Source organism: Sporotomaculum syntrophicum (genome assembly GCF_009932395.1).
In the GTDB taxonomy this organism is placed as follows: domain Bacteria; phylum Bacillota; class Desulfotomaculia; order Desulfotomaculales; family Desulfallaceae; genus Sporotomaculum; species Sporotomaculum syntrophicum.
In genome coordinates this window covers 330,245-387,915 of the sequence record NZ_LSRS01000005.1, presented here as the reverse complement: position 1 = coordinate 387,915, position 57,671 = coordinate 330,245, and the positions used below count along the sequence as shown (strand labels likewise).

General features: G+C 42.0%; 47 protein-coding genes and 1 tRNA gene (1 of these 48 cut by a window edge). 22 read left to right on the top strand and 26 right to left on the bottom strand.

Annotated elements, in window-relative coordinates; all coding sequences use genetic code 11:
• The 3 genes in view from folE to surE are tightly spaced (at most 18 nt apart) and all read left to right on the top strand, a layout consistent with a single transcriptional unit that may run on beyond the window.
• Nucleotides 1–400, top strand: partial view of a GTP cyclohydrolase I FolE gene (gene folE, locus SPSYN_RS12050; RefSeq protein ID WP_161822726.1) — the 3' portion only. Its footprint begins 164 nt before the window's first position; 400 of the gene's 564 nt are visible here — the last part of the coding sequence; the start codon falls outside the window, past its left edge; it ends in the stop codon at nt 398–400.
• 10 nt (nt 401–410) lie between these two features.
• Nucleotides 411–593, top strand: a complete 183-nt coding sequence (locus SPSYN_RS12045) for a YpmA family protein (RefSeq protein WP_161822725.1) — start codon at nt 411–413, stop codon at nt 591–593.
• Nucleotides 594–611: 18 nt separating this feature from the next.
• Entirely contained in the window at nt 612–1,436 is an 825-nt protein-coding gene (surE, locus tag SPSYN_RS12040) for a 5'/3'-nucleotidase SurE (protein ID WP_161822724.1), read from the top strand.
• Here surE and spoVB read toward each other — a convergent pair.
• Nucleotides 1,423–2,988: a stage V sporulation protein B gene (gene spoVB, locus SPSYN_RS12035; protein ID WP_161822723.1), complete on the bottom strand. Its 1,566-nt coding sequence runs from the start codon at nt 2,986–2,988 to the stop codon at nt 1,423–1,425. The genes surE and spoVB overlap by 14 nt on opposite strands.
• A 289-nt stretch (nt 2,989–3,277) precedes the next feature.
• Here spoVB and fusA point away from each other — a divergent pair, with 289 nt between their 5' ends.
• Both fusA and panB read left to right on the top strand, forming a co-directional pair.
• Nucleotides 3,278–5,299 (top strand): elongation factor G, encoded by a 2,022-nt coding sequence (fusA, locus tag SPSYN_RS12030; protein WP_161822722.1) that lies wholly within the window; start codon nt 3,278–3,280, stop codon nt 5,297–5,299.
• A gap of 514 nt (nt 5,300–5,813) precedes the next feature.
• Nucleotides 5,814–6,677, top strand: a complete 864-nt coding sequence (panB, locus tag SPSYN_RS12025; protein WP_161822721.1) for a 3-methyl-2-oxobutanoate hydroxymethyltransferase — start codon at nt 5,814–5,816, stop codon at nt 6,675–6,677.
• Nucleotides 6,678–7,019: 342 nt separating this feature from the next.
• On the opposite strand, the gene SPSYN_RS12020 is transcribed toward panB, so the two are convergent.
• Nucleotides 7,020–7,095: transfer RNA gene (locus SPSYN_RS12020), tRNA-Trp, on the bottom strand.
• Nucleotides 7,096–7,232: 137 nt separating this feature from the next.
• Between SPSYN_RS12020 and SPSYN_RS12015 the strand changes: the two genes are divergently transcribed.
• The 14 genes from SPSYN_RS12015 to SPSYN_RS11950 all read left to right on the top strand — a co-directional run bounded on the left by SPSYN_RS12015 (nt 7,233) and on the right by SPSYN_RS11950 (nt 22,803).
• Nucleotides 7,233–8,165: a D-alanine--D-alanine ligase gene (locus tag SPSYN_RS12015; RefSeq protein WP_161822720.1), complete on the top strand. Its 933-nt coding sequence runs from the start codon at nt 7,233–7,235 to the stop codon at nt 8,163–8,165.
• A gap of 304 nt (nt 8,166–8,469) precedes the next feature.
• A complete protein-coding gene (locus SPSYN_RS12010) occupies nt 8,470–8,661 on the top strand; it encodes a hypothetical protein (protein ID WP_161822719.1) in 192 nt (63 codons plus the stop codon).
• Nucleotides 8,662–8,720: 59 nt separating this feature from the next.
• Nucleotides 8,721–11,468 carry a UPF0182 family membrane protein gene (locus SPSYN_RS12005; RefSeq protein ID WP_161822718.1) on the top strand — a complete coding sequence of 916 codons (2,748 nt, stop codon included), beginning with the start codon at nt 8,721–8,723 and terminating at the stop codon, nt 11,466–11,468.
• A 252-nt stretch (nt 11,469–11,720) separates the two neighbouring features.
• A complete protein-coding gene (locus SPSYN_RS12000; protein ID WP_161822717.1) occupies nt 11,721–12,491 on the top strand; it encodes an alpha/beta fold hydrolase in 771 nt (256 codons plus the stop codon).
• The gene (locus SPSYN_RS11995) at nt 12,484–13,581 is read left to right on the top strand and encodes a 6-phosphofructokinase (protein ID WP_161822716.1); all 1,098 of its coding nucleotides are present in this window, start codon (nt 12,484–12,486) and stop codon (nt 13,579–13,581) included. The genes SPSYN_RS12000 and SPSYN_RS11995 overlap by 8 nt, the downstream gene beginning before the upstream one ends.
• 23 nt (nt 13,582–13,604) lie before the next feature.
• Nucleotides 13,605–14,477: a B12-binding domain-containing radical SAM protein gene (locus SPSYN_RS11990; protein WP_161822715.1), complete on the top strand. Its 873-nt coding sequence runs from the start codon at nt 13,605–13,607 to the stop codon at nt 14,475–14,477.
• Between the two features lie 91 nt (nt 14,478–14,568).
• Nucleotides 14,569–15,057: a hypothetical protein gene (locus SPSYN_RS11985; RefSeq protein WP_161822714.1), complete on the top strand. Its 489-nt coding sequence runs from the start codon at nt 14,569–14,571 to the stop codon at nt 15,055–15,057.
• Complete coding sequence (locus tag SPSYN_RS11980) at nt 15,054–16,241, top strand: glycosyltransferase family 4 protein (RefSeq protein ID WP_161822713.1); 1,188 nt, start codon at nt 15,054–15,056, stop codon at nt 16,239–16,241. Before SPSYN_RS11985 ends, SPSYN_RS11980 begins: the two co-directional genes overlap by 4 nt.
• A 94-nt stretch (nt 16,242–16,335) precedes the next feature.
• Nucleotides 16,336–16,875, top strand: a complete 540-nt coding sequence (locus tag SPSYN_RS11975) for a DUF2179 domain-containing protein (protein ID WP_161822712.1) — start codon at nt 16,336–16,338, stop codon at nt 16,873–16,875.
• A gap of 144 nt (nt 16,876–17,019) precedes the next feature.
• Nucleotides 17,020–18,489, top strand: a complete 1,470-nt coding sequence (gene istA, locus SPSYN_RS11970) for an IS21 family transposase (protein ID WP_161822711.1) — start codon at nt 17,020–17,022, stop codon at nt 18,487–18,489.
• Nucleotides 18,486–19,283 carry an IS21-like element helper ATPase IstB gene (istB, locus tag SPSYN_RS11965; RefSeq protein ID WP_161822710.1) on the top strand — a complete coding sequence of 266 codons (798 nt, stop codon included), beginning with the start codon at nt 18,486–18,488 and terminating at the stop codon, nt 19,281–19,283. The genes istA and istB overlap by 4 nt, the downstream gene beginning before the upstream one ends.
• A gap of 307 nt (nt 19,284–19,590) precedes the next feature.
• On the top strand, nt 19,591–19,803 hold the full coding sequence (locus tag SPSYN_RS11960) for a hypothetical protein (RefSeq protein WP_161822709.1): 213 nt from the start codon (nt 19,591–19,593) through the stop codon (nt 19,801–19,803).
• A 560-nt stretch (nt 19,804–20,363) separates the two neighbouring features.
• Nucleotides 20,364–21,233 carry a Druantia anti-phage system protein DruA gene (locus SPSYN_RS11955; protein WP_202623821.1) on the top strand — a complete coding sequence of 290 codons (870 nt, stop codon included), beginning with the start codon at nt 20,364–20,366 and terminating at the stop codon, nt 21,231–21,233.
• Nucleotides 21,226–22,803, top strand: a complete 1,578-nt coding sequence (locus SPSYN_RS11950; protein ID WP_161822707.1) for an ISL3 family transposase — start codon at nt 21,226–21,228, stop codon at nt 22,801–22,803. The genes SPSYN_RS11955 and SPSYN_RS11950 overlap by 8 nt, the downstream gene beginning before the upstream one ends.
• A gap of 682 nt (nt 22,804–23,485) precedes the next feature.
• On the opposite strand, the gene SPSYN_RS11945 is transcribed toward SPSYN_RS11950, so the two are convergent.
• From SPSYN_RS11945 to SPSYN_RS11840, 22 genes are all read right to left on the bottom strand, one after another.
• The gene (locus tag SPSYN_RS11945) at nt 23,486–23,839 is read right to left on the bottom strand and encodes a biotin/lipoyl-containing protein (RefSeq protein ID WP_161822706.1); all 354 of its coding nucleotides are present in this window, start codon (nt 23,837–23,839) and stop codon (nt 23,486–23,488) included.
• Between the two features lie 514 nt (nt 23,840–24,353).
• A complete protein-coding gene (locus tag SPSYN_RS11940; protein ID WP_161822705.1) occupies nt 24,354–24,551 on the bottom strand; it encodes a hypothetical protein in 198 nt (65 codons plus the stop codon).
• Between the two features lie 77 nt (nt 24,552–24,628).
• Nucleotides 24,629–26,152: an acyl-CoA carboxylase subunit beta gene (locus SPSYN_RS11935; RefSeq protein WP_161822704.1), complete on the bottom strand. Its 1,524-nt coding sequence runs from the start codon at nt 26,150–26,152 to the stop codon at nt 24,629–24,631.
• Nucleotides 26,153–26,530: 378 nt separating this feature from the next.
• The gene (locus tag SPSYN_RS11930; protein ID WP_161822826.1) at nt 26,531–27,088 is read right to left on the bottom strand and encodes a Fe-S-containing hydro-lyase; all 558 of its coding nucleotides are present in this window, start codon (nt 27,086–27,088) and stop codon (nt 26,531–26,533) included.
• A 35-nt stretch (nt 27,089–27,123) separates the two neighbouring features.
• Nucleotides 27,124–27,966 (bottom strand): fumarate hydratase, encoded by an 843-nt coding sequence (locus tag SPSYN_RS11925; protein ID WP_161822825.1) that lies wholly within the window; start codon nt 27,964–27,966, stop codon nt 27,124–27,126.
• Between the two features lie 427 nt (nt 27,967–28,393).
• Nucleotides 28,394–29,293, bottom strand: a complete 900-nt coding sequence (locus SPSYN_RS11920) for a selenium metabolism-associated LysR family transcriptional regulator (RefSeq protein WP_161822703.1) — start codon at nt 29,291–29,293, stop codon at nt 28,394–28,396.
• A gap of 6 nt (nt 29,294–29,299) precedes the next feature.
• Nucleotides 29,300–30,532, bottom strand: coding sequence for a methionine gamma-lyase family protein (locus SPSYN_RS11915; protein WP_161822702.1), 1,233 nt, complete (start codon nt 30,530–30,532; stop codon nt 29,300–29,302).
• A 32-nt stretch (nt 30,533–30,564) separates the two neighbouring features.
• Nucleotides 30,565–31,515, bottom strand: coding sequence for an AAA family ATPase (locus SPSYN_RS11910; RefSeq protein WP_161822701.1), 951 nt, complete (start codon nt 31,513–31,515; stop codon nt 30,565–30,567).
• A 184-nt stretch (nt 31,516–31,699) separates the two neighbouring features.
• On the bottom strand, nt 31,700–31,942 hold the full coding sequence (gene hfq, locus SPSYN_RS11905; RefSeq protein ID WP_161822700.1) for an RNA chaperone Hfq: 243 nt from the start codon (nt 31,940–31,942) through the stop codon (nt 31,700–31,702).
• Nucleotides 31,943–31,977: 35 nt separating this feature from the next.
• Nucleotides 31,978–32,931 carry a tRNA (adenosine(37)-N6)-dimethylallyltransferase MiaA gene (miaA, locus tag SPSYN_RS11900; RefSeq protein WP_161822699.1) on the bottom strand — a complete coding sequence of 318 codons (954 nt, stop codon included), beginning with the start codon at nt 32,929–32,931 and terminating at the stop codon, nt 31,978–31,980.
• 121 nt (nt 32,932–33,052) lie between these two features.
• A complete protein-coding gene (mutL, locus tag SPSYN_RS11895) occupies nt 33,053–34,936 on the bottom strand; it encodes a DNA mismatch repair endonuclease MutL (RefSeq protein WP_161822698.1) in 1,884 nt (627 codons plus the stop codon).
• A gap of 9 nt (nt 34,937–34,945) precedes the next feature.
• The gene (locus SPSYN_RS11890) at nt 34,946–36,301 is read right to left on the bottom strand and encodes a histone deacetylase family protein (RefSeq protein ID WP_161822697.1); all 1,356 of its coding nucleotides are present in this window, start codon (nt 36,299–36,301) and stop codon (nt 34,946–34,948) included.
• Nucleotides 36,294–37,982 (bottom strand): hydantoinase/oxoprolinase family protein, encoded by a 1,689-nt coding sequence (locus tag SPSYN_RS11885; RefSeq protein ID WP_161822696.1) that lies wholly within the window; start codon nt 37,980–37,982, stop codon nt 36,294–36,296. Before SPSYN_RS11885 ends, SPSYN_RS11890 begins: the two co-directional genes overlap by 8 nt.
• 62 nt (nt 37,983–38,044) lie before the next feature.
• Nucleotides 38,045–40,678 (bottom strand): DNA mismatch repair protein MutS, encoded by a 2,634-nt coding sequence (gene mutS, locus SPSYN_RS11880; protein WP_161822695.1) that lies wholly within the window; start codon nt 40,676–40,678, stop codon nt 38,045–38,047.
• A gap of 672 nt (nt 40,679–41,350) precedes the next feature.
• Nucleotides 41,351–42,673: a tRNA (N6-isopentenyl adenosine(37)-C2)-methylthiotransferase MiaB gene (gene miaB, locus SPSYN_RS11875; protein ID WP_279279286.1), complete on the bottom strand. Its 1,323-nt coding sequence runs from the start codon at nt 42,671–42,673 to the stop codon at nt 41,351–41,353.
• A 446-nt stretch (nt 42,674–43,119) separates the two neighbouring features.
• Nucleotides 43,120–43,902: an enoyl-CoA hydratase-related protein gene (locus tag SPSYN_RS11870; RefSeq protein ID WP_161822694.1), complete on the bottom strand. Its 783-nt coding sequence runs from the start codon at nt 43,900–43,902 to the stop codon at nt 43,120–43,122.
• Between the two features lie 22 nt (nt 43,903–43,924).
• Entirely contained in the window at nt 43,925–44,779 is an 855-nt protein-coding gene (locus tag SPSYN_RS11865; RefSeq protein WP_161822693.1) for a 3-hydroxybutyryl-CoA dehydrogenase, read from the bottom strand.
• Nucleotides 44,780–44,846: 67 nt separating this feature from the next.
• On the bottom strand, nt 44,847–46,028 hold the full coding sequence (locus SPSYN_RS11860) for an acetyl-CoA C-acetyltransferase (protein ID WP_161822692.1): 1,182 nt from the start codon (nt 46,026–46,028) through the stop codon (nt 44,847–44,849).
• Between the two features lie 629 nt (nt 46,029–46,657).
• On the bottom strand, nt 46,658–48,649 hold the full coding sequence (locus tag SPSYN_RS11855; protein ID WP_161822691.1) for a 4Fe-4S dicluster domain-containing protein: 1,992 nt from the start codon (nt 48,647–48,649) through the stop codon (nt 46,658–46,660).
• Between the two features lie 152 nt (nt 48,650–48,801).
• A complete protein-coding gene (locus SPSYN_RS11850) occupies nt 48,802–49,776 on the bottom strand; it encodes an electron transfer flavoprotein subunit alpha/FixB family protein (RefSeq protein WP_161822690.1) in 975 nt (324 codons plus the stop codon).
• Nucleotides 49,777–49,813: 37 nt separating this feature from the next.
• Complete coding sequence (locus tag SPSYN_RS11845) at nt 49,814–50,578, bottom strand: electron transfer flavoprotein subunit beta/FixA family protein (RefSeq protein WP_161822689.1); 765 nt, start codon at nt 50,576–50,578, stop codon at nt 49,814–49,816.
• Nucleotides 50,579–50,932: 354 nt separating this feature from the next.
• Complete coding sequence (locus SPSYN_RS11840; RefSeq protein WP_161822688.1) at nt 50,933–52,075, bottom strand: acyl-CoA dehydrogenase; 1,143 nt, start codon at nt 52,073–52,075, stop codon at nt 50,933–50,935.
• A gap of 468 nt (nt 52,076–52,543) precedes the next feature.
• Here SPSYN_RS11840 and SPSYN_RS11835 point away from each other — a divergent pair, with 468 nt between their 5' ends.
• On the top strand, nt 52,544–53,197 hold the full coding sequence (locus SPSYN_RS11835) for a septum site-determining protein MinC (RefSeq protein ID WP_161822687.1): 654 nt from the start codon (nt 52,544–52,546) through the stop codon (nt 53,195–53,197).
• A 50-nt stretch (nt 53,198–53,247) separates the two neighbouring features.
• Here SPSYN_RS11835 and SPSYN_RS11830 read toward each other — a convergent pair whose 3' ends face one another.
• A complete protein-coding gene (locus SPSYN_RS11830; protein ID WP_161822686.1) occupies nt 53,248–53,793 on the bottom strand; it encodes an NUDIX hydrolase in 546 nt (181 codons plus the stop codon).
• 364 nt (nt 53,794–54,157) lie between these two features.
• Here SPSYN_RS11830 and SPSYN_RS11825 point away from each other — a divergent pair, with 364 nt between their 5' ends.
• Both SPSYN_RS11825 and SPSYN_RS11820 read left to right on the top strand, forming a co-directional pair.
• The gene (locus SPSYN_RS11825) at nt 54,158–55,135 is read left to right on the top strand and encodes an acyl-CoA dehydratase activase-related protein (protein ID WP_243153032.1); all 978 of its coding nucleotides are present in this window, start codon (nt 54,158–54,160) and stop codon (nt 55,133–55,135) included.
• Nucleotides 55,135–56,259: a CoA protein activase gene (locus tag SPSYN_RS11820; protein WP_161822685.1), complete on the top strand. Its 1,125-nt coding sequence runs from the start codon at nt 55,135–55,137 to the stop codon at nt 56,257–56,259. The genes SPSYN_RS11825 and SPSYN_RS11820 overlap by 1 nt, the downstream gene beginning before the upstream one ends.
• Nucleotides 56,260–56,438: 179 nt before the next feature.
• On the opposite strand, the gene SPSYN_RS11815 is transcribed toward SPSYN_RS11820, so the two are convergent.
• Entirely contained in the window at nt 56,439–57,656 is a 1,218-nt protein-coding gene (locus SPSYN_RS11815) for a transposase (protein ID WP_161822684.1), read from the bottom strand.
• Nucleotides 57,657–57,671: the final 15 nt, after the last annotated feature.

Sequence of the window (57,671 nt, the reverse complement as noted above, 5' to 3'; positions counted from 1 at the left end):
AGTGTTTTCCGAAGAGCATGAAGAAATGGTGTTGGTCAAAGATATACCCATTTATTCCATGTGTGAACATCATTTATTGCCGTTTTATGGTAAAGTACATGTAGCCTATATTCCCCGCAAGGGTAATATTACAGGGCTTTCCAAATTAGTTAGAGTGGTCGAGGGTTATGCTAAACGCCCGCAGCTGCAGGAAAGATTAACCTCCCAAATAGCTAATACCATTATGAGAAGATTAAATCCCCACGGGGTATTAGTAGTCATTGAAGCGGAACACATGTGCATGACCTTGCGCGGTGTACACAAACCCGGTTCCAAAACTCTTACCTCGGCGGTGCGGGGGATATTCCAGCGCAGCGAAGCCACCCGGGCAGAAGCTTTTTCATTAATCCGGAAAGAATAGGGGGAGCGTTATGGAGCATGCCGATGAAGCAGGCAAACTGGAATTAATTGCTTTTAAATCATTTTCTATGTATGAAGATATGTACAAAGTAGTGGACTTCTTAAATAAAAACCTGAAGGATAAAAGAATTATGTTCGGACTGAGCAAAAATAATGAGGAAAATAACTTGACTATAACTATTTATGAGTTTTGAACCTTATGGAGGATGACGATGCGCATATTGATTAGTAACGACGACGGTATTAACGCTCCCGGCTTGAAAACGCTTAGGGAGTCACTTGCGAGTCTGGGTGAAGTGCTAGTTGTAGCGCCGGACCGGGAAAGAAGCGGAGCGGGACATGGTATAACTACCTACAAGCCGCTTCGAACTAAAAAAGTTACTTTTTCCGACGGCACTTTTGGCTGGGCAGTAAACGGTACCCCGGCTGATTGTGTTAAACTGGCTGTTGAGGCCTTAATGCCCGAAAAACCCGATATTGTCGTTTCCGGCATCAATCTGGGAGCTAATTTGGGCACCGATGTGCTTTATTCCGGCACTGTCTCAGCAGCAATTGAAGGGTTAATTAATGATCTACCATCTGTAGCTATATCACTGGCTAGTTTCGACAGTACTAACTTTAGCGAGGCAGCAAGCTTTGCCTCGTATATTGTACCCAACTTAATCGAGCTCAGTAAGGACATCAAACATATTTTAGTTAATATCAACGTACCGCCGGGCAAACCCCGGGGAATAAGACTAACCCGGCTGGGTATGCGGCGTTATATAAATGTTTTTGATAAAAGGACCGACCCCCGGGGTAATGTCTACTACTGGATGGCCGGTAAACCACTGGATACATCACACGAGCTAAAAACCATCCAGTCCGTTGTAGATAATAACCCTCATCTGGACGTTGATATTGATGTAGAAGCGGTAAAAAATGATTATATTTCTATCACCCCGCTGCATTTTGACTTAACTGATTTTTACGCCATCGAACAAATCAACAAAATGATCCAGCATAAATTCCAGCCTCAAGGCATTAACGCTGATTAAATTTAAACAGGACACGGAACTTTTCTTTATCCTGGTCGTTTATACCTCCCATCAACAGCATCAGCGTTAGATAAATGACCCCGCCGGCTGCCAACGCAATAACCAGTACTAAAGCGATGTTTAAACCATACCAGTACAACATATTTTTTAAATAAATAATCACTAAAGACATACCAAGAGACGCTAACAAAGGTTTTACTACATTTTCCACACCGGAAAGGTAAAGCAATTCCATACTGTTAAGATACAGCATATTTAAAATAGACATAATGATGTAACCAATGGCCACCGCCGCCGCGGCCCCTGCTATGCCGAACTGCGGCATAACCGTAAAATAATAAATTAAAACAATAGTCACCAGTGAAGCAACCACTAGGTTTTTAAAGGGCACGTCAGCCTTGCCTACACCTTGCAAAACGCCGGTGGTAGTTTGCTGTAAATACAAAAATGGCCCGGAAAACGCTAAAACCTTTAATATATCGCCTGCCTGGGGATAGCCAAACAGCACACCACAAAGCTCGTCCGCCAGCAAAAGAAAAATAAATGCGGCGGGCACCCCCACCTGTAATGTTAACCTAACTGCGTCTGCAATGCGTGCTCTGGCCAAAGTCAAGTTATGGCTAGCCATGGCATCTGACATAGCTGGTACTAAGGAAGTAGCCAGTGCCATGGTAAGTACGCCAGGCACAAAAAGCAACGCATCGGCAATGCCGATAAATTGGCCGTAAGCATTAGTTGCATCTGATACAGAAAGCCCGGCTGCATTTAACCGCAGTGGTATTAAAACAGCCTGCACGGACATTAAAGCCGTAGCCACAATCCTGGTCAGTGTTACCGGTACGGCTAGTGTAAAAATTTGTTTTACATCATTGCCCAAGCTGATTTTACGCCACAACCCAGCTACATAATGCAAAGCCTGAGGTCTATTTCTTGCATAAATACGCAACATATAAATAAAGCCGGTTAATTCACCTAAGATTACACCCACCGATAAGCCTACGGCAGCGTATTCTATGCCCAGGGGAAGCATAAAATAAGCAATCACCAACCCGGACACCACCCGTACTATTTGTTCAACTACCTGAGTAATTGCTGTGGGAGACATTTGCTGTAAACCTTGAAAAAAACCACGAAAAGCCGAGCACAGGGTAACTATGATAATGCCTGGCACCAGACTAATGAGGCAATAATATACCCTTGGATTGGGGAAAAATGATTCTGTCAGAATGGGCGCACTAATTACCAAAACCACCGTAAAAAACACACTGGTAAACTGCAAGATAAATAAAGAGAGCTTAAAAATTCGATAAGCGCCGGGCATATTATTACTAGCTACTTCCTCGGCGACCAGTTTAGCTATCGCCAGTGGTATACCTGCACTAGCCAGCACCAGCATCATAATATAAACAGGTAAAACCATATTAAATAGCCCTACACCTTCAGGACCGATTAAGCGTATCATGGTGATTTGATAACCAAAGCCTAAAATGCGGTTAACCAGGCCGGCGATTAGTAAAATAAAGGCTCCCTGCAAGAATGCATACCCAGCCATATCTTACCGTCCTTTCCAGAGCTTGTTTATATTTATGTCTACAAGCCTAAGACTATGAAAAATAGGTGGAGGAAACAAAAATTTTTATCTGGACAGTATTGAAAACAAGGAATTCAAGCTTAGCTTGTAGAAGTAATGAAAACTAGTGAGTAAACCCGTTTCTTGGCGGCCAATAGAGCCCTATCGGGCTATTTTTATGTTTATAGCCAATTTTGGCCAGTTTTGGATGCCAATAAGTATAGAAAAAGGGTTTGAGGGAAACCATTATTTACAAAAGGAGGCAGGAGTTTTGAAGAATTTTACTACCGAACAAATCCGCAACATCGCTATAGTAGGACATGGTGGGGCGGGGAAAACATCTCTGGTGGAAGCAATGCTTTTTAACACCGGAGTAATAAATCGTTTAGGCCGGGTGGAAGATGGCACTACCGTATCCGACTACCATCCCGAAGAGGCACAGCGACAATCTACTGTGCATACCAGTCTGGTGCCCGTAGAAGTAAACAACACTAAATTAAACTTTCTTGACACCCCTGGTTTTTCCGATTTTATTGGTGAAGTCAAAGGTGCCTTAAGGGTAGCTGATGCTACTTTGTTTGTTTTTTCAGCCGTGGACGGTGTACAGGTACTACATGAAATCATCTGGAAATCTGTACAAAAGGCAGAGTTGCCCCGGGTAGCCTTCATCAACAAAATGGACAGGGAAAACGCCAGCTTTACCAAGTTAATGGACGACTTAAACGCCAAATTTAAAGCCAATTTTGTACCGGTGAACTTTCCCATTGGTGAAGGTTTGGACTACAAAGGCATTGTAGACGTGCTCGAGCAAAAGGCCTACGAATTCGGCAACGACGGCAAACCCAAAGAAATTGCCATCCCCGTTGAACTGCAGGATCAACTGCAGGAGTACCGCGATAAATTGGTCGAAGCCGCAGCCGAGGGTGACGATGACCTAACCATGAAATACTTGGAAGGTGAAGAGTTAACTACAGAAGAGATTAAAGCCGGGCTACATAGTGTTATTGCTGAGGGTAAAGCAGTGCCGGTGCTATGCGGGTCAGCCACTAAGAACATGGCCATTCCCAATTTATGCGACTTTTTGGCCCGGTATATGCCGTCGCCCAAACGCGAGGACGGGCCGATGGCTGCACTGGTCTTTAAAACACTGGCCGACCCTTATGTGGGGCGTATGAACTTTATCCGGGTATTCCGCGGCGAGCTAAAGGCAGACTCTCAGGTGTATAACGCCACGAAGGAAAGCAACGAAAAAATTGGCCAGGTGTTGTTCGTGCGGGGTAAACATTCAGAGCAAACTCCCCAGGTAACATGCGGCGATCTGGCTGTGGTGGTCAAGCTAAACGACACTAGCTCCGGCGATACACTGTGTGACAAGGATCATAAAGAGGTTCTGGAAGGAATTGACTTCCCGGTACCCAACTACATCCTGGCCATTGCTCCCAAGAGTAAAAACGACGAGGATAAAATGGGTGATGCAGTACACAAGCTGCTGGAAGAAGATCCTTCTCTCCGCGTAGAAAAGAATAAAGAGACTAAGCAAACCCTGCTCACCGGTATGGGTGAAGCCCATGTAAATATTATGATCAGCAATTTGAAGCGCCGTTACGGTGTTGACGTGGTTACCGAGGAACCCAAGGTGCCTTACCGGGAAACTATCCGCGCTAAAATAGAAGTGGAAGGTAAACACAAGAAACAGTCCGGTGGTCGTGGACAATATGGGCACGTGTGGATTAGATTTGAGCCCCTGCCCGAGGGCGACTTTGAATTTAATGAAGAAGTCTTTGGCGGGGCAGTGCCGCGCAACTACTTCCCAGCCGTGGAAAAAGGCTTAAGGGAGGCCATGACGGAAGGTGCTCTGGCCGGTTACCAAACGGTGGGTATAAAGGCCACCTTATATGATGGCTCTTATCACAGTGTGGACTCCTCTGAAATGGCCTTTAAGATTGCGGCTTCTCTGGCTTTCAAAAAGGCGGTCCCGTTGGCCAAACCGGCTTTACTGGAACCGATTATGCTGGTTGAAGTAACCGTACCGGACGAGTTTATGGGAGACATTATCGGCGACTTTAATACAAAGCGCGGCCGGGTGTTGGGTACCGATCAGGTTGAAGAAGGCACTGTTGTAAAAGCTCAAGTGCCGTTGTCAGAAATGTTTAAGTATGCCAATGACTTGAAATCCATGACCCAGGGACGCGGGCAATTTAAAATGGAATTTAACAGCTATGAAGAAGTGCCGGTTAAACTTGCTGAGGATATAATCCAAAAGGCCAAAGCCGAAGCTGAAGCTGAAAAATAAATACATTGCATTGAAAAAAGGCCGATTAGTAATAAACCGGCCTTTTTCTACGCTCTAGCTGCCGGTACAACAAAAAAGCTACCTGGGAACAAATAAGATCTGCTTATCCCACATGCTGCTTAATTAATAAATTATTTGTGCAATGAATGGGTATTCTTTTAACTAAAATTAATGTAATCAGTATTATTGCCACAACATTGTTAGTATGTTAAAATTAAACAGGTATTGGGCGGTATCATAATTGAACTGCACCACTGGTTCGGATTGATTGGGTAGGTGATTGATCATGTTAGTTTAAACTAATATTCCTCCGCTTGGAGCCTGTGGGACCGAGACGGGTTTACACAAGGGATATTTATACCCTTCGGACTTGTCCGGAGGTTTTTTTTTATTATCCCGGCGTCATTTCCCTAGACAAAAAATTACTTTTTCCTTAGCTTTGGTTTGGTTTTTATTAATAGTTATATGGCTTAGCAGGAACAATAACGCAAAGGCAATTAAAGGAGTGAATGTAGTGGAAAAACAAAAAGGCAATATCTTAAAATTCAAAGAGATGAAGCAGCAGGGTAAAAAGATCACTATGGTCACGACCTATGATTTCGGCATGATGTCCCAGGTAGATAAGACCGACGTTGATATGATCTTAGTAGGCGATTCAGCGGCTAATACCATGATGGGCTATGAAGGAACCGTGCATATTGACCTGGATACCATGCTAGTTTTTTGCAAGGCAGTTGCTAATGCCGCCAAACATACTTTCATGGTGGCGGACATGCCCTTTATGACTTACGAAATCGGACCGGAGCAGGCAATGCTCAACGCTGGCCGGATGATTAGGGAAGGGCACGCCGATGCACTTAAACTGGAAGGCGGGGAGCGCATTGAGCATATAGTGACCGCCTTAGTAAAGGCCGGTATACCGGTGATGGGCCATATCGGTTTAACCCCCCAGAGCGCTGCCCAGCTGGGTGGATTTAAAGTTCAGGGCAAAAGCTTAGAAAGCGCCAGACAAATAGTTAAAGATGCACTGGCCCTTGAAAGAGCAGGTGTCTTTGCCATTACCCTGGAAGCCATACCCAGCCCGGTGGCTAAAATCATCACCGATACAGTCAAAGTGCCCACTATCGGTATTGGTGCCGGAAATGATTGCGACGGACAAATACTGGTGATTCACGATCTATTGGGACTGTTTGACAGATATACCCCCAAGTTCGTTAAACGCTATGCTAACTTAGGCGAAGATATGCAGAAAGCAATCAATACCTACTGCCGTGAAGTGCGCGATGGTGTATTCCCGGATGAGGAGCATTCCTTCAGCATGTCCAAGGAGTTAGCGGAACAACTTGCAGAAGAATTGCGCAAAGATGGTATATTATAATTAGGCAAATAACACAGGCCTAGGTTTCCGGTAGGCTTGGTTAAATTTAGCTGTAACACAATAAGTTAGGGGACACGGGTCCCAGCATATACTGAAATAGACAACAAACCAAGTAGGTATTTTTTGTCTCCCTCTGGGGCAGGAAATACCTACTCATGTTTATGCACCTTTAGTATACTGCTGTGATACAATTTGAGGACAAGCATGTCAATACAAGAATAAAGTCATAATAAACCCGGGCAATGGCCGGCTTTATCTTGCTGGTTAAATCTGGCCACTTTCATAATTTGTTACACATCGTAAAAATAAAAAAATCCCAAAGGCCGGAACCCTTGGGATTACTGGCAGGGGAGACAGGACTTGAACCCGCAGCCCACGGTTTTGGAGACCGTTGCTCTACCACTTGAGCTACTCCCCTAAAACTGCTTAACAACCGTAACAAAAATTATTATAAATTAATATTTCCGTTCAGTCAAGGGAAATTTGTGACACATAAAGGATTTTTAAGAACGCGATCGAATATATATAAACAATTACAATCTCGGAGGTGGCTTAATGAGCCCCAAAATTGGTGTTTTACTGGGCGGGCGTTCAGCGGAAAGAGAGGTTTCCCTGCGTACTGGGGAAGCAGTTTATCAAGCATTACAAGCTATTGGTTATGATGCAGTAAAAATCGATGTAGATAAAAGAATTACGGAGAATTTAAAACGCCAAAACATTGACCTGGCTTTTATCGCCTTGCATGGCAAATATGGTGAGGATGGCACTATTCAAGGTCTTCTGGAAATGCTGGATATACCTTACACCGGTTCAAAGGTCTTAGCAAGTGCCATTGCTATAAACAAGATTACCACAAAAAAAATATTACTATATGAGGGCTTACCCACCCCGGAATTTTTCACAATAACACGTAGTGAATACATTAATACAGCCGACAATATCAGCGCTAAAATAATGTCTATGGGCTTGCCGGTGGTGATCAAAGCACCCACCCAGGGTTCTACCATCGGCACTTCATTTGTGCATCTCCAGGACGAAATTAGAGGCGCCATCGAACATGCTTTTCAATATGATCCCACTATAATGGTGGAAAAGATGATAGATGGTATCGAGATAACTGCTTCCGTGCTGGGCAATGAAACACCGGAAGTGCTGCCCCTGATTGAAATTTTTTCAACTACGGGGGTTTACGATTATACAGCCAAATATACCGTGGGATTAAGTAACCATATTATTCCTCCCCGTCTACCGGACAGTGTGCAGCAAACAATCAAAGACCTAGCCTATAAAACTTATCTGGCTATTGGCTGTCGGGGACTGTCACGGGTTGATTTCATGGTTGACCAGAATGGCCAGCCATACATTTTAGAGGTTAACACCATACCAGGCATGACCGAAACCAGCCTTTTCCCCGATGCCGCCAGAGCAGCAGGCATAGACTTTGAAACACTGGTGGCTAAAGTAGTTGAATTGGCGATGGAAAAATAAACTCTTAGCTTCGCAAATTGGTGGAGTAACAGGTTACCATGTTTACTACACCTAACTACTAATCTCTCTAAGCAAATATAGACAAGTTCAGAGGGAGAAGTCGTTAGTTTACATAATATAAAAAACACTCGTTCCTTAGATATCGAGCGTGTTTATTTATCATCCGGCAGGTTATCAAAAACTATTCTTTATTTAATACGCTTGGAGAGAAGTTTTCACCTACCCAAAGACAGACTAGGCAGGAATCATACTTTCGGCGGAGAATATTAAGCTATTAAAACATAACTGGACCGGAGGTGATAAAATGGCTATGAAGAAATGTATCATGTGCGGAAAAATGTTTGATCCAGACCAGATAGTAGTAGAAAGTAAGAACCCTTTCCTTGATGACGATGACGAAGACATGCCTAAAAAAACACCTTCTTTTTGCCAGATGTGTGAAGCAAAAATACGCCATGAGGCAGATGATACTAGAAAAGGCACAAAACCAATGTAACTCTATTGGCTAATTAAATAACTATCTCACGTCCTCGCAGTAATAAAGGAGGAGATTTATTGGAAAAAGGTATTAAATGGCTATCCACTACAGTCATCACCATTTTAGTTCTTTTTTTGCTCGTGGCCAAGTGGGGTGCCAACATTTATGTTGACTGGCTGTGGTTCAAGTCCCTGGGCTATGGTAGTACGTTTATCACCATAATAGTCTCCGAAATAGGCCTGCGGACACTGGTTGGCTTAACCACATTTGTATTCATTTTTATAAATTTAATGTTAACCAGAAGACCTGTTCTCCAGAGCATCAGCAATCGGCAGGTAAATAAAACGGATGATGATGTCATTACCATTTATGAATCACCTTTGAACAAGTATGTAACTCCACGCCTGCTCACCATGCTTTACCTAGCCATTAGCATCGCCCTTGGCATATTTGTTAGCACAGCTGTAACTGGTGACTGGGTTATTCTACAAAAGTATCTAAATAGTACGGTCTTTGGCATCACCGATCCTATCTTTAATAAAGATATCGGTACGTATGTTTTCAATTTGCCCTTTTACCAATTCCTGTACCGTCTATTAACCTGGTTTATTTTTCTCGCCGCTTTCACCATCACCATAGTATATTTTTTGGCTGAAGCCAGTAATGAAGGATTCAGCAGGCTATTTAACTCTACTGCGGCCCGGCTGCATCTGTCCTTTTTAGCTGCGCTCTTTTTTATAGTGCGTGCCTGGGGTTACAGATTGGAACAGTACATGCTTCTATATTCCGGCAACGGTGTTACCTTCGGGCCTGGCTATACAGATGTTCATGCGCGGTTGCTGGCCTATAAAGCGCTCTTCTTTATTGCGCTGTTCATAGCCCTGATCATCATCATTAATTTATTTATGCGCCGGTTTAAACTGATCCTCTACAGCATTGGTGCATTGTTTTTAGCATCAATTGTTTTAGGCAGCTTATATCCAACGTTAATTCAAAATCTAATCGTCAAACCAAATGAACTGAACAAAGAATCGCCATATATTGCTAATTCTATCAAATACACCCGAATGGCTTATAATCTTAATCAGATGGAAACTAAAAGATTTCCTGCAGGGCAGGTGCTGAGCAACGCTGATATTGAAAACAACCGGGATACCGTTAACAACATTAGACTTTGGGACTGGCGGCCATTGCAGGAGACCTATCAACAATTGCAAGAGATCAGACCTTATTACGAACTGAAAAATATAGATATCGACCGTTATTCAATTAACGGAGAATATCGTCAGGTCATGTTGGCAGCCAGAGAGCTTGATCAGGCGCAATTACCGGATACAGCCAAAACTTGGATTAACCAGCGCCTTAAGTACACCCATGGTCATGGCATAACCATGAACCCGGTCAATAAAATGACTTCGGAAGGATTGCCGGAGTTATTTATCAAAAACATCCCTCCCAGTAGCACAGTGAACTTAAATGTAACACGACCTGAAATATACTTTGGCGAACTAACTAATAACTATGTGCTGGTCAACACCAAAGCCGAGGAATTTGATTACCCTGTAGGCACTGAAAATGCGTACACTACCTACGAAGGTAAAAGCGGTGTGCCGATCAATGGATTACTGCGCAAAGCTATTTTTGCCCTGGCTTTTAACGATTATAAAATGCTACTGGCCAGTGACTTGAAGAACGACAGTCAAATACTGTATTACCGCAATATACAGGAAAGGGTACCCAAACTAGCGCCTTTTCTAAATTACGACGGTGACCCGTATATTGTACTGGATGATGCCGGTGTACTGCACTGGATGTGGGATGCTTATACCACCACGAATATGTATCCCTACTCCGAGCCCTTCAAAGGAGGGTACAACTACATCCGCAACTCAGTAAAGGTGGTCGTCAACGCTTATACCGGACAGGTGGATTTCTATATAGCCGATGCCAAGGACCCAATTATCCAAGCTTATATTAAGATATTTCCCAGTGTTTTTAAGCCGCTAAGTGATATGCCTGAGGATTTAAAAAGACATATCCGTTATCCCGAAGATATTTTTAATATTCAAGCGGAAAAATATGCTGTTTACCACATGACCAATACCGAAGTATTATATAACCAAGAGGATAAATGGAATATACCAACTGAGAAACATTATGATGAAGAAGTAGTGATGGAATCTTATTACAATATAATCAGGTTGCCGGAAAGTGAAAAAGCTGAATATGTTTTAATTTTGCCTTTCACGCCTAACAACAAAACAAATATGATTGGCTGGATGGCAGCCAGGTGTGATGAACCTAATTACGGCGAGCTAATCGTGTACGAATTCCCTAAGCAGGAATTAGTCTACGGTCCAATGCAGATAGAAGCTCGTATTGACCAGGATACTGTAATTTCTCAGCAACTGACCCTGTGGAACCAGCGAGGTTCATCGGTCATCAGGGGCAATCTGCTAGTTATTCCGGTCATGGACGCCCTACTATATGTTGAGCCGCTATATTTGCAATCCGAACAGAGCAGAATGCCGGAGCTGCGCCGGGTAATCGTAGCCCATAATGACAGGATCGTCATGGAGCCTACGCTGGACATTGCTTTAAACAAAATATTCGGCACAGCAATAAACGATACTACACCGGATAATCAGCAGCAACCGGACACAAACGAACCGCCAATGATGACAATTAATGACTTAATTAAAACTGCAAACAACTTATATAATAAAGCCCAAAGTAAACTACAAAATGGCGACTGGGCGGGTTACGGTGAGGCAATTAATAAATTAAAAGAAACATTGAATGATTTGTCCGCGAAAGCGGAATAGCCTTATAAAATTTTATGGGAAGGAAGTGAGTAATATGTTTTTTGGCAGTTGGTGGCAGGGTATAGTATTCGGCATAGTAACATCTATCGCTATGGCATCCCTTTGTTATGCCTTCGCACTAAAATGGAGTAAGTTTACCGGTGAACTTAAAAAACCTAGTCCATCACACGATGCTCATCATTAAAATCAAATTCATCTGCTAAGCCACCGGTTATAGGGTAGCCGGTGGCTTTTTATAACGGAGGAATATAAGTGCCTAAAGTAGTTATCGATGGTAAAATGTATAATTATGACGCCGGGATCCCTCAACAAAACACTAAATGCGCCATTATTTTTATCCACGGCGCTGGAGGCAGTCATAAACACTGGACCAATCAAACTACGGGGTTAGGTAAAAAATTCTTAACTATAGCAGTTGACCTGCCGGGACATGGTGAGTCGGAAGGTGAACCATTTGACTATCTTGAGGGCTACAGCAATTTTTTATACGATTTCGCAGAGCGTGTATTGGGTACTAGGTTTGTTTTAGCCAGTCATTCAATGGGTGGCGCTATTGCCATGGACTTTGCTCTTCGCTTTCCCGAGCAACTTAGCGGGTTAATTTTAGTGGGCACCGGGGCTCGTATGCGGGTGTCGCCCTACATTTTAAACCTTTTTGCACCCGGCAAGTCTTTTCCCGACTTTGTAAATTTTAGAAATAGTGACGCGGCTAACCCTGAGTTATTCAAACAAGCTGGTATTGATGAAATATATTATCATGATTTTTTATTCTGTGACGGGTTTAATTATAAAGACAGGATTAAAGACATAGCCACGCCCACGCTTATTATTGGAGCCACGGAAGACCCGATCAAGCCGCTCAAGTGTAGTCAGTATATGGCAGATAACATACCTAACTCCCAGTTACGAATAATTGAGCAAGCCGGTCACTTAATGATGTTAGAGAAACCTCAAGAAGTAAACCACTGTATTGAAGAATTTATCACCGGTATGGTGTGTAAAGGGGTGTCTGAACATGGCTAAATCAGTGGTTAAGCACATTGGCGTTTTGACCGGAGGAGGCGATGCGCCAGGTTTAAATGCTGTAATCCGGTCTATTGTTAAAACCGCCATCAGAGAATATCAAATAACTGTCACCGGTTTCGAAAACGGCTTTGGCGGAGTAATCAAGAACCAGGCCAGAGAGTTGACCGAGCAGGACGTTGCGGGTATTCTGCCCAGGGGGGGTACTATTCTCGGCACCACCAACCGTGACAATCCATTTCATTATCCCGTCGTTAAGGGCAATGAAAAAACCTTTGCTGATGTATCAGACCGGGTTTTTGAAAACATCAGCATCCATGGCATTGAAGCACTCATTGTCATTGGCGGTGACGGTAGTCTGGCTATAGGTAAAGAATTGTATGACTTGGGTTTAAACGTTGTAGGTGTGCCGAAAACCATTGACAATGATCTTTCAGCCACTGACCAGACTTTTGGTTTTGATACGGCTCTCACCACAGCCACCGAAGCAATTGACAAGCTACATACCACCGCTGAATCCCATCACCGGGTAATGGTATTGGAGGTAATGGGGCGTTACGCAGGCTGGATAGCATTGGAATCAGGTTTAGCGGGCGGGGCTGACGTGATATTAATCCCTGAAATACCTTACAATATGGATGTCGTGGTACAAAAGATTAATGAGCGCACCCGAGAAAAGAAAAAATTCAGTATCATCGTAGTAGCCGAAGGAGCGAAACCCCAGGGCGGTGAAATGGTAGTTAACAAACATGTGGAAGACAGCTTTGATCCCATTCGCTTAGGCGGTATTGGCAATGTAGTAGCTCAAGCTGTAGAAGCCGCCACCGGCAAAGAATCAAGAGTAACTGTGCTGGGTCACTTGCAAAGGGGCGGGTCACCCACAGCTTACGACCGTATCTTATCTACTCGCTACGGCACAGAAGCCGTCAATTTAGTTGCCAAGGGACTATTTGGCAATATGGTTTGTCTCAAGGGACAACATATTAAGCATGTCCCGTTGGACCAGGCCGTCGGCGAACTGCATAAAGTACCTGTAGATGGAGAACTGGTCCGGGTAGCCAGACACCTCGGCATTTGCCTTGGTGATTAATACAAATTAGAGGGGAGTTTTTTATGCATCTAGAAGCGCCGGTCTACAGACCACCCAGTGAAGCATACAGTCTCATATTTCAGCTTACCATCGGCTGTAGACATAATGCCTGTACTTTTTGCGGGTTGTATAAGGGCAAACCTTACCGCAGTAAAACCTGGGAGCAAATAAAAAAAGATATTGATTCCTGTGCCAATTTAAGAGGTGTACAAAGAGTATTTTTAGCTGACGGCGACGCCCTGGCTGCAGAAACATCTCTGATCTTAAAAACCGCTTTTTACCTGGATAAAAAATTCCCGGGATTGGAACGCATCTCCATGTATGCCGGTCCCAAGGATATTCTAAAAAAGTCAATGGACGAACTTAAAGAAATTCGGGCTAGTAATATCAAGATGCTGTACATGGGCGTAGAAAGCGGAAGTGATAGAATACTGAAAGCTGTGTATAAAGGAGTAACCGCCGAACAAATGGTCGAGGCAGGCAGAAAGGCTTTAGAAGCTGGCTTTGAACTGTCGGTGACCATCATAAACGGTCTTGGCGGTACTGAATTATGGGAGGAACACGCAAGGGAAACCGGTAAAATTATCAGCGCCATCGATCCGACCTATCTAAGTGCGCTTACCCTAATGCCGTTGCCAAATACAGTCTTATACGGCCAAATACAGCAGGGCAAATTTACCGTACCCAACACCATGCATATGTTTAAAGAGATGAAGTTATTATTGGAAAGCTTGGATTTAAACAACTGTATCTTTAGATGCAACCATGCCACAAATTACCTGCCTTTGCGTGGTGTATTAAATAAGGATAGAAAAGATCTGATCAATATTCTAGACCGGGCTATTAACCAGCCGGGAACGATACCCCTAAGGCCTGAAAGTGCAAGAGGCATGTAAAAAGGATTAACGGAATAAAAAAATTATCGGGCAATTGCTTACATTATATGGTATTATATACTTGAATTACCATATTAAGGAGGCAATTGCTTTGTTTATCAAAACTATAATTTCACTCATTCTGAGCATTTTTCTAATTTTATACTGTTCCAACGTTCACGGTGCGATTAATCAGCATACAATATCTATGAGTGTTGAGCAAGCAAGTATTGTTCAGTTAATCGAGCAAGCACTAACTTATGAATGGTGGTCGGAAGAAAAAGACTATCAAGTAGATTTAGGGAAGTTTTATGAAAGCCCAGCTCTTGAGATTGTCACTGATGCAATAAAACAATACCGGGAAACCGATACAGACTGGTACAGCTTGACATTTATAAAAAACTGTCATATTGTTTATAATAATGGAAATATAGCCATTGTTGAAGCATCTGTAATAGAAACCGATGTGACAAAGGAGACACAAACAGGCAAGGGAGTGTTTACTTTACATAAAACCAGTGAAGGTTGGCGTATAAGAGAAATGCATTATGACTGGTACACCCATCATAACCATCTATTACAGGAGGTGACTGCTCTTTGAGCCTGAAAATCGGATTCTTTACAGACAGCTACCTGCCATATACCAGTGGTGTGGTAAGGTCAATAGAAACATTTTCTTCGGAACTACAGGCTCAGGGACATGAGATTTTTATTTTTGCACCAGACTATCCAAATAATCAAGGGCGGTTAGATGAAAACAGAGTTTTCCGTTTTCCTTCTATACCGGCACCAACATACCATGATTTTGCCCTGGCCGTACCATTTTCTATCCGGCTATGGCCTACCCTGAAAAAAATTGGCTTGGATCTTATTCATGTACATTCACCTTTTTTATTAGGTAGTTTGGGTTCGTACAGCGCTAAAAAACTAAATATACCGCTAGTTTTTACATTTCACACCCTTTACGATAAATATGCTTTTTACTTACCACTAGGGAATAATTTCGCACAAAAAATCACTAAGAAATATTGTACTGATTTCTGTAACCATTGTGACTCAGTGATCGTACCCACCGGTATAATAGGTGAACAATTGCGAGAATGGGGGGTTACTACTGAAATAAAAGCTTTACCCACCGGTATTGATATAGACAGCTTTAGGATCGAGGAAAAAAATTGGTTATACCAAAAATATAATATTGATCCTTCTGTGAGACTAATCATATCTGTAAGCCGGCTGGGCAAAGAAAAGAATTTTCCCTTCGTTCTAAAAAGTTTTAAAAAAATTAATGAAGCTTTCCCGAACACCAAACTGATACTGGTTGGGGATGGTCCTGAGAAAGATGCACTGGTTAAATTAGCTGAGCAACTTGGGGTTTCAGAAAAAGTAGTCTTTACTGGCAAGTTACCAAAGGAGGATGTAATCAAAGCTTATAACAGCGCTCATATCTTTATCTTTGCCTCTATTACCGAGACCCAGGGCCTGGTTGTTGGAGAAGCTAAAGCAGCCGGGCTGCCAACAGTTGCAGTAAAGGCTTATGGTATTTCTGAAATGATCCAAGATGGTGTTGATGGCTTTTTAACAAATTTAGATAATGATGAATTTACAGACAAAGTAAATTTGTTGCTCAATGACAACAATTTACGGTTTGCTATGAGCCAAAATGCTTTGCAAAATTCAGAAGAAATATCAGCTAAAAACTTAACGCAAAAACTTATCCAGCATTATTTTGAAGTGATCAAAAGATATAATAAAAAAGACTTAAGACTGCCTAATTTGAGCTAAGAATTTCACCATAAATAGCTTTCATGGGAACACTTGGGTGTTCCTATTTTAATTGGCAAAGAGTTAAAGTAAATCTAGATTTCGGGGGATTGTAATGGAACAATGGCTGCCGCTAATATTTGGTTACTTATTCATTTTCGGTGCCAGGGTTATCGATATGTCCCTGGACGTGATACGCATTTTAATGTTGATGCGGGACCGGCGTGTTTTAGCTGCAGTAATAGGTTTTTTTGAAGTTACTGTATTTGTGCTGGCCTTAAACGAAGTACTCAAGGGCGGTTTAAATGATCCGGGCAAAGTAATTGCTTATGCCGGTGGTTTCGCAACCGGAAACTATATTGGCAGTTTAATAGAAGAACGGCTGGCAATGGGCTATTTATCTATTCAAGTATTTCCACCAATGGATTGCGTAAATGCTCTTGTTGAGCAGATGCGCAATGCCGGTTTTGGTATAACCAGTGTTTCTGGTTATGGTAGAGACGGTGAGAGAATAATATTGTTTATCTTAATTAAACGTAAAGATCTCAATAAAGCTATGCAAATTATTAATAAAACTGACCCGGAAATCTTTTTTAATATATCAGATGCCAAACGCATTCACGGAGGCGTTTTTCCTGTAAGAAAAGGTATATGAAAAAGAAGTCTACATAAAACTATAAACGCTAAAATAATAGTGAGCCATAAATAAGGGAAACGCCAGGAAAAAAGTGATCCACTTTAAATAAAAAAACCCCGTATAATTTAGAAGGATCTGATGCTGTTATGCGGGGGTGAAAGGGTGTCAATTGAAGTGGATATTTATGAAAAGATCCGGCATTTATATGAACATGAAGGCAAATCACAAAGAGCGATTTCCAAAATTCTTGGGGTGTCACGCAATACCGTCAAGAAATATTGCGACGGTTCACACGTGCCGTGGGAACGCCAAGGGAAAAGCGGACGCCGGCAGTACGTGATAACCGATGAAATTATGGAATTTATCAAAAGCTGCCTTGCCTCTGATGAAGCAGAGAATATAAAGAAACAGAAGCACACTGCCAAGCGGATATACGATCGACTAGTGGACGAAAAAGCCTTTAAAGGCGGCGAATCAACGATACGCGAGATAGTAGCCAAGCTTAAAGAAAAGCAGAAAAAGGTATTTATACCGTTATCATATGAACCCGGGGAAGCAATACAAATAGACTGGGGTGAGGCAACAATCTATCTGGCTGGCAAAAAGATCAAGGTAAACCTATTTTGTATGCGTGAGTGTTACAGTGCAGATATATATTGTCGGGCCTTTTACCGCCAGAACGAAGAAAGCTTCCTTGAGGGCCAAATTACTGGATTTGAGTATTTTGATGGAGCACCTAAGCGAATGATATTTGATAATGCAAAGGTTGCAGTAAAAGAAGGCTTTGGTGTACATGCAAAAGCCCAAGATAGATACAAAGCATTATCAGCCCATTACGCATTCAAATGTGAATTTACTAATATTGCAGCAGGACACGAAAAAGGGCTGGTAGAGGGGCTTGTAGGCTGGGTAAGGCGTAATATATTAGTGCCCATACCAAGAGTAGCTACTATGGACGAGCTAAACGCCGAAATATTACGCAGATGCCTCAAATACCGTGAGCACCAAATAAAGGGCAGAGAACAAACCGTAGGTAAAATGGCACTGACTGCAAGAGTAAGGATGACCCAACTGCCCCGATACAGATTTGACCCCAGTAAGAGTATAACCGCAAGAGTTGACGATTTTTCCACGGTAAGATTTGACTACAACCACTACTCTGTACCGGTAAAATATGCCGGAAAAGAAGTTAGCGTTAAGGGTTATGGCAATGAGGTTGTGATGTTCCACCGGAATACTGAGATAGCCAGGTACCAGCGCTGTTACCAAAGAAGACAAACTAAATACAGGCTTGAGCATTACATAGATCTTATAGAAAAAAGGCCCCGCAGCGTATTTAACGCAAAACCCGTAAAGAGCAATATATCAGCTGAATTGCTTGAGATAGGCAAACGGCTATCTGGGCCGCGGGAAATGGTAAAGCTTTTACGGCTACTTGTTGACTATGGAGAGGACAAGCTAATGTCCGCTATAGATAGCATACAAAACCCTGAAATATCTGTAGAGCAAATACGGGCCTACCTGATACCTGTAAATACGCCAGCTAAAATACACTCACGGATAGATATAAAGGTCACAAAACCCCAGCTTAATAAGTATGACAATCTAATGAGCGGGGGTGCTGCAGTATGACCGGAGTAAATTCTGTCCAGATAAACCCCACTAAGGAAACCATAAAACTTTATGCAAAACAACTCAAAACTCCAACGTTTGTAGATTATGAAAATGTTGTTAGACAGTTACAGCCCGGTGACGGATACGATAAATTTCTGTGCCAGCTTATGCAGTTGGAAGTTTTACAGCAACAGGAAGCAGGGCAAAGACGGCGGATTAAAAAAGCTGGGTTTCCTATTATGAAAACCCTTGACGAATTTGATTACACCAGGCTCGAACATGTATCGGAATCTTTCATATGGGAACTTGCCTCTTGTGACTTCATTAAAAACCGGCAAAACATAGTAATGATAGGTAACCCAGGTGCTGGAAAGTCGCATTTGTCCGTAGGGCTAGGCATCAAAGCCTGTTACGCTGGATTTAACGTTAAATTTTATACAGCTACAAACCTTGCAAACGAACTTGCAGAGGCAGTACAGTTCCACCGGCTGTCCAAACTGGAAAAAAGCCTGGCCAAAATTAACTTATTGATAATAGATGAGCTCAGTTACCTGACCTTTAACCGTTACCAATCTGAGATGCTTTTTCAGGTAATATCAGAGCGTTCTGAAAGGGCGAGTATCATTGTGACTACCAATCTTGAGTTCTCCAGGTGGACAGAGCTGTTTGAAAACGAAATCATGGTTGCAGCTTTAATTGATAGGGTGACATTCCGCTCACATGTACTGAACATGAATGTCAAAGAGTCCTACCGCTTAGAACAGACCTTATCAAAAGGAAACGAGGTTAATGAAGAACATATAGAAGATTAGTTAATTATACCACGTCTAACGGGCAGGGTAAAAAATAGGGACCGGCGTGGTAGGAGCTATATGCAGTTGCAATACCTTCCTGGCCGGCTCGGTTTATTTCGGGCCAAAAACAAAGGGGTGAGAATGACAGGTAATTAATACACTGCGGCTATTAGTTTAATACCCCATTTGAACGGGTAAAAAAGCAGTGCAGAAACTGACGTCTTGTCGATGACGGGCAATACGCCGGCAACTACATGCTTTCCGGTCGGTGGGCCAGACGCCCATAATCCCGGGTGTCTTAAAGGAGAGTGATTTATCGGTAGATATGTATAAAAACAGCCTAACCGGCTCCCGTCATATTGTAACAGGTCACGAAACCTGGCAATTGGCGAAGGACCGGGGGGCTATACAGGAACCGTGCACCATTTTTTTAGGTGCCGGTGCTATGCGGACATTGCCTACCCGTACCGGCCCTGTAAACCAGCCTGGTCAGGGATGTATTGCAAATGCATATGACAACTTATGCGTTAACGATTAATCGAAAGCGGCCCTACCCCTGCTCGCTGCTTGGTTGATTCTTTAGCTTACTCATGCTCCCCCTATATTAGGTTATGGACAGTGCCGCCCTGTGGACAACCCTACGGGTTGACACACAGGGCTTGGATAACGCTTCGCGTTAACCACACTGCCCACAGCCATAGCTACTTAAAAAAATAACCACCATAATCACTAAAACTAAATAGGAAGACCCATGTTAAAAATCAACGTAAGACGTTTTCATTACCCTGGTGGTATATTGAGTTTGACAACATACCACCAGGAAAACTAAAGCATACTCGTTGATAAGTGGATCAATATTTTCACAGCAGTTTTCCCAAAGTGGCTCACTTTTTTTCCAGCGTTAGTGGCTCAACATTTTTCCAGCGAGTGGCTCACAATTCTGGTTCTTCCGCACTTTTGATACAAGGCCCATAATCATCTTTATAGTTCGTTATATTCTAAAAACGACAATCATACCTAAATAGCTCATGTATACTTCATAAAACAATGCTGGTCTTCTTATTGTTATTATGCTAAAATCCTTCCATGAGCGAAATATTGATTATCCAAGAACGGAAAATAACTACTGAAGACATTAAGTTCATTAAGGGACTTATGGACTCTAATCCTACCTGGCTGCGTACACGGTTATCCAGAGAGCTTTGTGCCCTTTGGGACTGGCGAAACGCAAAAGGCCAGTTGAAGGATATGGCCTGTCTTGCACTTCTTAAGAAACTGGAAAAGCACGGCTTCCTAACTTTACCCCCTTCCCAACAATGGGGCCGAAAGGGTAATGAAAAAAAGGTTATTAATTACATACCCCATTTAAAATCCAGTATTACCGGCGCACTTGATAACGTCCTCCCTTTGCAGATAAAGCCAGTTGAAGGTAAAGACGAGCTTAGCCTTTTAAAGTGTTTTTTTGATCAATATCATTACCTGGGGTGGAGCGGTACAGTCGGTGAAAACATGAAATACATGGTTTGGGATTACAAACAAAATCCCTTAGCCTGCCTATTATTTGGTGCAGCCGCCTGGGCATGTTCTAGCAGAGATCAATTTATTGGCTGGGATGCCCGAACTCGAAAAACAAATATTCACCTAATTACTAATAATACACGTTTTCTAATCCTACCCTGGGTGAAAGTACGTTACCTGGCTAGCCATATTCTGAGTCAAATTATCCGCCGTATTAGTAAAGATTGGTACGACAAATACGGTCATCCTGTCTATTTACTGGAAACATTTGTTGAGGCACGCCGCTTTCAGGGTATCAGCTATCAGGCTAGCAACTGGGTTTATGTAGGTAAAACGCAGGGACGAGGTCGTAACGACCGTCACCATAATTCTTCCCGGGTGCCTATAAAGGACATCTATCTCTATCCATTGGCCGGAAATTTCCGAGAGGTGCTCATGAAAAATGAGTAATCCCCTGCCGATTATGCCTTTGGCCGATGGTCTTAAATTAGTTGTAATGAAGCAGGAAGCCGGGACTATCCACTTGGTAATGGAGACGACTAGTCCTTTTGCAACATGCCCTGTTTGTGGCAAAGCTTCAAATAAAATCAGAAGCTTTTATAAACGAACTTTGCGCGATTTGGCCTGGTGTGGCACTCCGGTGATAATCCGTCTTACGGCTCGCCGATTCGCCTGTATTGATAGGGACTGTCAACAACGGATCTTTTGTGAGCGAATACCTGAACTAGTCCCGGCCCATGGACGGCGTACCGCACGTTTTACCGAAACGTTATCCGCTTTAGGCAGGGCTAGCAGCGCTGAGGCCGCCACCCGCCTTGCCCGCAAAATAGGACTATCTACCAGTGCTGATACTGTTTTGCGTGCTATCCGTGCAACCCCGGAACCTAAGATGCCTACCCCGCGCGTGTTAGGTGTAGACGATTGGGCTTGGCGAAAAGGGCATTCCTACGGTACTATTCTTGTTGACTTGGAGACACATAAGGTAGTTGACCTGTTACCTGACCGGCAAGTATCCACGTTACAACAATGGTTGCAGGTCCACCCGGGCGTGGAAATAATTAGCCGTGACCGTTCCCAGTCCTATGCTAAAGCAGCTCAAATGGGAGCACCAAATGCACAGCAAATTGCTGATCGCTGGCATTTGCTAAAAAATCTTGGTGAGGCTTTGGAACGTTGGTTTCACCGGCTTCGGCCCAAATTGTCACAAACCGTTTCAGAAGTGGAACCACGTAATCAGGTCATAGATAATTCCTCAACCGAATCAACACTGGGTCAGCATAACCGGCAGGTGCGTTTTGATGAGATTCAAAACCTAAAAAAGCAAGGCCTATCCCTTCGAAAAATTGCAAGAATCTTAAAACTAAGCCGTAATACTGTTCGCAAATATGCTTCTGTAGAACAATGCCCGCAAGCGGCCCAGCGTATACCTTCCAAAACACTGTTGGATAACTACATAGGCCACCTCCAAAAACGATTAGCTGATGGCTGTCACAATGGTCGTATATTGTTTGAAGAGATTCTAACTATGGGCTACCAGGGATCTCGACCTACTGTAGCCCGCTGGATAAGAGAACAAAAGAGCATTGATCACAAAGATGAGGAGCAGCCTAAAACACAGGTCAAATCAATTGCACCACGAAAGCTTCAATGCTGGTTTTTGACACGATTACATAAATTGCCTCGAAAAGCAACAAGAACATTAACTAAACTCCTTACGGATATTCCTGAGTTGAAACGGGGGTATGCTCTTGTCCACCAATTTCATACTATGGTGCGTTATCGAGCTGGACATGCTCTCCCGGCATGGTTAAATGCCGTACATAAAAGTGGAATTCCTGAACTCAAGAAATTTGCCGTTTCGCTAAATAAGGATTATGATGCTGTTTATGCTGGCTTGACTGAGTCATGGAGCCAGGGGCCTGTAGAAGGAATCAATAACCGTTTGAAACTAATAAAACGTTTAATGTTTGGCAGGGCAAGGTTTGATTTACTTCGCAAACGGGTTCTTCTAACTCTATAAACCTGAAAATAACTTGTATTACAAGCATTGCTAATTAGCATCAAAAGTGCGGAAGAACCACAATTCTCTTGACAATCGCATAAAACGTAATGCATTAAATCTATGGTTTCCATCATTAAATAAATGGAAACCATATTTTATCAAATTTAATTTACCTTTTTAATTTACCTTGCAAGGCCGACTAACCATTGATGCATTTTCAATTTATTCTAGACTTAGGCTATTCCGGTCATTCGAGTATGGGGTTAGTACATATATAAGCACAGCATAATGTCAAAGCCGTACTCAAAGTTGTGCTTAGCATAGACTTACAGCACCGGGCTAACTCTCAAACGCTCAAGAACTGCAAAATGAATAAGATAAATACAGGTGGGGTTCTGTGTTCGCTATTTAAGTTTACATAATACTTATTATCGGAAGTTTGATGTATTGTATTTGTATAACATCCATCAGACAACCACTTCTTTTTACAAACTGTTCTGATGCAGAGATACTCAACAGGCCATCGCTATCAGAATTTATTCTAATAACTGTATATTAGGTTCGTACCAAAACAAAATCCTTGCTCAACTGTCTTAAATACAAACTAAAAAACACAAGTCCTAAAAATAGGCTTGTGTTTTAGTTTCACTTCACAGTAGTCCATTGCTGGCCATCGGCCAACAATCAAAAACCTAAGTTATTATTCTATTACTATTAACAATTCATCACTTTGTACTACCTGTCCTTTTTTCACAAGCAATTCTTTTATCATACCAGCGATAGGAGCGGTAATTTCATTTTCCATTTTCATAGCCTCTAAAATAATCAGTACATCACCAACATTAACCTGGTCGCCAACAGATACTTTGATTTCATTGACATTGCCAGGCAAGGGGGCTGTCACATTATTCAGCCCGTGCACCGTCGAATAAGTTTTGCCTTTCTTAGTAACAGCTTGTGCAACTACTTTGGTTTGTGTGGGTAATGTGGTAGTTAACTCTTCTACTTCCACCTCAAAGGTTTCCCCGTTGACAACAATCTTAAATTTTTTCATTTATATACCCATTCCTTTCGCCTCGCTCAAGGCACAAAATGTTATGAAATGTGTTGGCTTCTTCAGCATTGGTATATATGTGTAGATTGCCTTTCCAAGCACAAATGTGTGACTTCGAGCACGAAGAATTATCTTTGTATAAACATTAATCGTTTAAAACCAGGCAATCAGTCAATGCTGTCTATCCCCGTAATTTTATGAAAGGAATTTTCTCTATAGCTTAAAAAATCGTTAACCAATTTGTTTTGGCATTGATGTCCATAAAACTTTTGTTGTTGCTTGTATTACCTCTACTAATAAAGGGGTTACAACTACGAATAACGAAAGTGCCGGAGAGAAAAAGTAACCCATAATTTCTTTTTAAGTCATCATTGGATGGCTTTTTTGCTATGCTCGTTACGTTACAATAATTCCGGACAACTTATTTCAGACTTTTATTACCTCCCCAGCATTGAGAAATGGAACTGCAAAAGCTATCAGGCCAGTCAATCTCAGCTTTAGCAGCAACCCCTTGTTATTTAAGGCTATCCCTGCCCGTCATTATTTCAATCATACCTTGATATTTCCAAGGATCCATCTGACCATTTTTTTTAATTCCCACTACCCGGTCACCAGGATTTAAATATCCACCCACCGCCAGTGCAGCAGTAATAACTGCCGCAGTCTTGGGTTCAACTGAAAGCTTGGTACCATTCTCTAACCTTGCTCCCATTTTCTAGTCCCTCCACTTAACCAACGTTGTTACGTTGTTGCTCTATTCCCCTTTTGAAAAAGGTTGCTCCTAGCCCTCTACACGGGTATATTGCCATGTTTTTTTCGGGGCCGAATTTCCCGCTTGCTACTCAGCGCATCCAGGGCGTCGATAATCTTAACCCTGGTATCCCGCGGGTCAATAACCTCACACACATAACCCTGAGAACTGGCCACGTATGGGTTAGCAAAATTGTCCCTGTACTCTTGCACTAAACGTTCTCTTTCCGTTTCCGGATCTAAGGCGTTAGCAATTTCATCACGCTTAACAATATTAACCGCACCCTCAGGTCCCATAACCGCAATTTCAGCAGTAGGCCAAGCATAAACAATATCAGCTCGCAAAGAACTGCTGCACATGGCAATATATGCTCCACCATAAGCCTTGCGTAATATAACGGTAATTTTGGGCACAGTAGCTTCAGAATAGGCATAGAGCACCTTAGCACCATGCCTGATTATGCCGCCAAATTCCTGGGCTGTTCCAGGTAAGAACCCCGGCACATCCATAAACGTAACCAGGGGGATATTAAAAGCATCACAGAACCGGATAAAACGGCTTATTTTATCTGATGCATTGATATCCAAAGAGCCGGCCATAAAACTCGGCTGGTTAGCAATAATACCCACAGACTGACCATATATTCTAGCAAAGCCAACGACTGCATTTCTGGCGTATACCGGTAGTACTTCCATGAATTCACTGCCATCAACGATGGCAGTAATAATTTTCTTCACATCATATGGTTTCTGGGGTTTGTCCGGTACAATATCAAGCAGTTCTTCGCTATCCATTTCCGGTTCCCTGACAGCATAACAAGGCGCTTCCTCCAGGTTGTTAGACGGCAAAAAACTCAACAGTTGTTTAACCATATCCAAGCAGTGTTCTTCATCCTCACCCATAAAGTGAGCCACTCCGCTGGTTTTGTTATGGGTTAGGGCTCCGCCCAACTGTTCCATAGATACTTCTTCCTTAGTTACAGCCTTTATCACCTGCGGACCGGTGATAAACATTTGCGAAGTGCCATCAACCATAAATATAAAATCAGTTAGCGCAGGTGAATAAACTGCCCCACCAGCGCAGGGTCCCATAATAACGGATAATTGCGGGATGACCCCTGAAGCTATCGTATTGCGAAAAAATATTTCCCCATATCCATTTAAAGCTTCCACACCCTCTTGGATACGTGCCCCTCCAGAATCATTTAAACCAATTATCGGGGCACCCATCTTCAAGGCTAAATCCATCACATTACATATCTTTTTAGCATGGATTACGCCTAGCGAACCACCGTTTACCGTAAAGTCCTGAGCATAAATGTATACCTTTCGGCCATTTATCTGCCCATATCCGGTGACAACACCTTCACTTGGGTTATTAGTTACATCCCCGACATAAACATCAATTTCCCTGAAAGTGCCGGGATCAAAAAGATAATCTATTCTTTCTCTAGCTGTTTTTTTACCTGACACGTGATGTTTGGCAATCTTTTTTTCACCACCGCCGGACTGCACTTTAGCCCTCAGTACCTGTAGTTGTTCAAGTCTGTCCTGCATACTCATACTTAGCAAACCCCCTCAAATCGCTTCATACAATCAAAACCAGCAGGCCACCAGTTTGAATTCAGAATGCATAAAGAATTTTTTGTGGCACTAACGTCATACTGGTTTTTCTTTTTTCTATTACTTATGACCAATCTTTCAATAGCGCACCAGCATGTCCCAAGCATTTTCCTGGCGGAGCACTTTTACTTGCAATATAAATACCACTGGTTTACTTGTCAGCCTCTTTCTCTATATGGTCGCCCATACCCTGTATCATTTTAGCTGCCACATCCGATAGCCACCGTCCTAGCTTGGGGTACATGGATGTCAATGGTATTGAATAGAACTTTGCCTATATACTCAAACCATTTCACAGCCATCCTCCCAACCCTTCAATTAACTGGTCGCAGCATACATTTTAATACCTTCTTCGTATAAATCTCCACCTTGCGTGTCATTAACAACAATCACGGGAAAATCTTCGACTGCCAACCGATAAATCGCCTCCGGACCCAATTCCGGGTAAGCAACTACTTCACATTGCTTGACCGTTTTACTGATAAGGGCAGCCGCTCCGCCAACAGCAGCAAAATATACCGAATTATACTGTTTTATTGCCTTGATCACCTCGGGTGACCGCTTACCCTTGCCCACCATGCCTTTTAACCCCAGCGCAATTAACTTTGGAGCATATAAATCCATCCTCCCACTCGTGGTGGGACCGACTGATCCGATAATTCTACCGGGCTTGGCTGGAGATGGCCCTGCATAATAAATAATCTGCCCATTCAAAGTTATTGGCAAATCCTGGCCATTATCAATTAATGCAACCAGCTTTGCGTGCGCTGCATCACGGCCAGTATATAAAAAACCATTAATTAGAACCTTTTGACCAATCCGGAGTTGTTTAATAATATCATCGGTGACAGGGGTCTTCAGTCTAATGGGAGTCATGGATATATTTTCTAACATATTTTCACCCCACCGCCTTATAAAATAATTTCTTTATGCCTGCTAGCATGGCAATTGATATTAACCGCAACTGGCAGGCTGGCAATGTGGGTAGGGAAAACTTCCACATGTACGGCTAGAGCTGTAATACGTCCCCCCAAGCCTTGGGGCCCAATCCCCAGCTTATTTATACTAATCAGCAATTCCCTTTCCAAATCTGCCAATTCCGGACTGGGGTTTGGTTTACCAACTGCCCGTAATAATGACTCCTTAGCCAACAAGGCTGCTTTTTCAAACGTTCCGCCGATACCAACGCCAACAATAATCGGTGGGCATGGGTTTGGTCCGGCTGCCAGTACAGTATCCAGTACAAATTGCTTAACTCCTTCTACCCCTTCAGCAGGCTTCAGCATTTTTATTGCACTCATGTTTTCACTACCACCCCCTTTAGGGGCTACCATTATTTTAAGTTTATCACCTGGTACTAATTTATAGTATACCACTGCTGGTGTATTATCACCAGTATTAACCCGATCTAACGGGTGTCTTACTATAGATTTTCTTAGGTAACCTTCGGTATATCCCCTACGTACACCCTCATATATGGCATCTTCAAAGGAGCCTCCCTCAATATGAACATCCTGTCCAAGTTCTACAAAAACCACTGTAAACCCGGTATCCTGGCACATGGGGACTTCTTCCTTCTCAGCAATATTTGCGTTATCAATTATCTGTTTGATAATCTCTTTACCAGTTAGAGAAATTTCTTCTTCATACGCCTTTTGCAGAGCACTTATCACATCTTGATCAAGGAAATAATTAGCATCAATACAAAGTTTAGCAACCGCCTGTGAGATATCGGCAACATCAATCGATTTAATGGTGTTTCCCCCCTTGTATATCTATAACAATACACTTAACCCACTTTGTTATTCTATTTATGTTAAATTTTAACACAAATATTCTTTAATATATATCCTTTTCCTTAAATTTGTAAAACTTTTTATTCACAAAAGTCTGAATCTTTGCTTTACGTCGTATATAATTGATTACCCCACATTATATAATAACGTTAATAAATCCTTTTAGCAAAAACATATTAGCTAAAATTGCTTTCACTGTCCATAACTACCTGCTCAGACTTGAAGATAAAGTTTGCATATATATCAAAAACAACAATTCGGCTGCATCCTGAAAAAAAAACAGGCTGTCGCCCGTATTGGTTAAGATGTTTAAATACTGGGTACAGTCTTAATAAAATCAATAAACTCCTTAATGTTAAAAGGCAATAAAGAGTTTTTAAATATATTAATTACAAGCTACATCGTATTTTTTGAGTACATCCATGAATGCGTCAGCAGCATAGTTGGCAATACCAGGATGGTATCTAGCCAAATAAAAACTCCTGGTCATGTCAATACCGTTTAATTTGGTTCTACCCATTTTGCCAGCTTCAATAATATCTGCTGCTGCCCAACTAGAGACTAGTGCTATGCCCATACCGGCCTGTACAGCACTCATTACCGACCTGGTACTGCCTAACTCCATTTCAATCTTGAGGTCATCAATAGAAATGCCATGTTTTTCGAGAATATCAAACATTGATTTTCGGGTGCCGGAACCTTCTTCCCGCAGTATCAGCTTTTCATTAACCAGTTCAGAGACATCAATGGTCTTCCCGGACCAGTGGTGACCTGGCGGAACGACCAGCACCAATTCATCATCAAGCCATTTAGTAAACTCTACATTTTCTTGCTGCCCCAAGGCACCTACTACGCCCAGGTCAATGTCTCTTTCCTGTAACCACTTGAGCACATCACCACTACCAGCAATACGCAGGTTTACCCGCACTCCGGGATATTTGCTCCTAAAATCACCGATAATGATGGGTAAAAGATATTCCCCTGGAATAGTACTTGCCCCAATAACCATATGACCAGCCTTTAATCCTCGCAGAGCATCTAGTCCCGCTTTTATTTTATTATAATGACCCAACATCTGCTTAGCCTCGGGATAAAGTAACCTTCCTGCCTCTGTAAGGGCAACTTTTCTTTCACTTCGCTGCAAAAGAGTGACACTGAGATCTTCCTCTAAAGCTTTAATCTGAAAGCTAATTGCAGGCTGACTCATGTATAATTGCCTGGCGGCCCTAGTAAAACTCTGTAGTTCGGCTACCCGGACAAAAGCTTCCAACTGTTTAAAATTCATTCTTTATCACCGCCGTAAAATTTCCTCGGCCGCCTTTATTAAGCTTATTTTGGTGTATTGATAAGAAAGACCACCTTGGTAATAAGCTATATACGGTTCTCGCAAAGGTGCATCTGCAGTAAACTCTAACGAAGCACCTTGTATAAAAGTTCCAGCGGCCATGATGACTTGATGTGAATAACCAGGTATTGGAGCAGGGACTGGTACTACATGACTATCCACCGGCGAAGCATTCTGCACACCCCGGCAAAATGCCTGTAAGAGTTCCGCAGAACCAAGCTTAATAGCCTGAATAATATCAGTACGGGGCGTCTCCGGATTTGGATAAACTTCATAGCCTAAAGCTTCAAAAAAACATGCCCCCCAAATAGCACCGCGCAATGCTTCCATAACAGTATGGGGAGCCATATAAAACCCCTGATAAAACTGACGCTGCCACTCTAACGTTGGCCCTACATCGGCTGCGATACCAGGAGCAGTTAAGCGCTTGGCGGCCAAATGGACAAGATGTTGTTTGCCCGCAACGTAACCTCCAGTCGGAGCCAAGCCCCCTCCTGGATTTTTAATTAACGAACCGGCAATCAAATCAGCACCGTGTTCAGTTGGTTCGGATTGTTCCACAAATTCACCGTAACAATTGTCTACAAATATCACGGTATCCGGCTGCCTTTCCTTAATAAACCGGCAAAGCTTGTCCAACATAATCATATTTAAGGAAGGCCTGGTACTATAACCGCATGAGCGCTGAAGCAGCACCATTTTAACAGGCTGACGCAACGCGTCTTCAATACTAGACCAGTCAAGCTGTTCATTTGGTAATAATTCTACTTGCCGGTATTTGACCCCCTTGCTGCATAATGAACCTTCGACAGCCTGTTGAGCACCAATAATTTCCTCTAGTGTATCATACGGTTTGCCTTGCACAGTTAATAATGTATCACCGTTCTTTAACACACCAAACAAGCATAAGGCAATAGCATGGGTACCACTCACTATCTGCCCTCTCACCAGAGCGTCCTCGGTGGCAAAAACCCGGGCATATACCTTTTCCAGTATCTCCCTGCCTTCGTCATCATAACCGTAACCAGTTGAACCCTTAAGATGGTAGGAACTCACCCGCATCTCTCTAAAAGCATCTAGTACTTTGCAATGATTTGCATATTCTATAGGTTTTAAGCTACTTATTATTTCTTCAGCCCTTTGATCAACTCCTGCAACAAAACTAGTTAAATCTTTCAACTGTACCTATCCACTCCTTGGTATTTTAATGATTAGTTTTGAACGCTTTCCCTTGCACCCAAGATATCCTCCCGACTTAACACTACTAAATCTTCCCTGGTTAACTCCTTCTGGTCCATGAGCCGCACCGCCTGTACACGCATAGCCCTTTCAATTAAATTGCGCACCAACCTAGCGTTGCCGTTATGCTCATGCAGTCGGGGCATGGCTTCAATGATCATACGCAGTTCTTCCTTAGCTCCATTGGATAAAATATACTGTCTTTGTTGCAGCATCATATCTGCTATAGCAAGTAATTCATCTGTCGAATAGTCGGGAAAATTAATATGTATAGGAAACCGAGAACGCAAACCTGGGTTGGTTTGCATAAATTTATTCATTTCCTCTCCGTAACCAGCCAGGATAATAATTAAATTGTCCTTGTGATCCTCCATGCCTTTAACTAAAGTATCAATGGCTTCCTTACCAAAATCTTTTTCTCCGCCCCTGGCCAAAGAATACGCCTCGTCGATAAACAAAATCCCACCCAGTGACTTTTTAATTTGCTCCCTTGATTTTTGAGCTGTATGACCTATGTATTCTCCAACCAAATCAGCCCGTTCTACCTCAACTAAATGACCCTTTGGTAAAATACCCGCTTCCCGAAATAATTTACCCAGGATCCTGGCTACTGTAGTTTTTCCAGTGCCTGGATTCCCTTTAAATACCATATGTAGTGTTTGAGATTCAGTGTGTAGTTTTTCTCTGGTACGACGTTTTTGAATTTCCATAAATGCATATATTTCATTGATATGTTTTTTTACATTACTTAAGCCTACTAGGGCATCCAGCTCTTTTTTAATCTCATGGATATTATTCTCCGCATCAACAACCTTGACCCCGTGCTTTTCAGGAACTAATAAAATCTTATCAGTTTGCTGGGTATCTTTCTCCTCACCCATACCCTTGCCACCTGTGTTATGCCACATTTTAATTTTAACCATTCCATCACCTCACCGAGCCTTTATATATGTCTATGCGTCGGTCAGGTGAACCTGACTAAAAATTAAAGTCTCTCTAAATAGAGAGACCAAGTCAAACTGCAGGTCTGAGAGTACAGATACAGTGAACTAATAAACTGGCATTTATTACCAATAACTAAAGACGTGGTCCTTAATACCCTATTATTCAGCTAGGCTTATAATCAGAAAAAGATGTGTTGACCGGTTTCATAGGACTAACGGTAGAAATGGCATGCTTATAAACCATCATTTGTTTGCCATCACTTTCCATAATAACCGTAAAATTATCAAATCCCTTAATCATACCCTTTAATTGAAAGCCATTAACCAAAAAAATTGTTACCGGGATATTATCTTTTCTGACCTGGTTTAAATAGGCATCCTGTAAATTTATCTGGGGTTTTGTCATATAGTTCCCTCCGTTAGCATTTTATATTTTTATTTCTACTGACACTGGGCATTTAGCCATAAGTTTTTTATAACTTCTGTAACTTTATTAATTGTATCATACTTCTCCATATCTATCCATTTGATACTACTATATCGTCTAAACCAAGTCAACTGCCGCTTGGCCAATCTTCTTGTATTTCTTTTCAGTAACTGCACCGCTTCATCTAGCGAATACTCGTTTAATAAAAAACCGACAATTTCTTTATAGCCCAATCCCTGCATGGCAACCAAGTTACGCTGATAACCGGCATCCAGTAAACCTCGCACCTCCGTTACCAAACCTTGTTTGATCATCTTATCCACCCTGGCTTCGATACGCTGGTATAGTGTCTTGCGATCGTAATATAGAACAACGAATATTACCTCGTAATCCCGGTAGATTTGTTTATTAGCATTTCTAAATAGAGCACCAGTCGTACCTGTATGCTTGTATATTTCCAGTGCCCGAATGATTCTCTTTAAATCGTTGACATGTATACGGGCAGCGGTTTCCCGGTCGTATATTTGAAGTAGTTTATATACAGCTTCGTTCCCTTTATCCTCAGCCATTTGGTGCAGGGACTTTCTTAACTCCCTATCCACCGTTGCTCCACTAAAATCATAGTTGTAAAGTACTGCATCTATATAAAAACCGGTTCCCCCTACCAATAAAGGTATTTTACCGCTAAGATAGATGTTTTCGATGGCCTCCCTGGCTAATTGCTGATAACAAGCCACCGAAAAATCTTCACTGGGGTCAATAATATCTATCAAATGATGGGGAATACCTTTCATTTCCTGCATCGTAGGCTTGGCAGTACCTATATTCATATAACGGTAGATCAACATGGAATCAGCTGAAACCACTTCACCATTAAGATTTTGTGCCACCTCTACGGCTATTTCAGTTTTACCGGTAGCCGTAGGACCAGCAATAACCATTAAAGGTATTTTAGCATTATGTTTCATAACCATCCCATATCATCAATCCTAACATACCAAATAAACTGTTGTAGATCTGTTAACACTTATCAATTCATTTTTTCCAGAACAGACCAATTTTATACCGCAATCAATGCTAACACTCCGGTTAAGTACGTTTAAACATGGCATCAATCTCCCGTCGGGTGAAGGATACCGTAGTTGGGCGGCCATGTGGACAGGTATATGGTTCATCAGCCCTAGCCAAACGCGCGATAAGCATTTGCATAGCTTCCATAGACAGCCTGTCCCCTGCCTTAATGGCTGCTTTACACGCCAATAGAGCAGCTACTGCATGTTTATTTTCAGCTTCACCAGGTTTACCTTGTTCAATAATGGTCTCAACTAGGTCTGCAATCAATTGTTCGCTCTCTCTAGGGGAGCAATCCACCGGTATACCACGCAGTAACAAACTATCTCGCCCAAAATCTTCAAAGACAAAGCCCACGGCTTGCAAATTAGCAGCATATTCCTTGAGCAATTCTTTTTCATGTAATCTTAAGCTGATATTAACCGGGGTTAATAAATACTGCACTTCCGGTGTGCTTCTATTTAATGTATATAGAAACTTTTCAAATAAAATGCGTTCATGGGCGGCATGCTGATCAACCACAAAAAAACCATCCCCGGTCTGAGTTAGAATATACGTATTCATTAATTGACCTATAACATGTAAATCTGGAAACGCGCAGTTATTTCTGTAATCGTTGGCCATTTCAGCTAACTGGCTGAAGGCATTTTCAACTTCAGTTATATGGGTTGGTGTTATATCGCATCCAGTATTGGGATCCGGTCCTTTCGACAGCTCGCCTTCTAGACCTATCGGCAACACAGGCGCTGCCGGAATATCGACCATGGTACTAGTTTGCTTGCCATTCCAATTTGCTGCAACCATATCATTAATTTTACTCTTTGGGGTTATAGGATATTGCTTTGTATTTATTGGAAATTGAAGCTTATATGGCTCACTGGCAGCAGGCAGTTTGGACTGACAAGGAATTAAGTTTGTTTCCCTAAGCGCTCTGCTGGCCGCTGAAATAACCAACCTCATTACTTGTTCTTCATTCTCCATTTTTATTTCCATTTTGGCCGGGTGTACATTCACGTCAACTTGTTTAAACGGGAGCCAAATTAAAATAACCGCTACCGGGTAGCGGCCAACAGTTAATTTACCCCGGTAAGCCTGTTCGAGTGCCGTATTAACGGCTGAACTGTGGACAAGCCGCCCATTCACCGCCACAGTCATGTGCTGGCGTGTGCTGCGGCTAAGCTCAGGTTTACTGATATATCCATCTATTTTAACACCAGCTTCTTCACCGGTTATCGGCAGCATCATTTTAGCAGCGCGAACATCATAAACCGAGGCCAACACATCATGCAATTTACCAGAACCTGGGGAACGGAAAACTTCTCTCCCGTTGTGATTAAATATAAATTTAGTTTGCGGTTTGATTAGTGCCATTTTATAAACAAAATCTGCTATAAGCCCACCCTCTGTAGTCTTGGACTTTAAATGTTTGCGACGCGCCGGAGTGTTAAAAAAAATGTCCTTGACACTAATCATTGTACCCACCGGACAGCCAACCGGTCCATTATGTAGCACTTGCCCACCCTGAATAACCATCTGAAAACCTTCGTGATTGGTTGGTACTCTTGTTTTTATGGTCAGATGTGCCACAGAAGCAATGCTCGGCAGTGCTTCGCCCCGGAAACCTAAGGTACGAATATTCTCTAGGTCAGCCGAGCTTATAATTTTACTGGTGGCATGACGGTGAAAAGCCAGGGGGGTATCCTCCTGGCTAATGCCACACCCGTTGTCCACCACCTCAATGGCGCCAATACCTCCGTTGGTGATGGCTATGTTTACCAGATCAGCATCGGCATCCAGCGAATTCTCCACTAGTTCCTTTACAATGGAAACAGGTCGTTCAATCACCTCGCCTGCCGCAATACGACAGGCTGTATCTTCATTTAATAAGATAATTTTAGGCATTTTCTTGACTTATCCTTCCGTTATCCATTCCTGTCCCTTGTTCTTAGCGTAAGTCCGATAGGTATCGGTCAATTTATCCTGCAGATAAACAAAATCGTATTCTTGTTGTTTTTTTACCCGCTCATAAATATCATATGCCTCACATTGACAGGATGGACAAGCTTGAAAAGGTATGGAAACAGTATAAACCCTAACTGATGTTCGGTGACCCCTTTGAGCATGTGATGCAATGCTTAGGTAACCAGGACAATCAGTACACATGCGCACCTGCTCTTGTTGTTTTTCTTCAATGTAATCGGTATCATAATAAATAAACTTATTCCTTTGGTAATGTTTTCCTGTACCAAAGATTTTAGACACATCCACCTTAGCCTTATTAGCCCAGATTTCGGACAAATGCTCCACCATGCGATGCACTTGCGCCACCTTTTCAGGGCTTTCTTTAAATTTTCCCGGCACATAATCTGGTTCCTTAACGTTAGCATAATCAATTTCCGCCAAGGCTAGAATAATGGTCAGGTTAACGTAGGGCAGCGCAGTTTCAATGGCATAACCGCCCTCCAACACAGCGAGATGAGGCTTTAATTTTTTAGTAAAATCAGCATAAGCCCGGGCAGTGAACCGCATACTCCCCAAGGGGTCGCTATAATGGTTATCCTGCCCCGCAGAATTTATAATCAGCTCTGGTTGAAAATCCTTTACCACTGGTAAAACCAGATTATCCAACACGTACATAAAGGTCTCATCTGCAGTACCCGGTGGCAGGGGAACATTAAGCGTGCGAGCATAAGCACCAGGACCACCTAATTCATTGGTAAAACCTGTACCCGGATAAATAGTACGCCCGTCTTGGTGAAACGAGATAAACAAAACATCAGGGTCGTGATAAAAAATATCTTGAGTACCGTCGCCGTGATGGACATCCGAATCCACAATTGCAATTTTTCTAATACCATGCTGGTGGCGCAGATAATCAACGAGAATAGCTTCATTGTTGATATTGCAAAAACCCCGGTTGCCGTGAACAACACGCATGGCATGATGCCCCGGCGGGCGAACGATAGCAAAACCGTTTTGGATCTCTCCACTGACCACACTGTCTCCAAGTTGCATTACTGAACCGGCAGCAATTAAATGCGCTTCAGTAACCTGATTTTGCACCTGCGGCACACAAAAATGCGTCCTGGTTATATCCTTTAATGTAGCTAACCGGGGTGCAAACTCCTGGATCTGAGGTAAATCCATGACGCCCTCTTCAAAAATTTGATCCCGAGTATATAGTAATCTCTCCTCCCTTTCGGGATGAGTTGGCGATATAGCCCAGTCAAACGCAGGAAAAAAAATTACACCGGTTTTTTTAGGCATCACTACACCCGCCCTTTGCACCAATATAGTTGATAATCCCTCTGGGGGTCTGTACACTGATATCATATATTCTTCCGGTGGTGGACCAGTTGCGCACCAGATTAAACACATCCCGGCGAGTGATTTCCGGATTATCCACGGGGTTGCACAAGCCATGCTTACTCGCCCGTTTTTTCAACCATTCCTCGGCTAAAAGTAGAGCATCTTCCTCAGTAAAACGTTTATTTTCAATTTTTCCCTGGTAACCCTCCTGCTCAACAGTGTAATAACCTCGTTCAGTATCCGCCCGCAAGTCGACTTGTAACGTAGGTATAGCCACAGCAGCACCAATGGCATTGGCCACCGAGGCATAAGGTGGCAGCACCGGGTTAGCGCCTAACTTTGCCGCTATCTGGGTGATAAAACCGGCCGCACCGCCGCCCACTCCCACAACCATCTCCGGTCGTTCTTTACGCTTTTGTAATACCTCCCAGACCCGGTACGCGGGTTCCTGTTCCCACTGAGTAAACATATATTTTATTTGCTGTACAATTGCATCGACAACTAGATTTATTATCCTTTGAGCAACTTCACTATAACTCATGCCCAGAGGACTACCCAGCATGTCCATCGCTTCACAAGCCCGCTCGGCATCGCCAACCCTGATAAGTCCCAGCACCCTTAAGGCATCAGTCGGCGTAGGCATAGGCCCCCCCAGGCAAAACGGCGGTCCCAGTCTTTCAGGTAAAACCTTAATTGCTTGGCCTACTCGTTGTACTAAACTGTCTCCACCCACAGCCACAGATTTAACAGCCAGCGCCCGAACCTGGGTTAACTGCTCGTATACCGGTGCACCCTTCGAGGAAAGCAGGGGCTGGCCGCTTAAAATTAAAGCCAGGTCAGTAGTCGTACCACCAATATCCACTACCACCGAGGTTTCCCCAGGTGGTATCAGTGCCTGCACCCCCAAAGTACTGGCGGCCGGACCGCTAAAAATAGTTTCGATAGGTATACCGGTTACTTTATTCAGCGGCATGGTACCACCATCTGCTTTAAGGATATATACGGTACCTGAAATACCACGGCTACGAAGAGCTTCCTGTACCGATTCCACAAAAAAAGCATATTTATCTCTGGTGGCACAAGCCAGCATTGTGGACACTACACGACGCGGAAAATTTAACTGGCCCGCCACCTGATGCCCCATTTCCACATGCCAGTCCGGGTGCAAGTCTTTGATCCTGGAGACAACTTTAAGTTCATGACTGTTGTCCCGCACCGAAAATTTCCCTACAACGGCTACATTTTTATAACCCTTGGCGTTTAAAGCATTGATGGCTTGATCTATTTCATCATCAATCAGGGGCATAGTTTCCCGCCCCCGGTAATCAATGGCACCAGATAGAATATACGTATCAGTGTGATACTGATAATGCTCATGGCTTAAACCCGGCCCAGGTATAAGCATCAGACCTACCGGTGCATATTTTTTTTCCGCAATTAAATTAGTAATTAAAGTCGTGCTTAATACGATCCGTTCAATTGATTCCGAGGACACATTAGCAATAATCTTCTCTAACGCTTCCAGCAATGAGGTAATAATATCAGCACTGCTAGGCACTGTTGCAAAATTGCGCACTAATCCATTTTCAAGGAGTACCGCATTAGTACTAGTACCCCCTACATCAATACCAATATACATAGCCTTACCTCCGGACTATTACATTACTAAAATCATAAGAAATAATTGTCGGCACTTGGCCTTTACTCCTTTAACCCTGCTAACCTCCAAGACTCTTTTTTTGATTGCTCTGACCATTGATATATTAAATTCATAGCCTCCAGCGGAGTTATTTGCAACACATTTATTTTCTTTAATTCTCCGGTTAAGTATTTGTCGCTGCAATTAGCGCAAAGTGCATTAATATCAACCGCTGGTGAACTGTCACCTTTTTCACCTTGAAATTCAGCGGCAGCTCTTTTACCATTACTGATTATTTCCATCTGCTGCAAAACATCTTGGGCACGATCTAAAATCTTATCCGGCAAGCCCGCCAAACGGGCAACTTGAATTCCATAACTTTTATCAACTTTACCCGGTAGAACTTTTCTTAAAAAAATTATTTCATCATTTTCCTCATGAACACTGACTGTATAATTGACCACACCTGGTAAAGCCTCTAAGTCGGTTAATTCATGATAATGAGTAGAAAATAGCGTTCTTGCTTTAATTTCTGCGTGAATATATTCTACCAGAGCCCGAGCAATACTAATTCCGTCATATGTACTCGTCCCCCGGCCAACTTCGTCCATAATGATTAGGCTATTGGCAGTGGCATGATTAACAATATCCCGGCACTCACTCATTTCCACCATAAAGGTACTGCGTCCACCGGCAAGATCATCCGCTGCACCAATGCGAGTAAAAATATAGTCCACCATACCTATTTCAGCTGCGGACGCCGGTACAAAGCTTCCCATTTGAGCCATTAAAATAATCAGCGCTACCTGGCGCATGTAAGTGCTTTTGCCTGCCATATTAGGCCCGGTGAGTAAAACAAATGAACTGTGCTCATCCATGTAGGTATCATTGGGCACAAAATTTCCTGCCTTCAATACCCGTTCCACGACTGGGTGTCTACCATCTGAAATGTTTATTTTTTTATTAGTATTCACGATTGGCCTGACAAAATTCCCCCGTTCAGCCGCCTCCGCAAGAGAAACCAATACATCTAAAACTGCCAAATTGCTGCCGGTACTCTGTATGCGTCGCAAATTACCGGTTACTATGCTTTTTATATCATTAAAAATCTGAAATTCCAGCTGCGCCAGCCGGTCTTCCGCACCTATAATCATATCTTCATATTCTTTTAATTGGTTAGTAATAAACCGCTCCGCGTTGGCCAGAGTTTGTTTGCGTATAAAATAATCAGGGACCTGAGTTAAATTAGCTTTAGTGATTTCCAGGTAATATCCAAAAACCTTGTTATAACCAACTTTTAGGGATCTAATGCCTGTCTTCTGGCGCTCTTCAGTCTCTAACTGAGCTAGCCAGTCTTTACCGTTACGAAGAGCTGCACGCAAGCGATCCACCTCAGGATGATAACCATCTTTGATTATACCACCGTCCCGGACTTGTAGAGGGGGTTCATCCTCCAGTGCCTGAAGCAGCAGTTTATTGATGTCAGACATATCATCTATATTTTCAATTAGCTTAACTAAAAATTCCGTATGTGCGTTTGCCATCAAGCTCTTAATCTCCGGTAATACGTCAAAAGACTTCCTTAAGGCTAGTAAATCCCGGGCATTAGCACTTCCGTATGCCACTCGCCCCGCCAGACGTTCCAAATCATACACTTGCTTTAACGCATCTTTTAACTGAGCACGCAAGAGTAAATTATTTAATAGTTCTTCTACAACATCTAAGCGCTGTTCTATTAAAACCGTGTCTAACAGCGGTTGTTCAATCCATTGTTTTAACAAGCGTCCACCCATCGCTGTGCTTGTATAATCAAGCACCCAGATGAGTGTACCCCAACGCATACCTTCTTTGATAGAACTGGTTAACTCTAGATTACGTCGTGATACCGCATCTATCTTCATATACTGATTAGTATTGTATATCCGGGGGCTTTTCATTTGCTGCAGGCTTCTTTTCTGTGTATCAGTTAAATAAAACAAGATTACACCAGCAGCACGCAAACCATATACAAACCTTTCTATACCTGTGTGCAACCAATCCCCGTTAAACTGGCGTTCCATAATATTTCTAGCTGATTCAATATTAAATAACTCATCATCAATAACAGTAAGCAAAACATTGGTCATGCCAGCCAGCATTTTAGTTAAAACACCTTGATAACTACGCGGCAACAGCAACTCTGCCGGCTGCAGGCGGTATAACTCGTCAATCAATTCATTATAAGCACTAGAACCGGTGAATTGCGTCGCCTTGAACAAACCTGTGGATATATCAGCCAAAGCTAACCCACAGCCTTGTTCTTCAGCTAAAACGGCTACCAGATAGTTATTGTTTTTATCATCTAAACACTGACCTTCCATCACAGTTCCGGGGGTAACAATTCTTGTTACTTCTCTTCTTACAAGCCCCTTAGCCTGTTTGGGATCCCCAATTTGTTCGCATATGACCACCCGGCGACCTTTCTCAATAAGCCTGGCAATATATGATTGGGCTGCATGATGAGGTACACCACACATAGGTACTTTTTCTCCACCGCCCCCCTCACGGGCAGTTAAAGCTATATCCAAATCCTTAGACGCCAGCAGAGCATCATCAAAAAACATCTCATAAAAATCTCCCATGCGAAACATTAGAATATGATTTTGATAATCTTGCTTAATTTGTAAGTACTGTTGCATCATCGGAGAATAAGCCACCAAATACCCCTCCCGGGAATATTATAACATAAAGAAATTTAATCATTCGAGTACAAATCAATCTCAATCAATAATAAAACCCAGCGCAATAACGCAGGGGTTCTCCTTGTTCAGTGAGTGCAAACGCGTCGCTAGAGGGAGCCGCAATCATCAACGTAAGATTCATTTTCACTTACAGCCTGAAGAACATTCTATTAATCTCCTCTATAACCTTCTCCAACTCTTGAAATAACAAAAATCAAAGGATTGTCCAGAAAAAGCTGGTTGTTACATAAAACCACTTTGGAACAATGTGACCGATGTAATAAAAAACTAAAGTATTCAGAAATCCGTAAACGCTATTTAAAGCTTAAATAACTCTTGGTTAGAATCAGGCAATCATTGCATTGCTAAAATGCTCCTAACAGCTATTTACAATATCCTTAAGAGGATAGGTCATATAAAAAACTATGGGAGCGTTTTGATTTCTGTATATCAAGACTTTTTAAGCCATCCAACAGATAGCTTATTTGTATTTAGAAAGTAATGCTTGCTATTTTATGGAAAGAGCTAAGGATAACGTACTGAAAAGCACACGCAGAGTGGACACCGAATAGGCGCGTTTTCAGTACTTTGCCCATTACGTTTAGTAATTCCGTTAATTATTTTAAAGCTTTACTTCCACATATGTACTTACTCTGATATAACTTCTCCCTCAAGATGAGTAAGACCGTACCCGGTAATACGCAACAGCACCAAGCTACCCACCAGCTCTTTATTACCTTGAAAAATCACAATTTTGTTTGTACTTGTCCTGGCACTCATTAAATTCGCATTAGTTTTGCTCGGTCCCTCGACTAGACAGAGATGTGTTTTACTCACTTCCATATTGTTTCTGCGTAAACTGATTTCATTTTGTAATGCAATGAGCTTCTCTATTCTAGATATCTTTACTGAATCTGGAATCTGTTCTTCCATAGCAGCCGCAGGGGTTCCCTGCCTTTTATTATAAATAAAGGTAAAGGCGCTATCAAATTCTACATCTTTTATTAAATCAATAGTATCTGAAAAATCATCGTCTGTTTCTCCAGGAAAACCTACAATTATGTCGGTAGTTAATGATACATTAGGCACAGCAGTACGGATTTTTTTCACTAATTTCAGGTAGTCTTCCCTGGTATAACCCCGGTTCATTTTCCTTAATATTTTGTTGCTGCCCGACTGTACAGGCAGATGAATATGTTCACATATTTTATTTAATTGCGCAATAGTCATAATCAGTTTGTCACTAAAATCTTTAGGGTGAGAAGTCATATAGCGAATTCTTTTTAAGCCATCGATAGCATTTATCTTGATCAGTAAATCAGAAAAATCTATAACTGGGTTAAAATCTTTGCCATAAGAATTAACATTTTGCCCGAGTAATGTCACCTCGCAATAGCCATTGTTTACCAATTCTTTAATTTCTTTAATAATATCCTCAGGTTGTCTACTTTTTTCTCTACCCCTTACATATGGAACTATGCAATAGGTACAAAAATTGTTGCACCCGAACATAATACTAACCCAAGCGCGAAAACCTTGAAAACGCTTAACTGTTAGCCCTTCTTGAATATCTTTTCGCTCAGACCAGATATCAATAACTTGTTTTTTTTGTTCCTCTGCCTGGTCGATTAAATCCGGCAGCATATGTATATTATGTGTACCAAACAGGATATCTACATACTTAAAACGCTGCTTTATTTTTGTTGCAATATGCTCCTGCTGGCTCATACATCCACCCATCGCGATAATTAAATGAGGTTTTTGTTTTTTTAGCTTGCCTAGCCTGCCCAACAGCCCAAATACCTTATTTTCAGCAGTTTCTCGAACGCAACAGGTATTTAACACAATTATATCTGCATCATTTTGGCCCTCGGCAAGAAAATATCCTTTATTCTCCAGCATACCAGCTATTAACTCGGAATCGTGTTCATTCATTTGACAGCCAAATGTAATAATAAGATACTTTTTCAAATTTTCACCATCTTTATATTCAATAACTGTTTTTTATTATAACATATCTAATTTTAAAATTACAAAAATAGACGAAAGCAATGCCGAAGTGTGTTGTTTCCGCTACCTTGTAAGTTACATAGCTGATAGTCTTGCCTGTACAAAAATTGCCACATATAATGGTATGTCCTAGAAAGAAAAAACACCTGTTTAACCGTGCAATGTGCTACAGGTATGGCGTGGCATCATTTACAAGTCTAATCGGCATGAAATTGCATGGTGAAATGGCTATATTCAGTAAAAATCAAACGACTCCTAAAACTAATGCTGTTAAAGCGATAAACGCAAATGTATAAAACTTAAAAGACGATTCAGCATTCAAAAATTGAATGCGAATCGTCTTTTTTTGCGCACTTAAATTTTATGAAATAAAGCTTTTTAAGTGTCTTTATTACGAACGTCGTTTTTTATTTTCCTTTGAATTCAGGCTTTCTTTTATCTAAGTATGAAGCAAACCCTTCATCCCTATCTTCCGTAGAAAATGCAACTCCGAAAATATCAGCCTCATGTATAAATCCTTTTTCCAGGTCCATTTCAAGACCGTCATTTATCGCTTCCTTGGTCAGTTGAACTGCTATTGGAGCTCGAGCAGCAATGCGCTTTGCCATATTCATACAGTATTTCATCAATTCAGCGGCAGGTACCACATCATTTACCAAACCTATGCTTTTAGCCCTCTCAGCACTAAAATAATCACCAGTGAATAACATTTCTTTTGCTATACCGGGATTCACCAATCTGGGTAACCGTTGCGTCGCGCCAAAACCGGCATTTATACCCAGACTAACTTCAGGTTGACCAAGTTTCGCATTATCAGATGCGATGCGAATGTCACAGGCCATGGCCAGTTCACAACCGCCACCCAGGGCAAATCCATTAATTGCAGCAATCACCGGTTTAGACAGATTTTCAATCTTACTGAATGCCTTTTGTCCAATACGAGAAAAGTTTTTTGCCTCCATCGGTGTAAGCTTTTGCATGTAGGCAATATCAGCCCCAGCCACAAATGCTTTAGATCCTGCACCCGTTAAAATTACCACTCTAACCTCATTATCGTTATCCAGCTGATCCATTGCCGTACCGATTTCTTGTAAAGTTTCCGCATCCAGGGCGTTGAGAACATCTGGCCTATTTATGGTCAATACCGCAATTTCATTTTCTTTTTCTAATAAAATATTATTCCAACCCATAGCAAACCTCCTGCGGTATTATTTATTTATCATACACATAAAAACCGCGTCCGGTTTTTCTGCCCAACCAGCCAGCAGCCACATATTTGCGCAGGAGTGGGCAGGGGCGATACTTGCTGTCACCAAGACCTTCATGCAGCACTTGCATAATGGAAAGGCACGTATCCAACCCGATTAAATCTGCCAATGCTAACGGTCCCATGGGATGGTTAGCACCTAGTTTCATATTTTGGTCTACCGCTTCAGGGGTGGCAATCCCTTCATGCACACAATATATAGCTTCGTTAATCATGGGGATTAACACCCGGTTAAGAACAAAACCGGGGGAGTCGTTTACTTCCACAGGCACCTTTTTCATCCGCTCACTAAGTTCTTTTACAATGTTAAAAGTATCGTCACTCGTAGCCAGCCCACGTATAACTTCTATAAGCTTCATTACCGGCACTGGATTCATAAAGTGCATGCCAATAACCTTTTCCGGGCGCTTGGTTACAGCGGCTATTTCAGTAATAGGCAAAGAAGAAGTATTGGTGGCTAATATTGCATGCTGTGGTGTAATTTCATCTAAATCACGAAAAATTTTGCTTTTAATTTCCATATTCTCTACAGCTGCTTCCACAACCAGATCTACATCACTAGCATCCGTAATACTTGTGGATGGCGTTATGCGCTTCAATATTGCTTCCTTACCAGCCTCGTCCAACTTCCCTTTGCTTACCTCACGTTTAAGGTTCTTCTCGATAACACCAATACCCTTATTTACAAATTCGTCTTTAATATCGTTCAATACAATTTCTAATCCAGCTACAGCTGCTACCTGAGCAATACCAGAGCCCATTTGCCCTGCACCAATAATCATTATTTTATTAATTTCCATATTAACACCTCCAATGTATGTGTTAATTTTAAAAATACGGGGTAATTATTATGAAAGCTAAACCAACTTATATATTTTCGACCACCAGAGCTACACCTTGCCCGCCACCAATACATAACGTTGCTAAACCGTACTTGCTGTTCCGCCGTTTCATTTCATGCATAAGGGTAATTAATATTCTGGTACCGCTGGCGCCAATGGGATGTCCAATGGCAATGGCACCGCCATTAACATTTGTTTTATCCACGGGCAGGTCCAGCCCTCTAACTACTGCCAGTGACTGGGCCGCAAATGCTTCGTTAGCCTCGATTAGATCTAGGTCTGCAACAGTAATACCGGCCTTAGAGAGCGCTTTTTTACTGGCTGGAATCGGCCCCGTCCCCATATATGCAGGTTCAACACCGGCGGTCGCTGACGACCGAATGGCAAATAAAGGTTTTATACCTAGCTCAGCCGCTTTATTAGCAGACATGACTACCACGGCAGCCGCTGAATCGTTAATACCTGATGCATTACCAGCTGTTACAGTGCCATCCTTTTTAAAAGCAGGTTTTAACTTAGACAGCGCTTCAAGTGTAGTGCCACGGCGCGGGAACTCATCAGTATCAAAGTATACAGGTTCACCTTTTTTAGAGGGCACCTGAACAGGTACTATTTCATCTTTGAAACGCCCTGCGTCAATAGCTGCGATAGCCTTCTGTTGACTGCCAACTGAAAAAATATCCTGCTCTTCTCTTGTAATACCATATTTTTCTGCAACATTCTCTGCAGTTATGCCCATATGCACATCGCCAAATGCACACCATAAGCCGTCTTTAATCATTGTATCTACCAATTTAGCATCGCCCATGCGGTAACCCCAGCGGGCCTTTGGTACCAGATAAGGGGCCGTAGACATGTTTTCAGTACCTCCGGCCACGATTATATCGGCTTCACCAGCGCAAATCATCTGAGCAGCTGTGGCAACTGTTTTTAAACCTGATCCGCATACAATATTTAATGTCCAGGCAGGTATTTCAACAGGTATACCCGCTTTTACAGATGCTTGACGAGCCGGGTTTTGTCCTAAACCGGCCTGCACAACATTACCCATAATTACTTCGTCCACCTGATTAGGAGCAACACCTGCTCTGCGGAGAGCTTCCGCAATAACAATAGAACCCAAGTCTGCAGCGCTTATATTCGCCAGTGACCCTCCGTAGGAACCTACTGCTGTACGAGCTGAACCTACAATTACGGCTTCGTTCATTAATATCTACCCCTCTCAATTTTTTTTATTTTTAAAATACAGTTGATAATAAAAATTTAATTCTGCCCTCCCTCCAGTCTTAGTTAATTAATCATTGTTATAACTGTTATAGTAAAATAATAGCTACAATACAACATACTATTTTTATCATTGGTTATTTATTTAATTGCAGAACCATATCTGTATAGAGACCAATTTATACTAATTTCAATAAGCATTTAACTATGAACATACTCCTAATTGAAACCTCTTATTTATACTAATTTAATAACATTTTATTAACCATAGTACTAGCCACACTTCAATAATTGGTGTAACTAGATTATAGACTATATTAATGTTATGTCAACTTATATCCAAATACTCCGTGACTGCCTGCCTTTTATATAATCATCAATGGTTCCTTAAAAAAGTTTATTGCTTGATTAATCTATTTATTATTTAGTTACTACAAAAAACATATAACTCCTTCCGGTTAATTTCCAATATATAAAATATTTTTAATATTTGAAAACTGAATGTATTGTTTCTATTATATTCAAATTAATATTTTCTAGCATATAAACAATTTCAAAAATATTTAAGCCAGCGTAAAATGCTCCGCTGGCTTAAACTTAAAACTGCTTTTTTTACTGCATATAGCGAGCAACAAGTTCCGCAATATCTTTAACCTGTACATTTTCCTCTTGGTTCTTATCTTTTAGGCCGTCTTCAATCATGGTCAGGCAGAACGGGCAGTTAACGGCAACTAGATCTGGATTGGTTTCCAAGGCCTGTTCGGTTCTCATCACATTAATCCGAGTACCATGCTCTTCCAACCACATCCGGCCACCACCGGCTCCACAGCAAAATGCTTTATTTCTATTGCGTTCCATTTCTTTTAATGAAGCACCAGGTATTTTGTTAATAATCTTACGCGGTGCATCGTATTCATTGTTGTAACGACCAAGCATACATGAATCATGATAGGTAAGATTTAACTTTTCACCGGTACCTTGTAAGTTAATCTTCTTTTCATCTATTAACTTACTAATCAACTGTGTATGGTGAATGACCTCATAATTACCACCAAACTGAGGATACTCGTTTTTCAATGAATTAAAGCAGTGAGGGCAACAAGTAATAATCTTTTTCACACCATAGCCGTTCATTGTTTCAATATTTTCATCGACCAACGATTTAAATAAATATTCATTACCCAACCTACGGGCTGAATCACCACAGCATTTTTCTTCACTGCCAAGAATGGCGAAGCTAACGCCCGCGGCTTGCATTATTTTCACCATCGATTTGGCTACATTCTTAATGCGTTCATCGAAGGAACCTGCACAACCTACATAGAACAGATATTCAACGTCGGGATTATCCTCCATAAGCGGCACATCAAGCCCATCGGCCCAATCACCCCTAGTGGTCCAACCAACACCCCAGGGATTCGAATTTCTCTCCATATTTGTGAAAGCCAGTTGTGCTTCTCCGGGAAACTCACTGACGTCAAGTACCAGGTGACGTCTCAAGTCAATGAGTTTATTAATATGCTCATTTAATTGCGGGCAATGTTCTTGGCAAGCATAACAATTAGTACATGCCCAGATAACATCTTCACTGAGTATTTCACCGGCCACTTCCGGTAAATCAGCCTTGTTATCTCCTTTATTGGGTAAATGTTCCCTTAAAGTAAGGATTACCTTTTTAGGTGATAAAGGTTTGCCACTCAGGTTTGCCGGGCAATTATCCTGGCAGCGGCCACATTCGGCGCAGGCATAACAATCCAGCAACTGTTTCCAGGTATAATCGGTAATTTTACTTACACCAAAATTCATTTCTTCGTCTTCATCTTCGTCTTCATCTTCGTCTTCATCTTCATCTTCATCGCCGAGATTTATTTTTTTAATTTGCCCGCCTCGGGGCTGCAAATTACGGAAATAAAGATTAAGAGGGGCTGCCAATGGGTGCACTAGAGGGGAATAACGAAAGAAAACAAGTAAGCCCAAGGCAGGTAAAACTGCTAACCAGTAAAATACTTGGTACAAGGCCCCTGCTGCCGTCATGCCAGCAAAAGCGTTAACCAACAAACCAGTTACCGGAGCTAGTGCATAACGTTCTTCTGTACCGGTTGCCACGGCATTAGCAGCACTACCGATAAAATAACTTGCAATCATTAAAATAATACCAACTGTTAAGGCAACAATTAACTTTTCCTCTTCCCAAGGACCTACATCAAGCCGCGGCACTTTGGCAACCCATCTGCGCCAGCCAGCAATGACCATACCAAGAATACCGAAAATACCAAAAATATCAATCAATAAGTAAAAAATTTGATTGTTAAATTTTATTACAGGGAATAAACCTTCTAAAAAATATAAAACTAGACCAATGGCGAAAATGGAGACGCCCCAAAAAATGAAAACGTGCATAATACCAGCACCGCGTTCTCTCAATAACCTTCTTTGCCCCAGCACGTTGCCCAGAGCTCCCCATAATCTTTCCGTGGGCTGGTCAAACCTGTTTTCAGGCATGGCCATAGCTAACTTTTCGTAGCGTTCTTTGATACCCATAACCAAAGAGTACACTGCGAAAAGGCCTAAAGCCAAGAAAATAATAATATTAATTATATTCATATGACCCTTCACCTCATCGATTATTACGGTATATTTCCGTGTTGACACCAGCTTGGTCAACACACCTGCTCTGTTCGAAATTGACCGAATATTTTAGCAAATAATAGTTTACAGCAGAGCAGTAATAACCACTCTGCTGTAAAAACAAACTATTAAGCAATAACTTTTTTAATTTCTTCTTTCAGTGCAGGCACTGCATCAAATAGGTCAGCAACAATACCATAGTCGGCTACTTTAAAGATGTTGGCTTCTTCGTCTTTATTAATAGCCACAATGCACTTGGCGGAGCTCATACCGGCCAGGTGCTGAATGGCACCGGAAATACCACAAGCAACATAAAGTATAGGAGAAACTGTCTTACCAGTTTGGCCAACCTGGAAGCTCTGAGCAATCCAGCCAGCGTCAACAGCAGCTCTGGAAGCACCCACGGCAGCGCCAATCGTATCAGCTAGTTCTTCTAAAACCTTAAAGTTTTCAGGTCCCTTCATGCCGCGACCGCCGCTGACAATGGCATCAGCTTCAGTGAGTTCTGGGCGTTCGGAGGCCACACGAATAACTTCCTTGACAGCCGCGCGAACTTCACCTACATTGGCATCAACGGTAACCACTTCGGCTGCTTTAGCATTCGAGGCAACCGGGAAAGTATTGGGACGGATCGTGGCCATAACAGGCCGTGCATCAGGAACGCTAGCCTTAACAATAACTTTACCAGCATATAACGGGCGGGTGAAAACTATCTGTCCATCAGCAACTTCCATACCAATGCAGTCAGTCAATAAACCAGTTTCCAAACGCTGAGCTACCTGTGCAGCCAAATCACGTCCAGTAACGGTACAGCCAAGCAATAACGCGCTGGGCTCATATTGTTTAACTAAATCAGCCACTACATTAGTGTATCCATCAGTGGTATAATTTTCCAAAGCAGCATTTTCTGCCACATATACTTTATCTGCACCGTATTCACCAAGGGATGCGGCTAATCCGGCAACATCTTTACCCACTAAAACTGCGCACAACTCTTCACCTAGTGTATCAGCTACTTTACGACCTTCACTTAAAAGCTCGAAAGAAACTTTTTTAATCTGTCCTCCAAGCTGTTCGGCAAAAACCCAAATTCCTTTCGCCATTAACTATTTCCCTCCTTATAAAGAATATACTATTTAACTAGATAACTTTAGCTTCTTCGCGCAACAGCTTGGCAAGTTCAGCAGTGGTATCAGCCACTTCGCCCTGTAGGACTTTACCAGCCTGACGCGCTTCTGGCAGCGAGAAGGAAATTGCCTTTACTTTGGGAGCAATGGCATCCAAACCGAGATCGGCCAAAGATTTTTTCGCTAAAGGTTTTTTCTTAGCTTTCATAATACCCTTCATGGAAGGATAACGAGGTTCATTTAAACCTTTTTGAGCTGTGAAAACTGCCGGCAGAGCAACTTCCACTACTTCGTTACCGCCTTCGATTTCACGGGTAGCTGTAGCTTTGCCACCAGCAACTTCTAACTTGGTAATTACATTAACAACAGGAATGTTTAAGATTTCTGCAACTCTTCCGCAAACTTGGGCAGAACCGTCATCAATGGCCCTGAATCCACCCAGAATGAGGTCATATTCCATGCCGCTAATCGCTTTGGCTAGAATAGTAGCGGTGGAGTATTCATCTAACTCCGTATCACCAACGTCAACCAGAACTGCATCATCGGCACCCATGGCCAGAGCCTGTCTTAAGGCATCCTGGGCCCCTGCGTCACCAACGCTGATTACGGTAACTGAACCGCCATCTTTTTCAACGATTTTCAGGGCTTCTTCTACAGCAAACTCATCGTACGGATTGACAATCATGCTGACCCCTTTACGATCAATTTTGCCGTTACCGTCCAGAACGACTTTGGCCTCCGTGTCAAAGGTTTGCTTCAGGCAAACTAGGATTTTCATACGCTTCCTCCTTTGCTGATTAAATAATACTTATTATATTGGGTCCATTACAAGAATCGGACCTAGTATTAAATAATGATGGCATTTTCTGCCTTTAACCCATGTTATTCACCACAACTGATTAGTGAAAAAGCAGACATTTCCCAGAATTCCATTTATGAGTCTAACCAGTTGTTTACTCCGGGAAAAGTCTGATATACTTCACAAATTAGAACGGTCTAGCACAGGTATGTTTATATAATATAGGTGGCATGCCATCGATAAAATATAATTCGTTATAGATATCCAAAATCCTTTTTTTCTTTAAAGATTATTATAGCATTTAAAAATATTCTTGAAGCAAAATCACCTATGCTATTTGCCAAGAATTTGGCCAGAAATGACTATGCGCTGTACTTCACTGGTGCCTTCATAAATTTCAGTAATTTTGGCATCACGCATCATACGCTCCACCGGATACTCGCGGGTATAACCATAACCACCGTGAATTTGTACGGCTTTTTCGGTTACCCACATGGCAGTTTCAGCAGCGTATAATTTCGCCATAGCAGATTCTTTGCTATATGGCAGGTGCTGATCTTTCAAATTGGCAGCCCTGTATACCAGCATTCTTGCAGCTTCAATACGGGTGGCCATATCAGCCATCATCCACTGCAAACCTTGGAACTTGCTGAGCGGTTGACCAAATTGTTCACGCAACTGACTATATTTAACAGCTTCGTCAAAAGCGCCTTGGGCAATACCGAGAGCCTGGGCAGCGATACCAATCCGGCCACCGTCAAGGGTCATTAAAGCAACTTTAAATCCCTGACCAATTTCACCAAGCAGATTTTCTTTGGGTATCCGACAGTTTTCAAATACTAATTCATAAGTTTTCGAAGCCCTGATACCCATTTTGTGCTCTTTTTTACCAAAGGTAAAGCCGGGGGTGCCTTTTTCTACTATGAAAGCGGTTAATCCCTTACTACCCTTAGACTTATCCATTTGGGCGATAACTACATAAACTGAACCCACTTCAGCATTGGTAATGAAAAGTTTCGTACCATTTAGAACATACTCATCACCATCTAGCACAGCTGTAGTTTTAACAGAGCCAGCGTCAGTACCGGCTGAAGGTTCAGTCAATCCAAGGGCGCCAATTTTTTCACCACTTGCTAGTGGTACCAAATATTTTTGTTTCTGTTCTTCGGTGCCAAAGTTATAAATAGGCCAGCAGCACAGTGAGGTGTGAGCGGATACTAAGACTCCGGAAGAACCGCATACACGAGAAAGTTCTTCAACAGTTATAGCATAAGAAAGGTTATCCATCCCGGCTCCGCCGTACTCTTCAGGGAAAGGAACACCAGTAAGACCCATTTCAGCCATGGCGTCCCATAAACTCCAATCATATTCTTCTGCCTCGTCCATGGGACCTGCTTTGGGAGCGATTTCTTTTTCTGCAAAATTCCGTACTGTTTTACGGAGCATTTCTTGTTCTTCAGTCAGCAAAAAATCCATTCTTTTCCTTCTCCTCCTCTAATGACATTTGATATTATGGGGACAATCCATTAAATATATATTTATATTATCAACAAAACATACCATTGACAATAGAAGTTGTCCCCAATTTTACCATGAAAACATAAAGCAAAAAACATACCAAGCCCATTTAAGTCGATTTAGCTACATGCAGCATGAATATTAGACATAAATTCCATAACTATTACTATGTATACCAATGTATTAACATAAGCGCAACCAGTTTAAAAAAATCAACTAAGCTGAGGTTAATTACCAATATCCATAATAATTTATATGTCTCAATTTGTAAACATGCAATCGATTCTAAAAATGTTGAAATAAATAATATCAATTGTTATTCTGACACAACTTTGATCTTAGGAACAATATTATAGCATTTAAAGCAGGAATACCTAAAAGATTCATCGAATTATAAATGCAAATCCCGGAAAGGAAGTGAGTAATTTGGCGAAAGAAGCGATTAATATAAAAGGAACCAAGCAGGGTTTAATTATTTTACTTGATCCCAAACGGGATTTTGAAGACATAAAAAAAGGTCTTAAAAATAAAATGGAATCTTCAAGTGGTTTTTTTTCTGGTGCAAAATTCACACTATATCGCGAGAATCAACTATTTCCCGCAGAAAAAACTGAATTGGAATCTATCTGTAAAGCATATGGTCTCATTCCCAACCCGGATGCACAATGGCCGCCACCAGTAACTAAAACTAATCATATAGTAGAAATATCAGTTAATGAAAATGGCGTTAACAGGTATTCTCTTCCGGGAGAGGCTGCTTTACTTGTAAAACACACTTTGCGCTCTGGTCAAATGGTTAACTATAGTGGACATGTCACGGTTTTAGGTAATATTCACCCGGGTGCAAAGGTGCTGGCTGATGGAAACATTATTGTGATGGGCACCTGTTCGGGGTTTGTACATGCCGGTCAATTTGGCAATCAAAAAGCTTATATCATGGCATTACGTATAAAAAATGCCCACTTAAGGATTGCAGAGCAGATATTATCCCTCAACCAGCTAAAGCAAATTGGTCCAGTCATAGCACGTATTAATAACAATAAAATTACACTAGCCGATTATTCAGATAAACGAATATAACACAAAATCACCAAATATCACCAGCTAACGGTTGCTGTTTATTCTTAGGTTTACTCCGTTACAGCTAATTGTTTAAGGTATCGATCAACGGTCAGCAAGCCAACAATAGTTTTGGCATCAAGAATTTGACCGCTAGTTGCCATTTGCATAACCGCAGGTAACGAGATTTTTTCCACTTCAATAAATTCGTCTGGATCAAGGTTTTGATTGTATTGGGTTAAATCACTAGCCAGAAGTAAATAAATTTTTTCCGTGCAGAATCCTGGAGACGTGTAAAAGGAACATACCTGGTGCCAATTACGGGCCAGGTAACCCGTTTCCTCTTCCAATTCCCTTTGGGCACTTTGCAGTGGAGATTCACCAGCTTCTATCTTCCCTGCAGGGATTTCCCATAGCTCTTGGCCTGTAGGGTGACGATACTGTTTAACCATGAGCACCTCATTAAGATTAGTTAACGCCACCACCGCAACTGCATCAGCGCATGCTACCACCTCCCGTATACCTGAATGACCATTTGGAAACTTCATCTGGTCCTTCCGCACGGTAAAAATTTTACCTGTATAGATAGTTTCTGAAGCAATTATCTGTTCAGTCATAATTAAGACTCCTCCTTAATTAAAGTAAATAAAACTTTCATCTCCCAAAAAGTCGGTCCAGGTAACTAAGCATAATCTTTAGTCTGCAAATGACTATGCGCAGAGGCTTCGAACAAAACATTGCCCAAAGGTGATAATTCCGCTGGTTTTATATTTTTATGGCATAGAATACCCAAAACCTCCTTCGTTCACATCACAGCTAACAGAAATAAATCGTTACCTGCATTTTACACAATAATAGTTTTTTTCAGCAATGGCTTTGCCCATTAGTAAATGTTTTTTTGTTTACATCGGCAAGGAATTTTTACTATTTGCGAGAATTATAATATTATAATAAACATCAATAAATCAGGAGTGTGCAATCGTGCTTCGCATTGGCATACCAAGCGCTTTTTTTTATTATGTCCATTATCCCATGTGGAAAACTTTTTTTGAAGAGCTGAATGTTCAGGTGGTAACTTCAGGGAAAACAACCCGACAAATAGTGGATAACGGCGTACGCGAAGCGCTCGCCGATGCTTGTGTGCCTGTGAAAGTGTATTTCGGGCACGTGATAGACCTGTACAACAAGGTTGATTATTTATTTATCCCCCGCATTGTTTGCTTAAATAAAAAAACTGTATACTGTCCCAAGTTCTTGGGGTTACCCGACATGATTCGTTATGGAATAGCTAATATGCCACCTGTTATCGATGTACGCATAGATGCTAGATCTCGTAAAGACAGCCTGTTTGCCGCTTTTCACAAAGTAGGTAAAATGCTTGGCAAAACTCCGCTACAAATTAACAAGGCAATTATAAAAGCAAAAATCTGCCAGCACAACTTCCAGAAATTGTTAAGTAGTGGTTTTCAACCAATAGAAGCTATCAACAATATTTTTGCCGGTCAAGTAACTAAACCACCTTCTCAGCTTGAGCAATTAAAATTTGCGGTGGTAGGCTACCCTTATATTATCCATGATCAATACATTAGCGTAGATATAATAAATAAACTGCGCAAAATGGGCATAAGTGTAATTACATCGGATAACATTTCTAACTTAATTCTCAGGCTACAGCCACGAGTAGCCGCGAAGCACTTATTTTGGACATTCAGCGAACGCACCCTGCGAGCAACCAGTCATTTTGCCAGGCGCAAAGATATTGATGGTATAATACACATGTCCGCCTTCGGCTGTGGGCCGGACTCTATAGTAGATAGGTATATTCAATTAGATAACTATTCAAGCAAAATACCATTTTTGAGGTTGGTTATAGATGAGCTTAGCGGTGTAGCCGGAGTAAGTACCAGGCTGGAAGCGTTTGTAGACATGGTCAAAAGAAAAAAAAGGGGCATGCCATAATGAATAAAGTAACCTTTCCCCATATGGGCGAGTCTTTTCGTGCTTTTAAAATGTTATTAAACGACTTGGGCAATGAAGTAATATTACCACCCCGCCCCACCCTGAACACGATAAATCTGGGAGTTCAGTTTGCTCCCGAATTTGCCTGTTTCCCTTTAAAAATATTGATGGGCACCTACCTTGAAGCTATCCAAAAGGGAGCCAATATACTGGTCACTACCGGTGGTGTGGGACCATGCCGGGCCGGGCTTTACGCCGAATTACATAAAAAAATACTACATGATCTTGGGCACCAAATCGAAATGATTGTATTTGAACCACCCCGCTTATACCCGTTAAATTTTATCCGCAACGTGTATAAATTAAACCAGGCCAAGTTATCTATTAAAGCTATTATTGAACGCATAAAAAAAGGATGGCGGAAATTACAAGCATTAGATAATGCCGAAAAGTTAACTCATATTATCAGACCACGAGAATTAAAAAAAGGTACAACTACACAAAAATACAAACAAGTACTGGAATGGATTGATGATGCCAATACCTTCAATGATATTATTGAAGCTGAAACCGCAGCCTTAGAGGAACTGCACAAGATTCCCCAGGATCCAGACCGGTTAGTTGTAAAGGTTGGTATTGTCGGTGAAATATACGTTCTTTTAGAACCAGCCGCCAATTTAGAAATTGAGGAAACGCTGGGCAACCTAGGAGTTGAGGTGGAACGTTCCATGTTTTTAACTGGTTGGGCGCGAGACAATACCTGGAAAGAGACGGTGGAGGGCATGACAGTAAAGGATGCCGCACTGCCTTACCTGCCGGAATTAATCGGCGGGCACGGCAGGGACTCCATTGGCAATACTGTTCTATATGCCAAACGCAAGTTCGATGGCATTATTCAGCTTGCTCCTTTTACCTGCATTCCGGAAATAGTGGCGCGTACTATATTACCTGCAGTTAGTAAAGATTACGACATTCCTGTGCTCACCTTTTTCCTTGATGAGCAGACCGGGAAAGCCGGAATGAACACCCGCTTGGAAGCCTTTGTAGACCTGATGAAACGTAAGAAATTAAAAAACAACACCAAACCACAATATGGTCACATTCCGAGGCATCTATTTAATTAAGCATTTTGCATAATTTCTGTAGCATAAAATTCAATGCCATAATTTAGAACTGCAATCGCATTAACTTAACACAGTTATGGTAAGTTGCTATGCTAAATGCTATTTTATAACTGTGGATAATCAAAAATGGACAAAAATACCCCTTTGAGCTATAGAGAGTTTTAAAATACCAGTATCGCCTAAGCTACCTGCTTTACAACTTTGGGCTCAAATACTGAAACCATCGCTGTGGATAACATTGCAATACATGATAATAAGACACGCGCTTTTACTTTTTTGAACCCTCGCACATTTAAGTTTTTTAGGCTCAGGTATTCTTTAAGGCGACCAAAGCAGCGCTCGACGGATGTACGTTTATTGTATATTTTGGTCCAGTTCTTACTGCCACGATGGGGAGTGTTAAACCGTCTGGGGTCATCTTTAACCCGTGTTTTCACTACTAGCCCGTAGTTTGAAGAAGAGCACCAGGCTAAACCATGTGGGCAGTTTACTTTACCCAAAACATGCGGGCACCTAAATTTATTGCAACCATTCTTATCACTACCCCAGTAGATCATAGGGTAACCACCGGAGCAAATAGGGGTGCCGTTAAAATCAAGGCCTTCAGGCGGCATTTTAGCTCCACGTAAGTTTAGCGGTATAATGCCTTGTGAATTATATTCGTGATAAAGGGTTGCGTAGATTTCCTTGATATCGTAACCGGAATCCATTGTCCAATGTTTTGGATAATCTTTTTTCGCCAGAGGCGCAGTTACTTTTTCTACAAGAGGTAGTGCTTCCATGCTATCTGATCTACTGGCAGGAGTTAAATTTACGGCCAGCGGCATTTCGCTTTTACAGTCAACCGCTAGGTGTACTTTCCAGCCAAACCAGGTTATTTGATTGCCGTGACTGTCTTTTTTGGAGCCCCAATCCGGTTGGGTACCATCTTGTTCTATGGTTTTCTTAGGTTTTGCTCTTTCTCGGGATTCTAATTTGGTTGCATCGATAGCAACACAATTACCGTCTATAGTCCCTTGTTTCCGGAGTTGACTCACAAGTTGTTGAAAATACTGTTCTAACAATTCATTTTCGGATATTGCTTTAAATAGTCGGCTAAAGGTGGAAACGCTCGGTGCTTGACTTGCTATTGGAAAACCGCATGCAAATCTAAAAACAGGATCTTGGCTTAATCGTTCGGTTAAAGCAGTAAAATTCGGTATTCTTTCAATAACCATTGCAAACAGAGCTCGTAACTTTGCAGCCATAGAGTACCCATTAGGCCCTAAAGAACTTTTCTCAAAGTTATCAATAATGGGGCTAAGATCGAGGGTATGAAAAATCTTTTCTAACCGGGTTTCCGGTTGCAGTTTCATAATTTCGTCAAAGGAAAACAGGCACTGTTGTTGAATATACAAGTAACTTCACCTCTG

What these genes read in the sequence shown, in the direction of transcription:
- SPSYN_RS11960 (WP_161822709.1), top strand. Translation starts at nt 19,591, where the DNA reads ATGTATAAAAACAGCCTAACCGGCTCCCGTCATATTGTAACAGGTCAC.
- SPSYN_RS11855 (WP_161822691.1), bottom strand. Translation starts at nt 48,649, where the DNA reads ATGAATATAATTAATATTATTATTTTCTTGGCTTTAGGCCTTTTCGCA.
- SPSYN_RS12015 (WP_161822720.1), top strand. Translation starts at nt 7,233, where the DNA reads ATGAGCCCCAAAATTGGTGTTTTACTGGGCGGGCGTTCAGCGGAAAGA.
- SPSYN_RS11945 (WP_161822706.1), bottom strand. Translation starts at nt 23,839, where the DNA reads ATGAAAAAATTTAAGATTGTTGTCAACGGGGAAACCTTTGAGGTGGAA.
- SPSYN_RS11940 (WP_161822705.1), bottom strand. Translation starts at nt 24,551, where the DNA reads ATGGGAGCAAGGTTAGAGAATGGTACCAAGCTTTCAGTTGAACCCAAG.
- SPSYN_RS11860 (WP_161822692.1), bottom strand. Translation starts at nt 46,028, where the DNA reads ATGAACGAAGCCGTAATTGTAGGTTCAGCTCGTACAGCAGTAGGTTCC.
- SPSYN_RS11820 (WP_161822685.1), top strand. Translation starts at nt 55,135, where the DNA reads ATGAATAAAGTAACCTTTCCCCATATGGGCGAGTCTTTTCGTGCTTTT.
- SPSYN_RS12045 (WP_161822725.1), top strand. Translation starts at nt 411, where the DNA reads ATGGAGCATGCCGATGAAGCAGGCAAACTGGAATTAATTGCTTTTAAA.
- SPSYN_RS11850 (WP_161822690.1), bottom strand. Translation starts at nt 49,776, where the DNA reads ATGGCGAAAGGAATTTGGGTTTTTGCCGAACAGCTTGGAGGACAGATT.
- SPSYN_RS11845 (WP_161822689.1), bottom strand. Translation starts at nt 50,578, where the DNA reads ATGAAAATCCTAGTTTGCCTGAAGCAAACCTTTGACACGGAGGCCAAA.
- SPSYN_RS11930 (WP_161822826.1), bottom strand. Translation starts at nt 27,088, where the DNA reads ATGACTCCCATTAGACTGAAGACCCCTGTCACCGATGATATTATTAAA.
- SPSYN_RS11935 (WP_161822704.1), bottom strand. Translation starts at nt 26,152, where the DNA reads ATGAGTATGCAGGACAGACTTGAACAACTACAGGTACTGAGGGCTAAA.
- spoVB (WP_161822723.1), bottom strand. Translation starts at nt 2,988, where the DNA reads ATGGCTGGGTATGCATTCTTGCAGGGAGCCTTTATTTTACTAATCGCC.
- SPSYN_RS11975 (WP_161822712.1), top strand. Translation starts at nt 16,336, where the DNA reads ATGGAACAATGGCTGCCGCTAATATTTGGTTACTTATTCATTTTCGGT.
- SPSYN_RS11910 (WP_161822701.1), bottom strand. Translation starts at nt 31,515, where the DNA reads ATGGTTAAAATTAAAATGTGGCATAACACAGGTGGCAAGGGTATGGGT.
- hfq (WP_161822700.1), bottom strand. Translation starts at nt 31,942, where the DNA reads ATGACAAAACCCCAGATAAATTTACAGGATGCCTATTTAAACCAGGTC.
- miaA (WP_161822699.1), bottom strand. Translation starts at nt 32,931, where the DNA reads ATGAAACATAATGCTAAAATACCTTTAATGGTTATTGCTGGTCCTACG.
- SPSYN_RS11865 (WP_161822693.1), bottom strand. Translation starts at nt 44,779, where the DNA reads ATGGAAATTAATAAAATAATGATTATTGGTGCAGGGCAAATGGGCTCT.
- SPSYN_RS12010 (WP_161822719.1), top strand. Translation starts at nt 8,470, where the DNA reads ATGGCTATGAAGAAATGTATCATGTGCGGAAAAATGTTTGATCCAGAC.
- SPSYN_RS11870 (WP_161822694.1), bottom strand. Translation starts at nt 43,902, where the DNA reads ATGGGTTGGAATAATATTTTATTAGAAAAAGAAAATGAAATTGCGGTA.
- SPSYN_RS11920 (WP_161822703.1), bottom strand. Translation starts at nt 29,293, where the DNA reads ATGAATTTTAAACAGTTGGAAGCTTTTGTCCGGGTAGCCGAACTACAG.
- SPSYN_RS11890 (WP_161822697.1), bottom strand. Translation starts at nt 36,301, where the DNA reads ATGCCTAAAAAAACCGGTGTAATTTTTTTTCCTGCGTTTGACTGGGCT.
- SPSYN_RS11950 (WP_161822707.1), top strand. Translation starts at nt 21,226, where the DNA reads ATGAGTAATCCCCTGCCGATTATGCCTTTGGCCGATGGTCTTAAATTA.
- mutL (WP_161822698.1), bottom strand. Translation starts at nt 34,936, where the DNA reads ATGCCTAAAATTATCTTATTAAATGAAGATACAGCCTGTCGTATTGCG.
- surE (WP_161822724.1), top strand. Translation starts at nt 612, where the DNA reads ATGCGCATATTGATTAGTAACGACGACGGTATTAACGCTCCCGGCTTG.
- SPSYN_RS11885 (WP_161822696.1), bottom strand. Translation starts at nt 37,982, where the DNA reads ATGTATATTGGTATTGATGTAGGGGGTACTAGTACTAATGCGGTACTC.
- SPSYN_RS11990 (WP_161822715.1), top strand. Translation starts at nt 13,605, where the DNA reads ATGCATCTAGAAGCGCCGGTCTACAGACCACCCAGTGAAGCATACAGT.
- SPSYN_RS11840 (WP_161822688.1), bottom strand. Translation starts at nt 52,075, where the DNA reads ATGGATTTTTTGCTGACTGAAGAACAAGAAATGCTCCGTAAAACAGTA.
- SPSYN_RS11830 (WP_161822686.1), bottom strand. Translation starts at nt 53,793, where the DNA reads ATGACTGAACAGATAATTGCTTCAGAAACTATCTATACAGGTAAAATT.
- istB (WP_161822710.1), top strand. Translation starts at nt 18,486, where the DNA reads ATGACCGGAGTAAATTCTGTCCAGATAAACCCCACTAAGGAAACCATA.
- SPSYN_RS11995 (WP_161822716.1), top strand. Translation starts at nt 12,484, where the DNA reads ATGGCTAAATCAGTGGTTAAGCACATTGGCGTTTTGACCGGAGGAGGC.